The sequence below is a fragment of the Streptomyces sp. NPDC007264 genome (genome assembly GCF_042869095.1).
GTDB lineage: Bacteria > Actinomycetota > Actinomycetes > Streptomycetales > Streptomycetaceae > Streptomyces.
In genome coordinates this window covers 235356-293026 of sequence record NZ_JBIAFD010000011.1, presented here as the reverse complement: position 1 = coordinate 293026, position 57671 = coordinate 235356, and the positions used below count along the sequence as shown (strand labels likewise).

General features: G+C 72.8%; 48 protein-coding genes (2 of these 48 cut by a window edge). 20 read left to right on the top strand and 28 right to left on the bottom strand.

All coding sequences use genetic code 11. The annotated features are described in order from the left end of the window. The 3 genes from ACFYMU_RS21160 to ACFYMU_RS21150 form a co-directional block, all read right to left on the bottom strand. Positions 1-707: the 5' portion of a phosphomannomutase/phosphoglucomutase gene (locus ACFYMU_RS21160; RefSeq protein WP_388375131.1), read on the bottom strand. The gene continues 658 nt to the left of window position 1, outside the view; the window shows 707 of its 1365 coding nt (coding positions 1-707); the start codon lies at positions 705-707; the stop codon falls past the left edge of the window. Between the two features lie 57 nt (positions 708-764). Continuing rightward, complete coding sequence (locus ACFYMU_RS21155; RefSeq protein ID WP_388375191.1) at positions 765-2381, bottom strand: L-lactate permease; 1617 nt, start codon at positions 2379-2381, stop codon at positions 765-767. 145 nt (positions 2382-2526) lie between these two features. Then, entirely contained in the window at positions 2527-2904 is a 378-nt protein-coding gene (locus ACFYMU_RS21150) for a DUF3499 domain-containing protein (protein ID WP_388375128.1), read from the bottom strand. Between the two features lie 389 nt (positions 2905-3293). On the opposite strand from ACFYMU_RS21150, the gene ACFYMU_RS21145 reads away from it, so the two are divergent. Continuing rightward, positions 3294-3743: a metallopeptidase family protein gene (locus ACFYMU_RS21145; RefSeq protein WP_388375125.1), complete on the top strand. Its 450-nt coding sequence runs from the start codon at positions 3294-3296 to the stop codon at positions 3741-3743. 50 nt (positions 3744-3793) lie between these two features. Here ACFYMU_RS21145 and ACFYMU_RS21140 read toward each other — a convergent pair whose 3' ends face one another. The 3 genes from ACFYMU_RS21140 to ACFYMU_RS21130 all read right to left on the bottom strand — a co-directional run bounded on the left by ACFYMU_RS21140 (position 3794) and on the right by ACFYMU_RS21130 (position 9527). After that, positions 3794-5320, bottom strand: coding sequence for a DUF5719 family protein (locus ACFYMU_RS21140; protein ID WP_388375122.1), 1527 nt, complete (start codon positions 5318-5320; stop codon positions 3794-3796). After that, on the bottom strand, positions 5317-9009 hold the full coding sequence (locus tag ACFYMU_RS21135) for a glycosyltransferase (protein WP_388375119.1): 3693 nt from the start codon (positions 9007-9009) through the stop codon (positions 5317-5319). Before ACFYMU_RS21135 ends, ACFYMU_RS21140 begins: the two co-directional genes overlap by 4 nt. 254 nt (positions 9010-9263) lie before the next feature. Next, positions 9264-9527 carry a WhiB family transcriptional regulator gene (locus ACFYMU_RS21130; RefSeq protein ID WP_003975777.1) on the bottom strand — a complete coding sequence of 88 codons (264 nt, stop codon included), beginning with the start codon at positions 9525-9527 and terminating at the stop codon, positions 9264-9266. Between the two features lie 706 nt (positions 9528-10233). Between ACFYMU_RS21130 and ACFYMU_RS21125 the strand changes: the two genes are divergently transcribed. The 4 genes from ACFYMU_RS21125 (at position 10234) to ACFYMU_RS21110 (ending at position 14604) form a co-directional block, all read left to right on the top strand. Beyond that, positions 10234-10791, top strand: a complete 558-nt coding sequence (locus tag ACFYMU_RS21125) for a cysteine dioxygenase (protein ID WP_388375115.1) — start codon at positions 10234-10236, stop codon at positions 10789-10791. 266 nt (positions 10792-11057) lie between these two features. After that, positions 11058-12041, top strand: a complete 984-nt coding sequence (gene cofD / locus ACFYMU_RS21120) for a 2-phospho-L-lactate transferase (RefSeq protein WP_388375113.1) — start codon at positions 11058-11060, stop codon at positions 12039-12041. Then, positions 12038-13375, top strand: a complete 1338-nt coding sequence (locus ACFYMU_RS21115) for a coenzyme F420-0:L-glutamate ligase (RefSeq protein WP_388375110.1) — start codon at positions 12038-12040, stop codon at positions 13373-13375. Before cofD ends, ACFYMU_RS21115 begins: the two co-directional genes overlap by 4 nt. 227 nt (positions 13376-13602) lie before the next feature. Then, a complete protein-coding gene (locus ACFYMU_RS21110) occupies positions 13603-14604 on the top strand; it encodes a DNA-3-methyladenine glycosylase family protein (RefSeq protein ID WP_388375107.1) in 1002 nt (333 codons plus the stop codon). A gap of 51 nt (positions 14605-14655) precedes the next feature. Here the strand turns inward: ACFYMU_RS21110 and ACFYMU_RS21105 are convergent, their stop codons facing one another. Together ACFYMU_RS21105 and ACFYMU_RS21100 are read right to left on the bottom strand one after the other, a co-directional pair. Further along, a complete protein-coding gene (locus ACFYMU_RS21105) occupies positions 14656-15738 on the bottom strand; it encodes a sugar phosphate nucleotidyltransferase (RefSeq protein WP_388375104.1) in 1083 nt (360 codons plus the stop codon). Positions 15739-15884: 146 nt separating this feature from the next. Beyond that, on the bottom strand, positions 15885-17411 hold the full coding sequence (locus ACFYMU_RS21100) for a peptidoglycan recognition protein (RefSeq protein WP_388375101.1): 1527 nt from the start codon (positions 17409-17411) through the stop codon (positions 15885-15887). A gap of 121 nt (positions 17412-17532) precedes the next feature. Between ACFYMU_RS21100 and ACFYMU_RS21095 the strand changes: the two genes are divergently transcribed. From ACFYMU_RS21095 to ACFYMU_RS21080, 4 genes are all read left to right on the top strand, one after another. Beyond that, positions 17533-18288, top strand: a complete 756-nt coding sequence (locus tag ACFYMU_RS21095) for a TIGR03089 family protein (protein ID WP_388375098.1) — start codon at positions 17533-17535, stop codon at positions 18286-18288. A gap of 320 nt (positions 18289-18608) precedes the next feature. Further along, on the top strand, positions 18609-19763 hold the full coding sequence (locus ACFYMU_RS21090) for an LCP family protein (protein ID WP_388375188.1): 1155 nt from the start codon (positions 18609-18611) through the stop codon (positions 19761-19763). A 238-nt stretch (positions 19764-20001) separates the two neighbouring features. After that, entirely contained in the window at positions 20002-21744 is a 1743-nt protein-coding gene (locus ACFYMU_RS21085) for an LCP family protein (RefSeq protein WP_388375095.1), read from the top strand. Positions 21745-21934: 190 nt separating this feature from the next. Further along, complete coding sequence (locus ACFYMU_RS21080; protein WP_388375092.1) at positions 21935-23602, top strand: LCP family protein; 1668 nt, start codon at positions 21935-21937, stop codon at positions 23600-23602. Positions 23603-23681: 79 nt separating this feature from the next. Here ACFYMU_RS21080 and ACFYMU_RS21075 read toward each other — a convergent pair whose 3' ends face one another. Continuing rightward, positions 23682-24725: a glycosyltransferase family 2 protein gene (locus ACFYMU_RS21075; RefSeq protein ID WP_388375089.1), complete on the bottom strand. Its 1044-nt coding sequence runs from the start codon at positions 24723-24725 to the stop codon at positions 23682-23684. A gap of 117 nt (positions 24726-24842) precedes the next feature. Here ACFYMU_RS21075 and ACFYMU_RS21070 point away from each other — a divergent pair, with 117 nt between their 5' ends. Continuing rightward, positions 24843-26312, top strand: a complete 1470-nt coding sequence (locus ACFYMU_RS21070) for an LCP family protein (RefSeq protein ID WP_388375185.1) — start codon at positions 24843-24845, stop codon at positions 26310-26312. A gap of 106 nt (positions 26313-26418) precedes the next feature. Here ACFYMU_RS21070 and ACFYMU_RS21065 read toward each other — a convergent pair whose 3' ends face one another. After that, positions 26419-26991, bottom strand: a complete 573-nt coding sequence (locus ACFYMU_RS21065; protein WP_388375087.1) for an acyl-CoA thioesterase — start codon at positions 26989-26991, stop codon at positions 26419-26421. Positions 26992-27111: 120 nt separating this feature from the next. Here ACFYMU_RS21065 and ACFYMU_RS21060 point away from each other — a divergent pair, with 120 nt between their 5' ends. Further along, a complete protein-coding gene (locus ACFYMU_RS21060) occupies positions 27112-28395 on the top strand; it encodes an LCP family protein (protein ID WP_388375084.1) in 1284 nt (427 codons plus the stop codon). Positions 28396-28492: 97 nt separating this feature from the next. Here the strand turns inward: ACFYMU_RS21060 and ACFYMU_RS21055 are convergent, their stop codons facing one another. After that, positions 28493-28852 carry a VOC family protein gene (locus tag ACFYMU_RS21055; RefSeq protein WP_388375081.1) on the bottom strand — a complete coding sequence of 120 codons (360 nt, stop codon included), beginning with the start codon at positions 28850-28852 and terminating at the stop codon, positions 28493-28495. Between the two features lie 140 nt (positions 28853-28992). On the opposite strand from ACFYMU_RS21055, the gene ACFYMU_RS21050 reads away from it, so the two are divergent. Further along, positions 28993-29487 (top strand): CGNR zinc finger domain-containing protein, encoded by a 495-nt coding sequence (locus tag ACFYMU_RS21050; RefSeq protein ID WP_388375078.1) that lies wholly within the window; start codon positions 28993-28995, stop codon positions 29485-29487. 118 nt (positions 29488-29605) lie between these two features. Here the strand turns inward: ACFYMU_RS21050 and ACFYMU_RS21045 are convergent, their stop codons facing one another. Further along, on the bottom strand, positions 29606-30949 hold the full coding sequence (locus tag ACFYMU_RS21045) for a UDP-glucose dehydrogenase family protein (protein WP_388375075.1): 1344 nt from the start codon (positions 30947-30949) through the stop codon (positions 29606-29608). Between the two features lie 175 nt (positions 30950-31124). On the opposite strand from ACFYMU_RS21045, the gene ACFYMU_RS21040 reads away from it, so the two are divergent. Further along, positions 31125-32282: an acyl-CoA dehydrogenase gene (locus ACFYMU_RS21040; protein WP_388375072.1), complete on the top strand. Its 1158-nt coding sequence runs from the start codon at positions 31125-31127 to the stop codon at positions 32280-32282. Between the two features lie 65 nt (positions 32283-32347). Here the strand turns inward: ACFYMU_RS21040 and ACFYMU_RS21035 are convergent, their stop codons facing one another. The 3 genes from ACFYMU_RS21035 to ACFYMU_RS21025 are packed head-to-tail and all read right to left on the bottom strand — an operon-like array spanning position 32348 to position 35195. After that, on the bottom strand, positions 32348-33526 hold the full coding sequence (locus tag ACFYMU_RS21035) for a dipeptidase (protein WP_388375069.1): 1179 nt from the start codon (positions 33524-33526) through the stop codon (positions 32348-32350). A 5-nt stretch (positions 33527-33531) separates the two neighbouring features. After that, the gene (gene purE, locus ACFYMU_RS21030) at positions 33532-34059 is read right to left on the bottom strand and encodes a 5-(carboxyamino)imidazole ribonucleotide mutase (RefSeq protein WP_388375067.1); all 528 of its coding nucleotides are present in this window, start codon (positions 34057-34059) and stop codon (positions 33532-33534) included. Then, the gene (locus ACFYMU_RS21025) at positions 34056-35195 is read right to left on the bottom strand and encodes a 5-(carboxyamino)imidazole ribonucleotide synthase (protein ID WP_388375064.1); all 1140 of its coding nucleotides are present in this window, start codon (positions 35193-35195) and stop codon (positions 34056-34058) included. The genes purE and ACFYMU_RS21025 overlap by 4 nt, the downstream gene beginning before the upstream one ends. A 223-nt stretch (positions 35196-35418) precedes the next feature. Between ACFYMU_RS21025 and ACFYMU_RS21020 the strand changes: the two genes are divergently transcribed. After that, a complete protein-coding gene (locus tag ACFYMU_RS21020) occupies positions 35419-35958 on the top strand; it encodes a GtrA family protein (RefSeq protein WP_388375062.1) in 540 nt (179 codons plus the stop codon). A gap of 79 nt (positions 35959-36037) precedes the next feature. On the opposite strand, the gene ACFYMU_RS21015 is transcribed toward ACFYMU_RS21020, so the two are convergent. Together ACFYMU_RS21015 and ACFYMU_RS21010 are read right to left on the bottom strand one after the other, a co-directional pair. Next, positions 36038-37315, bottom strand: a complete 1278-nt coding sequence (locus ACFYMU_RS21015) for an ATP-binding protein (protein ID WP_388375059.1) — start codon at positions 37313-37315, stop codon at positions 36038-36040. Between the two features lie 408 nt (positions 37316-37723). Beyond that, a complete protein-coding gene (locus ACFYMU_RS21010) occupies positions 37724-38401 on the bottom strand; it encodes a response regulator transcription factor (RefSeq protein WP_381080100.1) in 678 nt (225 codons plus the stop codon). A gap of 530 nt (positions 38402-38931) precedes the next feature. Between ACFYMU_RS21010 and ACFYMU_RS21005 the strand changes: the two genes are divergently transcribed. Next, positions 38932-40428, top strand: coding sequence for an oligopeptide:H+ symporter (locus tag ACFYMU_RS21005; protein WP_388375055.1), 1497 nt, complete (start codon positions 38932-38934; stop codon positions 40426-40428). A 118-nt stretch (positions 40429-40546) separates the two neighbouring features. On the opposite strand, the gene ACFYMU_RS21000 is transcribed toward ACFYMU_RS21005, so the two are convergent. The 6 genes from ACFYMU_RS21000 to ACFYMU_RS20975 all read right to left on the bottom strand — a co-directional run bounded on the left by ACFYMU_RS21000 (position 40547) and on the right by ACFYMU_RS20975 (position 46089). Then, on the bottom strand, positions 40547-41860 hold the full coding sequence (locus ACFYMU_RS21000; RefSeq protein ID WP_388375183.1) for a hypothetical protein: 1314 nt from the start codon (positions 41858-41860) through the stop codon (positions 40547-40549). A 68-nt stretch (positions 41861-41928) separates the two neighbouring features. Next, positions 41929-43008, bottom strand: coding sequence for a hypothetical protein (locus ACFYMU_RS20995; RefSeq protein WP_388375052.1), 1080 nt, complete (start codon positions 43006-43008; stop codon positions 41929-41931). After that, the gene (locus ACFYMU_RS20990) at positions 43005-43958 is read right to left on the bottom strand and encodes a hypothetical protein (RefSeq protein ID WP_388375049.1); all 954 of its coding nucleotides are present in this window, start codon (positions 43956-43958) and stop codon (positions 43005-43007) included. Before ACFYMU_RS20990 ends, ACFYMU_RS20995 begins: the two co-directional genes overlap by 4 nt. A 79-nt stretch (positions 43959-44037) precedes the next feature. Continuing rightward, complete coding sequence (locus ACFYMU_RS20985; protein ID WP_388375046.1) at positions 44038-44739, bottom strand: LPXTG cell wall anchor domain-containing protein; 702 nt, start codon at positions 44737-44739, stop codon at positions 44038-44040. Positions 44740-44921: 182 nt separating this feature from the next. Further along, entirely contained in the window at positions 44922-45464 is a 543-nt protein-coding gene (locus ACFYMU_RS20980; protein WP_388375043.1) for an ATP-binding protein, read from the bottom strand. Between the two features lie 256 nt (positions 45465-45720). Further along, positions 45721-46089 (bottom strand): STAS domain-containing protein, encoded by a 369-nt coding sequence (locus tag ACFYMU_RS20975; RefSeq protein ID WP_388375040.1) that lies wholly within the window; start codon positions 46087-46089, stop codon positions 45721-45723. A 237-nt stretch (positions 46090-46326) separates the two neighbouring features. Between ACFYMU_RS20975 and ACFYMU_RS20970 the strand changes: the two genes are divergently transcribed. Together ACFYMU_RS20970 and ACFYMU_RS20965 are read left to right on the top strand one after the other, a co-directional pair. Next, positions 46327-47319, top strand: coding sequence for an RNA polymerase sigma factor SigF (locus ACFYMU_RS20970; protein WP_388375037.1), 993 nt, complete (start codon positions 46327-46329; stop codon positions 47317-47319). A 245-nt stretch (positions 47320-47564) separates the two neighbouring features. Further along, the gene (locus tag ACFYMU_RS20965) at positions 47565-49115 is read left to right on the top strand and encodes a ricin-type beta-trefoil lectin domain protein (protein ID WP_388375034.1); all 1551 of its coding nucleotides are present in this window, start codon (positions 47565-47567) and stop codon (positions 49113-49115) included. Between the two features lie 16 nt (positions 49116-49131). On the opposite strand, the gene hutI is transcribed toward ACFYMU_RS20965, so the two are convergent. From hutI to hutU, 4 genes are read right to left on the bottom strand one after another with little or no spacing between them, the layout of a single operon-like run. Further along, entirely contained in the window at positions 49132-50340 is a 1209-nt protein-coding gene (gene hutI, locus ACFYMU_RS20960; RefSeq protein WP_388375032.1) for an imidazolonepropionase, read from the bottom strand. A gap of 35 nt (positions 50341-50375) precedes the next feature. Next, entirely contained in the window at positions 50376-51710 is a 1335-nt protein-coding gene (locus ACFYMU_RS20955; RefSeq protein ID WP_388375029.1) for a formimidoylglutamate deiminase, read from the bottom strand. Next, positions 51707-52924 (bottom strand): allantoate amidohydrolase, encoded by a 1218-nt coding sequence (locus ACFYMU_RS20950; RefSeq protein WP_388375027.1) that lies wholly within the window; start codon positions 52922-52924, stop codon positions 51707-51709. The genes ACFYMU_RS20955 and ACFYMU_RS20950 overlap by 4 nt, the downstream gene beginning before the upstream one ends. After that, positions 52921-54591 carry a urocanate hydratase gene (hutU, locus tag ACFYMU_RS20945; RefSeq protein ID WP_388375024.1) on the bottom strand — a complete coding sequence of 557 codons (1671 nt, stop codon included), beginning with the start codon at positions 54589-54591 and terminating at the stop codon, positions 52921-52923. The genes ACFYMU_RS20950 and hutU overlap by 4 nt, the downstream gene beginning before the upstream one ends. 186 nt (positions 54592-54777) lie before the next feature. On the opposite strand from hutU, the gene ACFYMU_RS20940 reads away from it, so the two are divergent. From ACFYMU_RS20940 to ACFYMU_RS20930, 3 genes are all read left to right on the top strand, one after another. After that, positions 54778-56166 (top strand): diaminopimelate decarboxylase, encoded by a 1389-nt coding sequence (locus ACFYMU_RS20940; RefSeq protein ID WP_388375021.1) that lies wholly within the window; start codon positions 54778-54780, stop codon positions 56164-56166. Positions 56167-56420: 254 nt separating this feature from the next. Beyond that, positions 56421-56939 (top strand): roadblock/LC7 domain-containing protein, encoded by a 519-nt coding sequence (locus ACFYMU_RS20935; protein WP_388375019.1) that lies wholly within the window; start codon positions 56421-56423, stop codon positions 56937-56939. A 16-nt stretch (positions 56940-56955) separates the two neighbouring features. Continuing rightward, positions 56956-57330, top strand: coding sequence for a hypothetical protein (locus ACFYMU_RS20930; RefSeq protein ID WP_388375018.1), 375 nt, complete (start codon positions 56956-56958; stop codon positions 57328-57330). 34 nt (positions 57331-57364) lie between these two features. Here the strand turns inward: ACFYMU_RS20930 and ACFYMU_RS20925 are convergent, their stop codons facing one another. Then, positions 57365-57671, bottom strand: partial view of a hypothetical protein gene (locus ACFYMU_RS20925; protein ID WP_388375015.1) — the 3' portion only. 278 nt of this gene lie beyond the right edge of the window; only the last 307 of its 585 coding nucleotides appear in the window; its start codon lies beyond the right edge, outside the window; it ends in the stop codon at positions 57365-57367.

The window sequence follows — 57671 nt, the reverse complement described above, 5'->3', positions numbered from 1 at the left end:
GCGTGCTCCTCGCGCACCCGCTTCTGCAGGTCGACGACGTTCTTGGGGTCGAGGGGATTGGCCTCGTGGTTCGGGAAGGTGCCGTCGAGCTCGAAGTACATCGGGACCAGGTCGACGGGCAGCCCGGCGAAGACGGTCGGCACGGTGTGCCCGCCCATGCCGTTGCCGGCGTCGACGACGACTTTCAGCGGCCGGACGGAGCTCAGGTCGACGAGGGAGCGCAGGTGGGCCGCGTAGTCCTCCAGTGTGTCGCGCCGGCTGATCGTTCCCGGTGTCCCCACGGCCTCCGGGGCGCCCGTGTCCAGCCACTGCTCGGCCAGCGCCCGGATCTCCGCGAGCCCCGTGTCCTGGCCGACCGGGGCGGCGCCGGCCCGGCACATCTTGATGCCGTTGTACTTCGCCGGGTTGTGCGAGGCGGTGAACATCGCGCCGGGCAGGCCGAACGCGCCCGACGCGTAGTACAGCTGGTCCGTCGAGCACAGGCCGATCTCTGTGACGTCGGCGCCGCGGCCCGCCGCCCCGCGGGCGAAGGCGCGGGACAGGCCCGGCGACGAGGGCCGCATGTCGTGGCCGATCACGATCGCCTCCGCGCCGGTCACCTGCACGAAGGCGGCGCCGAAGAGCTCGGCCAGCGGCTCGTCCCACTGGTCCGGGACCACCCCGCGTACGTCGTACGCCTTCACGATCTGCGACAGATCAGCAGCCACGACCAACCCTCCTGAGGTCTCAAGGATGAGCTCAACCTACCTGGTGCGACCGAGGGCTCACGGAAGCATCCAGTCCAGGACCGGAGAGCTCTGTCCCACCACGATCAGGCACATCACCAGCAACAGGCCCAGGCTCCACGGCAGTACCTTGCGCAGCAGGTCCCCCTCACGGCCGGCGAGACCGACCGCCGCGCAGGCGATGGTGAGGTTCTGCGGAGAGATCATCTTTCCGAGGACGCCTCCCGAGCTGTTGGCCGCGGCGAGCAGTTCGGGCGACAGGCCCGACTCGTGGGCGGCGCTGACCTGGAGGGCGCCGAAGAGGGCGTTGGCCGAGGTGTCCGACCCGGAGACCGCCACCCCGAACCAGCCGAGCACCGGGGACAGGAAGGCCAGTCCGGCGCCGGCCGCCGCCACGAAGTGGCCGATCGTGGCCGCCTGTCCGGAGAGGTTCATCACGTAGGCGAGCGCCAGGACGGACGTCACGGTGAGGATCGCGTACCTCAACTCGTGCACCGTGGCCGCCCATTCCCTGGCCGCCACACCCGCGCGCACACCGAGCACGAGGGCCGTGCCCACCCCGGCGAGCAGCACGAGTGTGCCGCCGGTGGACACGATGGGCCAGGTGAAGACGTTGGCACCGACGGGCTTGCCGTTCGGCGCGGCGACGTTCAGGAAGGGCCAGTCGAAGGTGCGGGTCGCCCCGGCCAGCCAGTCCTTCACGGCGGGGATCTGGGCGACGGAGAAGACGGCGACGATCAGGGCGTACGGGGCGTAGGCGCGCAGCACTTCGGGGCGCGGGTCCTCCTGGTCCAGGTCCTCGCTGCGCGCGCCGGTCAGGACCGCGACCCGCACGGACTCGGCGGCGGGCTTGCGCGCGTGGGGCACGGCGACGAGGGCGCCGGCGCCGACCAGGGAGGCGCCGATGTCGGCGAGTTGCGCGGAGACGTAGTTGGAGGCGGCGAACTGGGCGGCCGCGAACGCGGTTCCGCACACCAGCGCGGGCACCCAGGTCTCCCGCAGCCCGCGCCGCCCGTCCACCAGGCCGACGAGCACGAGGGGCACGACCAGGGCGAGCAGCGGGGTCTGACGGCCCACCACGGAGGCGACGGAGTCCAGCGGAAGACCGGTGACCTGGGCGAGCGTCACGACCGGCGTGCCCATGGCGCCGAAGGCGACGGGTGCGGTGTTGGCGACCAGGGCGACGACGGCGGCGCGGACCGGGTCGAAGCCGAGGGCGACCAGCATCACCGAGCAGATCGCGACCGGAGCCCCGAAGCCCGCGAGGGCTTCCAGCAGCGCGCCGAAGCAGAACGCGACGACGAGGGCCTGGATGCGCGGGTCGTCGGACAGGCGCCCGAACGAGCGGCGCAGGATGTCGAAGTGCCGGGTGCGGACGGTCATCCGGTAGACCCACAGGGCGTTGACGACGATCCACAGGATGGGGAAGAGACCGAAGACGGCTCCCTGGGCGGCGCTGGAGAGCGTCTGGCCGAGCGGCATGCGGTACGCGAGCCAGGCGACCAGGGCGGCGGCCAGAAGACCGATGAGGCCGGCATGGTGGGCCTTCATGCGGACGCCCCCGAGCAGCACCAGGACGATCAGCAGGGGAAGGGCCGCGACGAGGGCGGACAGGCCGAGCGAGTCGGCGACGGGTTCGAGTTGCTGGACGTACACGGACGCCTCCCCGATTTCCGTCATGCGGAAAATGATTTCTCAACGAGTGACGGAATGGTCGTGTCCGCAACAACGCCACGTCAATGGGCGTGCAAGATCCGACGAAGCGGGAACGGAAAACTGCCGGGCCGGTGGGCGCGGTGGCTCAGTTGTCCGGCGAGCGCAGCACCCGCAGATGGCCGCGGCGGGCGACCTCCATCGGGTCCGCGGTGCGGGCGCTGCCGCCGCCCGCGCCGGCCGTGCGCTGCTGTGGACGGGCCGCCTCGCGCACCGCGTTGGCGAGGGCCTCCAGGTCGTCACCGCTGGGGCGCGCGGGAGCCGAGCCGTCCAGGAGCCGGACGACCTCCCAGCCGCGCGGCGCGGTCAGGCGCTCGGAATGCTCGGCGCACAGGTCGTAGCAGTGGGGCTCCGCATAGGTGGCGAGCGGGCCGAGGACCGCGGTCGAGTCGGCGTAGACGTACGTCAGCGTCGCGACGGCGGGTCGGCCGCAAGCGGTGCGCGAACAGCGACGTACAGGGCTCACGACGTTGGACGGTACCGCACTCTTGAGCGGGCCGCGACGACTCTCCCCCAGGTCACTCCACCGTGTCGTGCTGTGAATCGCCCCACACACCCCTCCGAACCCCTCAGGCTGACCTGCGCGGACGCCTCGGGAAGGGATGCGGTGCCGACCTGAAACCGGTCACCACTTGGTACAAAGCCCATCATTTTTCATGAGGTCGGCGGTCCGGGAGAGATACGGAATCGAGCCCAAGCTTGGCCGGAATGGTCATCTGGCGACATGCCGCACGGTCGTCGCAGACATCCCGCGGCACGGCCACGGCGAGCCGGTTGGACGTCGCGCCGCTCAAGAGGGCGCGGCGGCCGTGCGGGCCGGGCGCGGCGCCCCCGCGGGGACTACGCTTCGTTGTGATGGACAAGCCCGTACCGCCCCGCGCCGCAGCACCCGGTCCCCGCCGTCGTGACCGTCACGGCAGAGGCATGCGCGGCCCCATCGCGCCGCCGCAGGTGCCCCTCGCCGCGAGCCGCGCCGAGGCGTTCGCGGACCTCGTGCAGGACTCCGTCGAGCGCCTGGAGCGGCGCTGGCCGCAGCTCTCCGACATCGATTTCCTGGTCCTGGAGGTGCCGCGCCTCGACGGTCCCGGCCGGCTGTGGAGCGACGAGGCGGTGCCCCTGGGCGGCACGATCCCGGCGCGTGACGGCCGCCGGGCGCGCGTGGTCGTCTACCGCCGCCCGGTGGAGATCCGCACGAAGGGTCATGACGAGCGGGCGGCCCTGGTCCACGAGGTCGTCGTGGAGCAGGTGGCGGAGCTGCTGGGGCTCACTCCGGAGACGGTCGACCCGCGCTACGGCGAGGACTGATCCGGGCGGGACGCCGCGGGGGGGGCGGACGAGTCCGCCCCTGGCGGCCGTCACTTCTTCAGCAGCACCGACAGGTCCTGGTCGGCCTCCGGCACCGCCACCGTCCCCCGGTCGTCAGGGAGGCTCTGCACCGTGAACGCGGCGACGCCGCTGTCGCTCGCCGCCCGGAGGGTGCGGGCGCCGTAGAGGGGCCCTCCGGAGACCCACTCGACGGTGAGCGCGTACGTCCCCTTGAGGCCGCTCGGTACGGGCACGTCCACGTCCTGTGTCGTGCCGCCCTTGATCGTGAACTCCTTCGTCACCGCCGTGCCGCCCTCGCTGCCCGCGGACGCGGTGACCTTGGCGGTGGCCGTGCCGGCCGGCGCGCTCAGCGAGAGCGTGGTCTCCTTGGCGCTGTTGCCGACGGCCGACGCGCGCGTGCCGATCGCGGCGGTGGCCGGGATGAAGGCGGACTCCTGCTTGTCGCCCTTGCCCCGCACCACCTGCAACGCCGCCACCACGGGGACCGCCGTACCGGTGGGCATGAGCACCAGGGAGCCCGCCTCGCCGCGCGTGACGTCGTGGAGGTCGGCGGTGGCGGTCATGTGGGACTTCACGTGCAGCGTCTCGTTCCCCGCCGGGGTGATCTCCCCGGAGGGCGAGGCCAGGCGCACCTTGAGGTCGGCGTCGGCGTCGCCGGGCATGAAGACGAACAGACGGACGTCCGTGGCGTCCTTGGGGATGCCGGGCATCACCAGCGAGCCCGCCGGGTCCGTGGAGGCGGCCAGCCAGTCGCCGCCCAGCTTGTCGTCGAGGGCCTGCACGGCGGCGGCGACGCGGCCGCTGCGGACGCTCACGTGGACCGTGACGCCCGCCTCCTGCGCGTCGGTGGTCGTGGACAGCAGGACCGGTTCGCTGGAGTGCGGCGGGACCGTGATGCCGTCGGCGACCGTCGACTTCAGGGCGCCGTCCTTCCCGTACAGCTCGATGTCGACGACCGCGGCGGAGTCGTCCGGATTGGTCAGGTGCACGTAGTCGGTGCGGGAGGCGGTGGTGGCGGCACCCGCGAACCAGAACTCGGTGTCCGGGGCGGTGCAGTTGGTGCCGAGCAGCCCTCGGCCGGTGCCCGCGGCGACCTGGGTGGTCTCCTGGACCGTCCAGCCGGGCGCGAACCGGCCCGTGGCGGTGCCGAGGAGCGCCGGCGTGTCGGGGCCCGAGCTGTCGCCGGTGACCGGCGTGCCGGGCGCCTTGGGTGTCACGGTCGGCGCGTCGGACTGCTTCTTGTCCTTGCCGTTCTTGCCGTTCTTGCCGCCGGTGCCGCCGGTGCCGCCCGCGGACGGCGTGCCCGCCGCGACGAGTTCGGCCTTGCCGCTGCCGCCGGTGTTCTCCGCGACGGGTGTGAAGGACGTGTACGACGTCTCGGCGAGGTCGGAGGTGCTCGGCTCGGGGCACAGCAGCCGGGTCTGCTCCACGGGCAGCCGGGCGGCCGTGCCCGTCGTGCCGCTGCCGGAGGCGTCCGGTGCGGCGAGCGCGGCGAATCCGGTGACGGCGGCGAGCGCGGTCGCGCCGGCGATCAGGGACAGGGTCGTGCGGTTCACTGCTGGCTCCCGTCGGGGCGCTCACTGTCGGTGCCGTGCGCCGGGTCGTACGGCGTGCCGTACCCCTGGGTGTACGTCGGGTCGTAGGGCGCCGCGGATCCGTAGCCGTACGGGTCGTACTGGGCGCCCTGGTAGGGGTCCGCCTGGTAGGGGTCCGGCTGATAGGGGTCCGCCTGGTACGGCTGCTGCTGGTAGGCGCCCGGCGGATACTCCTCGGCTCCCTGGTACTGCTCGCCGCCGTAGGTGCCGTAGTCGGCGCCCTGGTACGCCGTCGTGTCCCACGCGCCGTACTCCGGCTGCTGCGGGACGGCGGCGGGTGCCGGGGCCTCCTCCGGAACGGGAGGCGGAGCGCCGCCGTCCTGGCCGTCCTCCTCGGCCTCGGCCTGGGCGCGCAGGCGACGGGCACGGCGGCCCTCGCCGGCGGTGTCCTGCGCGGGCAGGGCACGCTCCTCCGGGAGGTCGTCGTCGACGTCGCGGCGGCGGCCGGGCAGCGCGAGCACCACGAGGACGACGGCGAGCGCGCCCTGCGCCCACAGCCAGGCGGTGTGGCCGAACGGCGTGTCGTACGTGAGGTCCAGCCTCCCGCCGGAGGCCGGCAGTTCGAAGCCCTGGGCCCAGCCGTCGACCGTGGTGCCGGTGAGCGGCCTGCCGTCCAGGGTGGCGGTCCAGCCCGCGTCGGCGGAGTCGGCGATCCTCAGGACACGGCCCTCGGCGCCGGACGGGATCTCGGTGTGCACCTCGACGGGGCCGGCGGCGACCGGCTGCGGTGCGGCGGAGCCGCGGACGATCGCGGCGCGGGAGACCTGCCGGTCCACCCGCCACAGGGCGCTTCCGTCCTGCTGGCTGAGCCGGCTCAGGCCGGGCGTGGCGTCCAGGACGCGGCTGATCTCGCGGGGCGCGCCCCTGCGGACGAGGACGTAGCGCACGGCGAAACCGCCGAGTTCGTCGGCCTGGTCGGCTCCCGAGCCCGCCACCAGGTTGGCGACGACCTTGTCGAGCTGCCTGTTCTCGCCGCCCTCCGCGGCGAGTTCCCCGTCACCGAGGCGGGCGCCGGAGCCGCGGACCAGGGTGTAGCCCACGCGCGCGGTGGAGGACCCGTCGAGGACGAGGGTGCGGGCCTGGTCGCTGGTGCCGCCCTCCTCGGCGACGAACGCGGGCACCTGCACGGGATCGCGCCGCTCCAGGGGGTTGTCGGCGCCGCGGATCATCCATCCGGCGGCGATGAGCAGCGGGCCGGCCGCGGACGCGAACGCGATGAGCGCGGCGACCGGCTGGCGCCATCCGAAGCTCTGCTCGGCCACGCGGGTGCGGGCGCCGTCCGCGCCGATCACGGCCGCCGCGAGAAGCGCGATCCCGTAGACGAGGGTCGCGGGCCCGGCCCAGGTGGAACGGTTGGACAGGACCGCGAGGACGAGCCCCACCAGGGCGACCGCCCACGCCGTCCGGACGCCCCCCTGGCGCTCGGTGCGCAGCAGGGCGGCCAGCGCGGCGAGGACGACGCCGACGAGGATCAGCCCGCTGACGGTGCCCGGCCCGCCCGGGCTCGCGCCGAGCAGGTCGGTGGCGGAGGCGGCGCTCTTGCCGTAGTCGAGTCCCGCCTCCTTGAAGAAGCCGAACGGAAGCAGCGACAGCGACCAGGGGGCCAGCACCAGCAGCGGGGTGCCCATCTGGACGAGGAAGCGCAGCCCGTAGGCGGGGAGGTCGTTCCTGCGCACGGCGAGCAGCGCCAGGCCGAGGATGAGGGCGATCGGCCACACGATCGGGGTGAAGGCGGTGGTGACCGTCAGCAGCAGGGCGTAGGCCCAGGTCGCGCGCCAGCTGCCGCGGGTGCCCGGCGCATGGGCGAGTCCGGCGGCCGCGACGCCCGCGCGGGCGATGAGCGGCAGCAGGACCGCGAGGACCGCGGTCCCGATGCGGCCGCCCGCGAGGGCTCCGGTGGTGGCGGGCAGGAAGGCGTAGGCGACGGAGGCCCAGGCGCGCAGCAGCCGCGACTCCACGAGCGGGCGCGACGCGAAGTACGCGGTGAGCCCGGCCAGCGGCACCGAGCAGACGAGCAGCACCGTGACCGCGAGTCCCGTGGAGCCGAACAGGGTGCTCGCGAGCAGGGCGACGAGTGCGAGATAGGGCGGCGCGGACTGCGTGCCGCCCGCGCCGACCGGATGCCAGGCGTCGAGATACCGCGACCACAGCTCGGAGGAGTCGGCGGGCGCGGGCAGCAGCGCGCCGCCTGCCAGCGCGCCCCCGCCGAGCAGGGTCCGGCAGGCGGCGAGGGAGACGAGCAGGAGGACGACGAAGAGCATCGGTCCGGGCTTGCGGGCGATGCGCTTGAGCCGGCCGAACTGCTCGACCTCCAGGAAGTCGGCGTCGTCGCCGCCGGGTCCGGACTCCACGGCCCCGCCGTGCCGGCCGGCCGAGGAGACCTCGGGGTCGGAGCGGCCCACCAGGCTGCTCGCGACCTGCTCGACGGTGGCACGGACGGTCGCTCCGGGCGGCGGGAACAGCGGGCGCAGCTCGCCCTTGTCGACCTGCGGACGGCCGCGCGTGCGCCGCCCGGCGATGATCCGCTCCGGTCGCAGCAGGGTGCCCAGCAGGCCGCGCACCTCGTCCAGGGCCTGTCCCGGCACCTTGCCGACCAGGTACGCCACCGTGCGCAGCAGGGTGCCCAGCACCAGGCGAAGCAGGACCCAGGGCAGCTGTGCCGTCCGTGCGTTGACGAGGAGGGTGTAGACGGCCCCCGCCTTGTCCACCTTGTGCGGGGAGGCGGTGGTGCGGCCCACGCAGTCGACGGTGCGGCGCTCGCGTGAGGCGGCCTCGGCGTGCCGCACGACTGCCTCGGGGGCGATCAGGACGCGGTGGCCGGCGGCCTGCGCGCGCCAGCACAGGTCGACGTCGTCGCGCATCAGCGGCAGGTGCCGGTCGAACCCGCCGAGCTGCTCGAAGACGTCGCGCCGGACGAGCATGCCGGCCGTGGACACGGACAGCACCGGGCGGACGTGGTCGTGCTGGCCCTGGTCCTGTTCGCGGCGGTCCAGGCCGGTCCAGCGGCGGCCGGAGTTGGCGATGGTGACGCCGACCTCGAGCAGCTGCCGGCGGTCGTACCAGCCGCGGAGCTTGGGGCCGACGACGGCGACCTCGTGGCCCAGCTCGTGCTCCTGCTCCACGACGCGCAACAGCTCGGCGAGGGCGTCCGGTTCGGGAGCGCAGTCGTCATGCAGGAGCCACAGCCACTGCACCGGCTCGCCGTACGGCAGCTCCGGCATGTCGTACGCCTCGTCCCGCCAGGTGCGGGTGACGGGGTCCCAGCCGCTCGGGCGCCTGAGGTAGGGCAGGTCGTCCGGGGTCAGCACGGCCGCGCTGCGCCCCGCCTCGTCGACGGCCTGGCCGAAACCGGTGCGCCGGGCGAGGTGGAGCACGCGGTCGGCGCCCAGGGCGTCGGTCAGCAGCTGGGCGGAGTCGTCCCCGCTGCCGGTGTCGGCCGCCACCGCGTTCTGCACGGGGCGCTCCTGGCCGAACAGCCCGGCGAGCGCGTCGGGCAGCCAGCGGGCGCCGTCGTGGGAGACGAGCACCGCGGTGACCACGTGGCGCGGGAACTCGGGCGGGCGGGTCGGATCTAGCAGCGCCGGGCCGGGCTGCTCGAACGGCGCGGTGGCGGTGTCGCGTTGGACCGCCGAATGGCTGTGGACGGACATCGAGGTACGGGCCCCGGTTCGATGGACTGCGGTGGACGCCTGTGCCCGCAGGGGCAGCGGTGCGTCTCGGACGGAGGCCCACACTAACGGCTGGACAAGATCACGGCCCGCCGCCTGTGGACAGACCACCTGCGCCGGGCCGTTCGTTACGTAAGAGTGTGTGCCTTTTCATCGCTTGCCGGGCCGACCGGCCACCGCGCACGGGTGCGCCTGCCTCAAGACACCCAGAACGCCACTTTCCGGACAACGCGGCGTCAGACGGCGGCCTTCTTCAGCCGACGGCGCTCACGCTCGGACAGACCGCCCCAGATGCCGAACCGCTCGTCGTTGGCAAGTGCGTATTCGAGGCACTCCGAGCGGACCTCACAGGCGAGGCAGACCTTCTTGGCCTCGCGGGTGGAGCCGCCCTTCTCGGGAAAGAAGGACTCGGGGTCGGTCTGGGCGCACAGCGCGCGCTCCTGCCAGCCGAGTTCCTCGTCCGCGTCGTCGACCAGCAGTTGCTGCACCAGCTCGGTCATGTGCGCCCCTCGTCTGTCTTTCGCGTCCCCGTGATGTAGCCGTTACCGAATCCGGCTGAACGACACGAGTGAAATTACAAGTGTGCCGATCCGGGCCAGTCAAGCCGAGATCTGCTATTGGGCCCCTTATTCACTCTGCGGAACCAAGGCTATGCGGAAAGTGTTCAAATCGGCATAAACCCAGACGCGCAGCAGGGGCCCCAGCGCGCGCCGACGACTTACAGAGAAGGACGTCCACGGAATCGATCTCGTTCCGGCACGAGCGGCGAAGCGAACCGGATCACATTCGGATCACGAGATCGCAACGGGGCCCGTGCGCCCGGTTGTGCGCCATGTGTCCCCGGGACCGGCCGAACAAACCTTTCGCCACCGGGATGAACCGGATGGGGTGAACCGGCTCCCACATCCCGGACGTCAAGTTGACAGGCCGAGGTGTGAGCCGATGTCCTAGTGGGCATGCTCGCGAATCCGGCACTCACCTCGACCCGCTCGACCGGGTCCCACGGTGCTGCCCGTGCTCGCTGTAGCTGTTGCCGTTCCGGCTGTTGAGCGCTGACCCACCCGCTCCGGCCGCCTTCGAGTCCACGCGACTCGGCCGTTGTTCCCCTCGCCCCTGCCGGGGCCTGCGCCGCCCCGCTCGTGACCCGAGCGGACGGCGCGCGACGTCCAGCCACCGCCGCACTCCCGCCGAGGAACCCCGCACCCCATGAACAGCGACAGCGACCTCCAGATCGCCGGCGACATCCTCGAGGTACCGCATCTGCTCCAGCCGCCGCGCGAGCACCCGGCCACGGTGGCCGAGTTCGCGGGCCTCGCCCGCTCGATCGCCGCCGACCCCTCCCAGTGGGAGCACCTCGTGCGGTACGACGCGGCGTCCCGCTGGTACCACCGGCTGCGCACCGGCCCCGGCTACGAGGTGTGGCTGCTGTCCTGGGTCCCCGGGCAGGGCAGCGGGCCGCACGACCACGGGCGCTCGTCCGGCGTACTGACCGTCCTGCGCGGCGCGCTCACCGAGCGCACGGAGCGCGGCACCCGCGCGTTGGGTGCGGGGGCGCAGCGCGTGTTCGCGCCGGGGTACGTACACGAAGTGGTGAACGACTCGCTGGAACCGGCGGTCAGCCTGCACGTCTACCACCCGGGCCTGACGGAGATGCCGATGCTCGCCGAGTCCCCCCTCCGCCCGGCCGGACGGAGCGTCGCCGGCGCCTGCGCGGCGGAGCACGGCACGGCGGAGCGCGGCACGGCGAACCCGGTCACGGCCTGAGCGGTGCCGCGCACCCGACGGCGCGGAGCGCGGGGCACGGGGCACGGGCACGAGCGCGAGCGCGGGCGCAAAGGCCCTGGGGCACGGGCACTGGCACTGGCACTGGCACTGGGGCACGGGGGCACGGGGGCACGGGCACGGGCACGGAGGTGCGCGGCGCGGGACAGGAGGGCGCGGTCGCGCGGCCATCACGGGCGGGAGGGGGAAGGCGCGGTAGCGCACCATCACGGCACACGTTGTCGTATCCGCCTGCAAGACTGGCTCCCATGCGCATTGTGGTTCTGGCAGGCGGTATCGGCGGTGCCCGGTTTCTGCGGGGTCTGAAGCGGGCCGTGCCCGACGCGGACATCACGGTCATCGGCAACACCGGTGACGACATCCACCTCTTCGGGCTGAAGGTCTGCCCGGACCTCGACACGGTGATGTACACCCTCGGCGGCGGCATCAACGAGGAGCAGGGCTGGGGCCGCGCCGACGAGACCTTCCACCTCAAGGAGGAACTCGCGGCGTACGGCGTCGGACCGGAGTGGTTCGGGCTCGGCGACCGCGACTTCGCCACACACATCGTGCGGACGCAGATGATGAGCGCGGGCTATCCGCTCAGCGCCGTCACCGAGGCGCTGTGCGACCGCTGGAAGCCGGGCGTACGGCTCATCCCCATGTCCGACGACCGCGTCGAGACGCATGTGGCCGTCACCCTGCCGGAGGGCGACTCCGCCGCGGGCCCCGGCGAGCGGAAGGCGATCCACTTCCAGGAGTACTGGGTGCGGCTGAGGGCCTCCGTCCCCGCCGAGGCCGTCGTGCCGGTGGGCGCCGAGCAGGCGAAGCCGGCCCCGGGCGTCCTGGAGGCCATCGCCGAGGCGGACGTCGTGCTCTTCCCGCCCTCCAACCCGGTGGTGTCCATCGGCACCATCCTCGCGGTGCCCGGAATCCGGGAGGCCATCGCGGACGCCGGGGTGCCGGTGGTGGGGCTGTCCCCCCTCGTCGGCGACGCGCCGGTGCGGGGCATGGCCGACAAGGTGCTCGCGGCCGTCGGCGTCGAGTCCACGGCCGCCGCGGTGGCCGAGCACTACGGCTCGGGGCTGCTGGACGGCTGGCTCGTCGACACGGTGGACGCGGCCGCCGTGGATCGCGTGGAGGCCGCGGGCATCCGCTGCCGCGCGGTGCCGTTGATGATGACCGATCTGGAGGCCACGGCCCGGATGGCCCGCGAGGCGCTGGCGCTGGCGGAGGAGGTGCGGGCCTCGTGAACGGGCTTCCCCCCGAGGAGCCGGCCGGCGCCGCGGCACCTGCCGGTTACCGGGTCTGGGCGCTGCCCGGTCTCCCCGAAGTCCGCCCCGGCGACGACCTCGCCAAGCTGATCGCGGCCTGCGAGCCACGGCTCGTCGACGGGGACGTGCTGCTCGTCACCTCGAAGATCGTGTCGAAGGCGGAGGGGCGCGTGGTCCGGGCGGCCGACCGGGAGGCCGCCATCGACGGCGAGACCGTGCGGGTGGTGGCCCGCCGCGGACCGCTCAGGATCGTCGAGAACCGGCAGGGGCTGGTCATGGCCGCCGGCGGGGTCGACGCCTCCAACACCCCCGCCGGGACGGTGCTGTTGCTCCCCGAGGACCCCGACGCGTCGGCTCGGGCCGTCCGGGACGGGCTGCGGGACGCACTCGGTGTCGGCGTCGGCGTGATCGTCACGGACACCTCCGGGCGGCCGTGGCGGACCGGGCTCACCGATGTCGCCATCGGCGCCGCGGGCGTGCGGGTCCTCGACGACCTGCGCGGCGGTACGGACGCGCACGGCAACCCGCTGAGCGCGACCGTCGTCGCCACGGCCGACGAACTGGCGGCCGCGGGGGATCTGGTCAAGGGCAAGGCCGCCGGGCTGCCCGTCGCCGTCGTGCGGGGACTGTCGCACGTGGTGGACGACGGCGACGCGGAGGGGGCGCGGGCGATGGTGCGCGACGCGCGTGACGACATGTTCCGGCTGGGCACGTCCGAGGCGGTACGGGAGGCGGTGACCCAGCGGCGTACGGTCCGGTCGTTCACCGACGAGCCCGTCGATCCCGGTGCCGTCCGCCGCGCGGTGGCCGCCGCGGTGACCGCGCCGGCGCCGCACCACACGACGCCGTGGCGGTTCGTGCTCCTGGAGTCCGGCGCGTCGCGCACCCGGCTGCTGGACGCGATGCGGGACGCCTGGATCGCCGATCTGCGGCGGGACGGCAAGAGCGAGGAGTCGATCGCCAGGCGCGTCCGGCGCGGGGACGTGCTGCGCAACGCGCCGTACCTGGTCGTGCCGTGCATGGTCATGGACGGGTCGCACACCTACGGCGACACGCGGCGGGACGCGGCGGAGCGGGAGATGTTCGTGGTCGCCGCCGGGGCGGGCGTGCAGAACCTGCTCGTCGCGCTCGCCGGGGAGCGGCTGGGCTCGGCCTGGGTGTCGTCGACGATGTTCTGCCGGGACGTCGTCCGCGAGGTGCTGGGGCTGCCGGGGAACTGGGAGCCGATGGGCGCCGTGGCGGTCGGGCATCCGGCGGGGGAGCCGAAGCCGCGGCCGGAGCGGGACGCGGAGGCGTTCATCGAGGTGAGGTGAGCGCGCCGCGGCCGGGCGCCGGGCACGGGCCCGCCCCGCCGTCGCGCCGCTCGCGGTGTACGGGCCCGCCCGTGCCCGGCGTGCGCGCCCTCTCCTCTCGGAGGCGCGCCCGGCGCCCTCTACCCTCGGAGGCGCCCCGGATCCGCGGAAGCGGCTCCGGCGCCTCGCAGACCTTCCCAGCGGCATCCCTCGCAGCAGCAGCCCAGCAGCCCACCAGGACCAGATTCGTGGCCGGACGATTCGCCCCCCGCCCCACCCGTACGACCGTGCGCGGTGGGCATGTCGCCGTGCCCGCGGGGGTGCCGCGCCCGGCCGCGGCGCCGGGACGGCGGCGGACGTGGACCCCGCCCGGACCACTGGATCTGGGACTGGTGCTCGGGCCGCTGCGGCGGGGCCCCGCGGATCCGACGTTCCGGGCGACGCCGGACGGCTCGGTGTGGCGGGCCAGCCGGACGCCGGGGGGACCGGGCACCCTGCGGGTCGCGCTGCGGGGCGGGGTCGCCGAGGCGGAGGCGTGGGGGCCCGGGGCGCAGTGGCTGCTGGACCAGCTGCCCGAGATGCTCGGCGCGTCGGACGATCCCGACGCGTTCCGGCCCCGCCACCGGCTGGTCGCGCTGACGCGGCACCGGAGGCCGGGGCTGCGGCTGACGCGGACGGGGCTGGTGCTGGAGTCGCTGATCCCGTCGGTCCTGGAACAGAAGGTCACCACGGACGAGGCGTACCGGGCGTGGCGGCTGCTCGTACGGAAGTACGGGGAGCCCGCGCCGGGTCCCGCACCGGGGCGGATGCATGTGATGCCGGCACCGCGGACCTGGGCGCTGATCCCGTCCTGGGAGTGGCACCGGGCCGGGGTCGACAACAAGCGGGCGTCGACGATCCTGCGGGCGGTGCGGGTGGCCGCGCGGCTGGAGCAGGCCGTGGGGATGGAACCGGCCCAGGCGCAGGCGCGGCTGGAGGTGGTGCCGGGGATCGGGCCGTGGACCTCCGCGGAGACCGTGCAGCGCAGTCACGGGGCGGCGGACTCGGTGACCGTGGGGGACCTGCATCTGCCGGGCATCGTGGGGTACGCGCTGGCCGGGGACCGGAACGCGGACGACGCCATGATGCTGTCGCTGCTGGAGCCCTACGCGGGGCAGCGGCACCGGGCGGCGCGGTTGATCCTCTTGAGCGGGTGCACGCCCCCGCGGCGCGCCCCGCGGATGCGGCGGGGGGACATCGGACGGCTGTAGGGCCCGTCAGGACCGGGGCGAGGGTCCGGACGGGCCGGGTTCCCCTCCGCCTCACTGGTCCGAGGAGAAGCGCACCGCACCCGCCGGGATCCTGGCGTCGCACCAGACCCGTACCCCGTCGCGCAGTTCGTTGTCCGCGCCCACCACCGCGCCGTCGCCGACGACCGCCCCGGTGAGGACCGAGCGTTCGCCGATCCGGGAGCGGGCGCCGATCAGGGAGTCCGTGATCACGGCGCCCGGTTCCACGACCGCGCCGGACAGCAGCGTGCTGCCGGAGATCCGGGCGCCCTTCCCCACGAAGGCCCCCTCGCCGACCACCGTGCCGCCGGTCAGCTTGGCGTCCGTGGCGACCGACGCCGTCGGCAGGACCAGGCGGTCGCCGCAGCGGCCGGGCACCGCCGGGGACGGGGCGCGGCCCAGGACCAGGTCCGCCGAGCCGCGCACGAAGGCCGCGGGGGTGCCCAGGTCCAGCCAGTACGTCGAGTCGACCATGCCTTGCAGATGGGCCCCGGCCGCCAGGAGCTCCGGGAAGGTCTCCCGCTCGACCGAGACCGGACGGCCCGCGGGGATCGCGTCGATCACCGAGCGGCGGAAGACGTACGCCCCCGCGTTGATCTGGTCGGTGACGATCTCCTCCGGGGTCTGCGGCTTCTCCAGGAAGGCCGTCACCCGGCCCGTCCCGTCGGTGGGGACCAGACCGTACGCCCTCGGGTCCGTCACCTTCGTCAGATGGAGCGAGACGTCCGCGCCCGTCGACCGGTGGGTGCGGACCAGGGCCCGGATGTCGAGGCCCGTGAGGATGTCCCCGTTGAAGACCAGGACCGGATCGCCCGGACCGGAGCGGAGGCGGCTCGCCACGTTGCGGATGGCGCCGCCCGTGCCGAGCGGTTCCTCCTCCGTCACGTACTCCAGTCGCAGGCCGAGGGCCGAGCCGTCGCCGAAGTAGGGCTCGAAGACCTCGGCCAGATAGGAGGTGGCGAGCACGATGTGCTCCACGCCCGCCGCCCTCGCCCGCGCCAACTGGTGCGTGAGGAAGGGGACCCCGGCCGCCGGGACCATCGGCTTCGGAGTGCGCACCGTGAGCGGGCGCAGCCGGGTGCCTCTGCCGCCGACCAGGAGGATCGCTTCTGTCACCTGTCGTCTCTGCTTCCTGCCGGGACCGGCCGAACTGTCCGTCGGCCGGCCAGTGTATGCAGACCGTGTTGCGAGGACCGGTCAAGGCGCGATGATGACCGTCAAAGGCGCGGGCGATCCGTGCGACGCCGTGCGCCGGCCCGTCCTCAACGGCCCTGGTAGGCGGCCGCGGTGGCACGGGCCGAGCCGAGTTTGCCGTAGAGCAGCCTTCCCGGACACTCCGTGGCGAACCCGTCGCGATGGCCTGAGATCACGTTCAGTCGTACGTTCTCGCCCTTTGCGTAGAGATTGCCACCACCGGACACCAGGTGGGTGGCGGCACGCGGATCCATGCTGGAGAGACCGAGCTTCCACGCGGTGAGCTTGGAGATGGCGGTGACCGCGGCGGCCGTCGGATTGCTGCCGGTGTAGGTGCCGAGCACCGCGATTCCCGTGCTGTTGCCGTTGAATCCGAGGGTGTGCGCGCCCATGACGGCCTTCTCCACGCCCCCCGCGCGCCCCTCGTAGATGCTTCCGCACTTGTCGATGAGGAAGTTGTAGCCGATGTCCCGCCAGCCGCTGCTCACGACGTGGTAGCGGTAGATACTGCGGATGAGCGAAGGCACCTGGGAGCAGGTGTAGTTGTTGCCCGAGGCCGTGTGGTGCACGAAGGCCACCTTCACGGTGTCCGTGTAGACGAAGCCCGCCTCCCGCAGGCTCTCGTCGGCCCCCCAGCCGCTGCGCGTGACGATGCGCGGGCGCGGGCCGATGTAGGGGCCCGTGCTGACCTGGCGCGCCGCCAGGTCCTCCTTGGTCGCCTTCCTCGTGAGCGCCGGGATCTCCGCGGCGCCCAGGGGGGCGAGGCCGGCGTTGGCGGCGGACGCCTCGGACGCGGCGGACACCGCGCCCGACCCGGCGTTCGAAGCGTCCACACCCGACCCGGCGTTCGAGGCGCCCGCACCCGACCCGGTGCCCGAGGCGCCCGCACCCGACCCGGCGCCGGAGGCGCCCGCACCCGACCCGGTGCCGGAGGCATCCACACCCGACCCGGTGTTCGACGCATCCACGTCCGACCCGGTCCCGGACGCGTCGAGGCCCGGCGCCCCGGCCGAGCCCTTGTCCTGCGCGCCGTGTGCGGAGGTGCCTGCCGGCTCGGCGCCGGGGTCGACGAGTTCGACCCGCAGACCGCCGGGAAGCCCCGGGCCGCGCGTCCCGCCGGAGTCGTCCTGCTCGGCGCGGACCCGCACCTCGATGCCGTCGCAGTCGCCGACCCACAGGGGTGCCGTCGATCCGCGCACCCGGCTCGAACCCGCCTCGGTCGTGCCCAGGTCGGGGCCGTGGTCGGTGTTGTGCGTCTCGACCTCCTGCCAGTCGGACCACCGGTCCGTGCCGCTGGCGCGGGTACGGATCTGCACGCGGCCGTGCAGTTCCGTTCTGGGGTCGTCCCACACGACGCCGACGAGCGAGAAGGACCGTACGGCCCGGGGGGTGAGTCCCCGTTCGGTCACCGCCCCGCCACCACGGGGGCCGGTGAGGGCGACGAGGGGGAGGGACTGGGTGCTGCCGGGAACGTCCGGCCCGGCGCCCGACCCGGCCGCCATGGCCGGGGAGGCGGGCGGCACGGCCAGGACCGCCGCGCAGGCGACACCGATCAAGGAAGCTAGGTATCCACGCATGTCCCCGATCTTGGACATGGCCAGACATATATGTCCATCCGGGACTTGACGGTCCGTCGGCCGAACCGGTGGCCCGTCCCACGCCCGTCACCCACCCGCCGGACCGCCCGGCGGGCCGCCCCCGCGTACGCTTGCGCGCGTGAACGCCACCGACCGCACCCCTGCCGACCTGCTGCGATCCGCGCTCGCCGCGGACCCCGCGCGCCCGCTGGTGACCTTCTACGACGACGCCACGGGCGAACGCGTCGAACTCTCCGTGGCCACCTTCGCCAATTGGGTGGCCAAGACAGCCAACCTCCTGCAGGGCGACCTCGCCGCCGGGCCCGGCGACCGGGTCGCGCTGCTGCTGCCCGCGCACTGGCAGACGGCGGTGTGGCTGCTCGCCTGCGCGTCCGTGGGTGCCGTCGCGGACGTCGGCGGCGACGCGGGGGCCGCCGACGTCGTCGTCAGCGGGCCCGACTCTCTGGACGCGGCACGCGCCTGCCCCGGGGAGCGCGTCGCTCTCGCCCTGCGTCCCCTCGGCGGCCGCTTCCCGCAGCCCCCGGCCGGCTTCGTCGACTACGCCGTCGAGGTGCCGGGCCAGGGCGACCGCTTCCAGCCCTTCTCGCCCGCCGGGCCCGAGGAGCCGGCGCTCATCGTCGCCGGGGCGGAGCACACGGGCGCGGAGGTGGTGGAGCGGGCTCGCGCGGACGCCTCCGCGCTCGGCCTGACCGGGCCCGGCTCCCGGCTGCTGTCCGGGCTGCCCTACGACACCTGGGAGGGCCTGAGCGCCGGGCTGTACGCGCCGCTGGCCACGGGAGGCTCGGTGGTCCTCTGCCGCCATCTGGCACGGCTCGACGAGGACGCGCTGGCCAAGCGGATCGAGAACGAGAGGGTGACGGCCACCGCGCGGTGAGACGCCGCCGGGGCCGGGCGGGTCGCGCGGGGCCTCACGGTGAGACGTGGGTGCGCACAGCCGCGGCCACGCGTCCGTCGCACGGTCCCCGCCGCCCGTTCGGGCTAACACCGGCCGCCCCACGCCCCCGCCCCGGGTCATGGTCGTAAGAGCACGACACGCTCGTACGCCACAAGGGGGTGGACCCGGCAGTGACTACCCAAGGCGCCCCACGGCGGCCGGAGGCGGGCATCCCGCGCCTGCCCGGGCCCTCCCTCGGCCCCACGCTCGGCGCCACGCCCGCCGGCCCCGGCCTCATACGCCGCCGGCGCCGGCGCTGGATGCGCCGCTCCGCGCTCGGGCTCGCCCTGCTCGCGCTCGGGGCCGCCGGCGCCGGGTGGGCCGCGTACGAGAAGCTGGACTCGAACATCACCGCGGACAACGACGCCGCCTCCGAGCTCGCCCGCTACGAGAAGGAGCGGCCCACGGCGCTCGTCCGCGGCGCGCAGAACGTCCTGCTCATCGGGTCCGACTCACGCTCGGGCGACGGCAACGGCCGCTACGGGCACGATGCCGGGGCCGGGCGGTCCGACACCGTGATCCTGCTGCACCTCGCCGCCGACCGGCGCAGCGCCACCGCCGTCTCCCTCCCCCGCGACCTCATGGTCGACGTGCCGGGCTGCCGCAGGGCGGACGGCAGCCGCTCCGCGCCGGTGTTCACGCTGTTCAACTACGCGTTCGCGAGCGGCGGCTCGGCCTGCACGATCCGTACCGTCGAAAAGCTGACGAACATCCGCATCGACCACCACGTGGTCGTCGACTTCCGCGGCTTCCAGGAGATGGTCGACGCGGTCGACGGCGTCCAGGTGTGCCTGAAGGAGCCGATCGACGACAAGGACGCCCGGGTGAGGCTCCCGGCGGGCAGGGTGACGCTCGACGGCGAGCAGGCGCTCGGCTACGTCCGCGCCCGCAAGAGCCTCGGCGACGGCAGTGACACGGACCGGATGGAACGCCAGCAGCGCTTCCTCGGCGCACTGCTCGGCAAGGTGCGCAGCGACGGCGTCCTGCTGAATCCGGCGAAGCTCTACCCCGTGCTGGACGCGGCCACCTCGTCCCTGACCACGGACCCGGGCCTGGCGAGCCTGCGCGGGCTCTACGACCTCGTGCGCGGGCTGCGGACGCTCCCTCCGGAACGGGTGCAGTTCCTCACGGTGCCGCGCACCTCGTACCCGTCCGACCCCAATCGGGACCAACTCGTGCAACCGGCCGCGGGAAAACTCTTCACACGGCTGCGCGCGGACCGGCCCGTCGAGGTCGTGAAACGGCTTCCGGACGATTCGGCCGCGAAATCGAGCGCCACGGCGTCCGCATCACCCGGTTACGGTGACGGTGGGGAGTCGCGCGGCGACGGAATGTCGAGCGAAAAGTCGCCTCCCGCTCCCGAACCCACGCCCACATTCCGCGGAAACACGGCCGCGCAGGACGCCTGCGGGTAAAGCACGGACCAAGCACGGGGACGCCGGAGCTAAGAAGTCTCTGAGAAATGGGGCGGATTGCCCGGGTGTAGGGGAGTGGAATGTGTCACCGCCGTCGCTCGACGCCGAACTGGGCGGATAGTGTGAGCGGTCCGGTGCCACGCCCACGAGTTCCGACCTGGGCTCGCGCACCGGGTGAAGAGACCCGAGCGCCTCGAGGGGGAAGGCGCCGCGTGGCCCCGACGGAGGATTCGAAACCGTGGACGCGCAAGGCCGTGGGCGGGCGGACAACATGGACCCCGCAGACCAGTGGGTGCTCAACCCGAACACCGGCGAATACGAACTGCGACTGAGTCCTTCCGCTCCGCAGTCGGCCGTGCCCAGACCGCGGCGCGGAGATCCCGCGGGGCGCGCGCAGGGCGGCAGCCGCACGGCACCCGGCCGCCGGGGACCCGCGCCGGACGCGCCGGCCCCGGACGCGCTGCCGGGGCAGCGCCGCCGCAGGGGTGCACCGGCCGAGCCGCCGGGGCGGCGCCGGGGCCGTACCCAGCCCAAGCAGGGCAAGGCGAAGAAGATCCTGCTGTGGACCGGCGGCGGCATGGCGTTCGTCCTGGTCGCCGCCACGGGCGCCGGTTACCTGTACCTCAAGCACCTCGAGAACAACGTCAGCACGACGGACGTCGGCGACGCCGCGAAGAACGGCTTCAGCAAGGACGACGCCTTCAACATCCTGATCATCGGCACCGACAAGCGCACCGGCAAGGGCAACACCGGCTACGGCGACAAGAACAGCGTCGGCCACGCCGACACCAACGTCCTGCTGCACGTGTCCAAGGACCGGACGAACGCGACGGCGCTGAGCATCCCGCGCGACCTGATCGTCGACGTCCCGGACTGCCCGACGAAGCAGCCCGACGGCACCACCAAGGTCATCCCCGGCACGCAGCACGTCCGCTTCAACACGAGCTTCGGCCAGGGCGGCCGCGACGCCGGCTGCACGATGCGCACGGTCAAGGCGGTCACCGGCATCACGCCCGACCACTTCATGATGGCCGACTTCAACGCGGTGAAGACGCTGACCACGGCGGTGGGCGGCGTCGACGTCTGCGTGGGCAAGCCGATCAACGACAAGGAGTCGCACCTCAAGCTGCCCAAGGGCGAGTCCACGATCGAGGGCGAGCAGGCCCTCGCGTTCGTGCGCACCCGGCACAGCTTCGGCAACCAGGGCGACCTGGACCGGATCAAGGTGCAGCAGCAGTTCCTCGGCGCGCTGGCCCGCAAGATGACCTCCAGCGACACTCTCACCGACCCCGGCAAGCTGCTGGACCTGGCGGAGGCCGCCACCAAGGCGCTCACCGTCGACACCGGCATCGGCAAGGTGAGCAGGCTCAAGGACGTCGCCCTGGAGCTGAAGAAGGTGCCGCCCAAGAACATCACCTTCGCCACGGTGCCGGTGGACGACAACCCCGCCGAGAAGATCAAGGCGACGGTCGTCCTCAGGGAGCCGGATGCCGGGCAGCTGTTCCAGATGATCAACGACGACGTCTCGCTGACCGACGTCAAGCAGAAGAAGAAGCAGGAGAACGCCGCGGTGTCCGCCCGCCTCAAGGGGGCCCGCTCGGCCGCCTCCGACGTCCGCGTCGACATCTACAACGGCGGCGCGCCTGCCGGCAGCGCACAGACGACTCTCGACTGGCTGCAGAACAACCAGGGCGTCCTCAAGTCCAGCCAGCTGGGCAACGCGGCCGCACCCCTCGCCAGGACGACCCTGGAGTACGCTCCGGACCAGGCCGACCAGGCACGCAAACTGGCCGACATCATGGGGTTGCCCGCGTCGGCGATGAAGCCGGGCAAGAGCGAGAAGAACGCCCAGGGGCTGCCGGCGATCGTGCTGACCCTCGGCAAGGACTTCAAGGGCGCCGGGGTCTCGTTGACCGCGCCCAGCAAGGCGCCGGAGAACCTTCAGAAGGCCACGGCGGACAAGCAAGTGTGCTCGACGTGATGACCTGACCGGTCCGTTGTGCGTCTTACCGGACGCGGACGCGCCCGCCGGGTGTGCGACCCGGCGGGCGCGCCGTGTGTACAGCGGGACGCGCAGCACATCCGTTGGGGTGCCACGGGCGTCTCACCGTACGGCGAACAGTCCGGAAGAACGCATCCCGGCGTGCTCCGGGACCACGGGACGGACCGGCATGTGTCGGGCACAGGGTGGGGAGGGCAGGGACTTGGTGCAGGGCAGCGTACGTAAGAAGGGGGCGCGACCACGTGGCCGGGACGCCGGTGAACTGGGCTGGGACGACAGTCTGTACGAGAACGGCGGCGACGCCGTTCAGGACGGCGGCGGTCCGCCGTCGGCGCAGCGCGGCCGGGGCGAACGCCCGCGCCGCAGACGGCGCGTCCTGCGCTGGTCGGCGACGGTTCTGGCGGTCGTGATACTCGGCACCGCCGGTGCCGGATATCTCTACTACCAGCATCTGAACGACAACCTGAAGAAGGACGACCTCAACATCGGCGACGAGAAGGACCGTGCGGCCGAGTCGAAGCCGAACGCGGCGGGCCAGACCCCGCTGAACATCCTGCTCCTCGGGTCGGACGCGCGTGACTCCGCGGAGAACCAGAAGCTCGGCGGCGCGAGGGACACCTTCGGGGGGCCGGCCCGCGCCGACGTCCAGATGCTGCTGCACGTCTCGGCGGACCGCAGCAACATGTCCGTGGTCAGCATGCCGCGCGACACCCTGCTGACGATCCCCAAGTGCACCGACCCGAAGACCGGGCAGGTCTACCCGACCACGGCGTCGGAGATAACGAACGACTCGCTGCGCCGCGGCGGCCCCGGCTGCACGGTCGCCACCTGGGAGAAGCTCACCGACATCCACATCGACCACTTCCTCATGGTCGACTTCGCGGGCGTGGTGTCGATGGCCGACGCGATCGGGGGCGTCCCGGTGTGCGTGGACAAGAACATCTACTCCCACACGGCCTCCGGCCACGGCTCCGGCCTGAAGCTCACGGCGGGCACCACGTACATCAAGGGCACGCAGGCCCTGCAGTGGCTGCGCACCCGGTACGGGTTCGAGGACGGCAGCGACATCGCCCGGACCAAGGCGCAGCACCAGTACATGGGCGCGCTGGTCCGCCAGCTGCGGACCAACGCCACGCTGAGCAACCCGGACAAGCTGCGCAAGCTCGCGGAGACGGCCACCAAGGCGCTCACCGTCGACAAGGGGCTGGGCACGGTCGCCAAGCTCTACGACCTGAGCACCGAGTTGAAGAAGGTGCCCGCCGACCGCATCACGATGACGACGATGCCGTACGTGTACGCCGGTGCCCGGGTGCGGCCCAAGCCGGGTGACGCGGAGCAGCTGTTCCGCCTGGTGCGCGAGGACATCCCGCTGGACGGCAAGGGCGCGAAGAAGAAGCCCGTGGCGGAGGCGACGGTGGCCCCGACGGACACCGACGACAAGATCGCCGTGCAGGTGCAGAACGGCACCCGGACGTCCACGCTGGGGCCGGTGCGGGGACGGGCCGGCACGGTGGCCCAGCTCCTCGTGGGCAAGGGCTTCACCCAGGCCAGGACCGACTCCTCGGCGGCGCCGGCCGAGGACAGGACGGTGGTCCGCTATCCCAGCGCGGACCTGAAGGGCGACGCCCAGCGGGTCGCCAAGGCGCTGGGCATCCCGATGAGTTCGGTGAAGAAGTCGACGGACGTCTCCGGGGTCGCCCTCGTCGTGGGCGCCGACTGGCGGTCGGGCACGACCTACGAGGCCCCCAAGGAGAACGACTCGACGCCGTCGTCCGCGGACGCCCTCAACGGCGCGACGAAGAAGTGCATGACGGTGGACCCGAACTACACCTGGTGACCGCTCGTCCCGGGGCCCTCTCCGCCACGGAGGGGCCCCGGCCGCCCGGCCCGAGAGGTCCCGGCCGGGCGCGCCCACCTCACCGCGTCGCGACGACCGCCGGCCGGCGCGAGGCGATGACCTTCTTCGCCAGCGCCTTGGGACTGGTCAGGAACCCCCAGCCCCACGACAGGTGCATGGTGGCGAGAGCGACGGGGATCTGCAGCCGTGCCTTCAGCGGCAGGCCCCTGCCGGCGGGGACGGAGCCGAGGACGATCGCCGCGAGGTAGCCGCCGGGGACCACGAGGCCCCACGGGGTCAGCGCGACGCCCGTCACGATGCCCGCGGCGATCGCGCAGACCGCGGCCGGCGGGGCAAGATAGCGCAGATTGATGGAGCCCTGGTGGAAGCGGGCGACCACGTGCCGCCAGCGTCCGTAGTCCTTGTACTGCTTGGCGAGCGCGCGCACCGAGGGCCGGGGGCGGTACGACACCCTCAGCTCCGGCGAGAACCAGATGAGGCCGCCCGCCTCGCGGATGCGGAAGTTGAGCTCCCAGTCCTGGGCGCGGATGAACTCCTCGTTGTAGCCGCCCTGCCGCTCCAGGGCCTCGCGCCGGAAGACACCGAGGTAGACCGTGTCGGCCGGTCCGGCCTCGCCGCCCGTGTGGAAGGCGGCGTTCCCCACACCGATCCTCGAGGTCATCGCGGCGGCGACCGCGTGCTCCCAGTCGTTCTCGCCCTCGGCGTGCATGATGCCGCCGACGTTCTGCGCGCCGGTCTCCTCCAGGAGGCGCACGGCGGTCGCGATGTAGTCCGGCGAGAGCATGCCGTGCCCGTCGACGCGGACCACGACGGGGTGGCGGGACGCCTTGATGGCGGCGTTGAGCGCGGCGGGCGTGCGGCCGGTCGGGTTGGGGACCGTGTGCACGCGCACGCGGGGATCGGACGCGGTCTCGCGGACCAGTTCCGCGGCGATCTCGTCCGTGCGGTCCGTGGACGGGCCGAGGGCGATCACGACCTCCGTCTCGCCGGCGTACTCCTGGGCGAGGATCGCTTGGACGGCTCCGCGCAGATGCCGCTCCTCGTTGAGGACGGGCATGATCACGGACACGGCGGGAAGCTGCACGTCGGACTTCGCGTTCATAGGGGCCTCACGTTACCGCGAACGGGGGACACCGGTGCGCGCCGCCCGGGCGCCGCCCCGGGCCGCAGATCGTATCGGCCTACGGTGCTCACGGATCCCACGCCCAGCCCCGCGGAGGTGTCCCCCGTGCCCGCACCGACCCGCGCGCCCGCGCGCCGTCCACCGGTCCGCTCCCCCGGGCAGCGACCGCGCGCCCCGCGGAAGAGGCCCGGCTGGGCCGTTCGGGCGGTCACCACGCTCTCCGTGGCCGTCCTCGCGTCGGCCGGCATCGGGCACGCCGTGATCACCAGCCTCGACGAGGGCATCGCCCGGGTCGATCCCTTCAAGGACATGAAGAACCGCCCCGAGGCCGGCCACGGCATGAACATCCTGCTGGTCGGCACCGACGGCCGCGACAGGGTCGCGAACGCGCAGCGGCGGGCGTACCGCCTCGGCGGCACGGCCTGCCACTGCACCGACACGGTCATGATCGTGCACATCTCGGCGCACCGGGACCGGGCCACCGTCGTGAGCCTGCCGCGCGACTCGTACGCGCAGGCCCCGGCGCACACGGACCTGACCACCGGGCAGCGGCACGGCCCCCATCCGATCAAGCTGAACGCGGCGTACGCGGAGGGCGGCCCCAACCTGACGGTGCGCACGATCGAGAACATGACGCACCTCAAGATCGACCACTATCTGGAGGTCGACTTCGTCAGCTTCATGAAGACGGTGGACGTCCTCGGCGGTGTCCGGCTGTGCACCCCGAAGCCGCTGAAGGACCCGTACACCGGACTGGACCTGCCCGCGGGCACCCATGTGCTCAAGGGCGGGCAGGCGCTTCAGTACGTGCGGTCCCGGCACATCGACGGGGCGTCCGACCTGGGCCGGATGCAGCGGCAGCAGAGGTTCCTGGCGGCGCTCGTCGACCGGGCGACGTCGTCGGGCATGATGCTGAACCCGATCAGGTTCCGGGACGTGACACGGGCGGTGCTGGGCTCCGTGCGGGCGGACCGTGGCTTCGGCACGGACCAGCTGCTCGACCTGGGCCGGGCGATGCGGACCTTCTCGCCGCGCTCCTCGGAGTTCACGACCGTGCCGATCGCGCAGATGGGCTACCGGGGCAACGACCTCGGCTCGACCGTGAAGTGGGACGACGCGAAGGCCGGGGCGTTGTTCCAGGCGCTGCGCGACGACAGGCCGCTCGCCCCGCCCCACCCGGACAAGAAGGGCCCGGCCGCGACGCGGGTGGACGTGCCCCCGCAGCAGATCCGGGTGCGGATCGAGAACGGCACGGTCACGGAGGGACTCGGCAAGCGGGTGGACGACGCGCTCGCGGCCGACGGCTTCCGGACGACGCGGCAGCCGGGGAACGCCGCGAACAGGGCGACGCGGCGCACGGTCATCGTCTACGACCCGCGCTGGGACCGCTCGGCGAGGACCCTCGCCGCGGCCCTGCCGGGCAGCGAGCTGCGCGCGACACCGGGCCGGGGACCGACGCTGACGGTGATCGCGGGCGCGGACTTCAAGGAGGTGCGGCCGGTACGGGCGTCGGAGCCGAAGGGCCCGCAGGAGGTGGTGACCGGGGACCAGGTGGTGTGCCCGTAGCGGCGCGGCACCGCCACGCGCCCTCGGCCCCGCGTCCCTCACTCACTTCTCGTCGGTCGACGCTCCGTCGCCACTCACTTCTCGTCGGTCGACACTCAGTCGCCGCTCAGTCGTCGCGGCCCTCCACCACCCTGCTCTCCCGCAGTTCCCTGATCGCGCGGCGCCGCGCCAGGCGGTGGGTGCGGCGGATCTGGGCCTCCTGGTAGCGGCGCTTGTCCCGCTCCGTCTCGGGTATGACCGGCGGCACCTGCCGGGGCTTGCCGTCGGCGTCGACCGCCGCGAAGACCAGGTACGCCGAGCCGACCTGGGTGGGCGGCGCCGACTCGTTCCAGCGTTCGGCCAGGACGCGGACGCCGATCTCCATCGAGGTGCGGCCGGTCCAGTTGACCTGGGCCTTCACATGCACGAGGTCGCCGACCCTGACCGGCTCCAGGAAGGCCATCTCGTCCATGGACGCGGTGACGGCCGGGCCGCCGGAGTGCCGGCCGGCCACGGCCCCCGCCGCGTCGTCGACGAGTTTCATGATCACGCCACCGTGCACCGTGCCCAGCAGGTTGGTGTCGTTGTGGGTCATGATGTGGCTGAGGGTGGTCCGGGACGCCGCGGTGGGCTTCCCCGGGAGATCGCCCGTGGATTCGCCCGGACCTGCGACGTCCGGGGCAGAGGCCTGGTCTGTCATGCCCTCCACCTTATGCCGGACCTTTCTCCGGGAGACTTTGTGTCAGCTTGGCAACAGCACTGACCCCGTTCTTCACCGGCCCTTGTAAGGCACATGGCCCCACCCGGCACACTGGGGCCCATGAACCAGTGGCCCGAGGGATCGTCCAACGACAGCCGCGGCACCAGCTTCGGACGCGGCAGCACCAGCGCGCGGCCGGAGGGCGCCCGTGTGATGCGCCAGGTCCGGCGCGGACCCGGCGACCCTCAGGGCGCTCCGCCGTACGGCGGGGTACCGCAGCAGCCGGCCTACGGCGACCAGGGGTACGGCGCCCCCGACAGCCCCTACAACACGGGCCAGGTCTACGGCGGCGGCGGCCGGCGCGGCGGCGGTTTCATACCCAACGACAACGACCCGGACCCGGAGCTCGACCACTACCGGTCGCGCCCGAACTGGCGCCGCCGGATCAAGTGGACCGCGATCACGCTGGTCACCGCGCTGGTGGTGACCTCGGTGACCACGTACTTCTGGGCCGACTCCAAGCTCCACCGTGACGTCGACCTGTCCAAGGTCATCGACCGGCCCGCGTCCGGCGAAGGCACCAACTACCTGATCGTCGGCTCCGACAGCCGCGCGGGCATGTCGGCCGACGACAAGAAGAAGCTGCACACCGGGTCCGCCGAGGGCAAGCGCACGGACACGATGATGATCCTGCACACCGGCGACAACGGTTCCACGCTCATCTCCCTGCCCCGCGACTCGGACGTGGAGATCCCGACGTTCAAGGGCTCCGAGTCCGGCAAGATCTACCAGGGCACGGGCCGCCACACCAAGCTGAACGCCGCGTACGCCACGGACGGTCCCGAACTGCTGGTCCGCACGGTCGAGTTCAACACCGGGCTGCACATCGACCACTACGCGGAGATCGGCTTCGGCGGCTTCGCGAAGATCGTGGACGCGGTCGGCGGGGTCGAGATCACGATCGACAAGGGCTTCAAGGACAAGTACTCGGGCGCCGACTTCCAGGCGGGCAAGCAGACGCTGAACGGCGAGGAGGCCCTGGCCTTCGTCCGTACCCGGCACGCCTTCGCCACGAGCGACCTGCAGCGCACGAAGAACCAGCAGAAGTTCCTGTCCGCGCTGGCCCACCAGGTGGCGACCCCGTCCACGGTCCTCAACCCCTTCAGGCTCTACCCGACGATGGGTGCGGGCCTGGACTCGCTGACGGTCGACAAGGACATGAGCCTGTGGGACCTGGCCGACATGTTCTGGTCGATGAAGGGCGTCTCCGGCGGCGACGGGACGTCGATGAACATGCCGATCTCCGGCTCCAGCGGCGGCAACCTGGTGTGGGACAAGAACAAGGTCAAGACGCTGGTGAACCAGCTGAAGAACGACGAGAAGGTGACGGTGACGGGCAACTGATCCCCGCGCCTCCCGCATACCGCCGCACCGCGAAGGGCCCCGCCGAAGCAGTTCGGCGGGGCCCTTCGCGCATCCCGGGCGATGCGCCCGGGAACAGTCAGCAGGCGCAGAGGCAGAACGGGTGCCCCGCCGGGTCCGCGTAGACGCGCCAGGTGCGGGAGCGGTCCTCCGTGTCCAGTGGCCGGGCACCGAGCGCGAGGACGCCGCTCTCGGCGGCCTCCAGGTCCTCGACGGCGAGGTCCAGGTGCAGTTGCTGGGAGCCGTCCGGGGCCGGCCACTTCGGCGGTACGTACCCGGGCGCGGCCTGGAACGACAGCGACCCGCCGCCGGGCACCTTCAGGTCGGCCCAGTCGCCGTCCCCCTCCACGGTGCCGCCGAGCAGCTCGGCGTAGAAACCCGCGAGCGAGCGCGGGTCGGGACAGTCGAGAACCACGCCGCCCAGCTTGGCGAGAGCCATGACTTCCTCCTTGTACGTCGACACATCCGTGTTACCTGTAGCAGCCGCCAACCGGTAACCGTTACTGGATGCTGCCGCATAAGGGGTAACGTCGCAAGGGGAAATCCGAGAGGTAACGTCGCGGGCATGAGGTCGCAGACATGAGTGACAGAGCCCCCGGTGGCCTCGCGCTGGTGGAGGCCCTGGTCAACACCCTGGACCTGGAGTCGGGCGCGGACCGCCTGGACACACCCGAGGGGCGCGCCGAGTTCGGCGTCGCGGAGCGCGACCTGGCCGAGGTGCGCGAGCTGCGGGAGTCGCTGCGCGCCGTCTGCCTCGCGCACGCGGGCCACGCGCCGCACCGCGAGGTGACGCCCCTGGGCCGGCTGCTCACGCGGGCACCCCTGCTGGTGGCCGTCGACGAACACGACGGCTCGGCGGTCCTGGCACCCGCCGACCGGGGGGCCCTGCTGTCCCGGGTCGCGGCGGCCGTCGCGGAGGCCCTCACCGCGGGCACCTGGCTGCGCCTCAAGGCCTGCGAACTGCCCGAGTGCCACTGGGCGTACTACGACCGCAGTCCGGCCGGGAGACGGCGCTGGTGCTCGATGTCGGTGTGCGGGGCACGCGCGAAGATGCGCCGGTACCGGGCCAAGTAGACCGCCGGTCGGCGTGGTTGGGCACTCCTGAGGCACAGACGACCGCGGTGGTGCAGAATGCAGCAGGACGCCGGTCCGGCCGACTGAGCCTCGGCCGGACCGGCGTCACCCCTGGGACCTACGCGGTGGGGCGGCCCATCGCCCGGTACGTCCACCCCGCCCGGCGCCACAGATCCTGGTCGAGCGTGTTGCGGCCGTCGAGGACCACGCGGGAGCCGACCGCCCTGCCCAGCACCTCCGGGTCCAGCTCACGGAACTCACGCCACTCCGTGAGGTGCAGCACGACATCGGCGCCGCGGACCGCTTCCAGCGCCGAGCGGGCGTACCCGAGCGTCGGGAACACCCGCCGGGCGTTGTCCATGCCCTTGGGGTCGTAGACGGTGACCTGGCCGCCCTGGAGGTGGATCTGCCCGGCGACGTTCAGCGCGGGCGAGTCGCGTACGTCGTCGGAGTCGGGCTTGAACGTCGCACCGAGCACCGCGACACGCTTGCCGAGGAACGAGCCGCCGCCCAACGCCTCGCGCGCCATCTCGACCATCTGGCCGCGCCGGCGCATGTTGATGGAGTCGATCTCGCGCAGGAAGGTCAGCGCCTGGTCGGCACCGAGCTCGCCCGCGCGCGCCATGAAGGCGCGGATGTCCTTCGGGAGGCACCCGCCGCCGAAGCCGATGCCGGCCCGCAGGAACTTCCTGCCGATCCGGTCGTCGTGGCCGATGGCCTCCGCCAGCATGGCCACGTCGGCTCCCGCGGCCTCGCACACCTCCGCCATCGCGTTGATGAAGGAGATCTTGGTGGCGAGGAAGGAGTTCGCCGAGACCTTCACCAGCTCGGCGGTCGGGAAGTCGGTGACGATGAAGGGCGAGCCCTCGCCGACGGGCGTCGCGTACACCTCGCGCAGCAGTTTCTCGGCCCCCTCGCTGCGCACGCCGACCACGATCCGGTCGGGGCGCAGCGTGTCCTGGACGGCGAAGCCCTCGCGCAGGAACTCGGGGTTCCAGGCCAGTTCGGCGTCCTCACCGACGGGTGCGTGCTCGGCGAGGTAGGCGGCCAGGCGGTCCGCGGAACCGACGGGCACCGTCGACTTGCCGACGACCAGGGCGGGAGCCTTCAGATGCGGAGCCAGCGACGCGATCGCGGCGTCGACGTACGACATGTCGCACGCGTACTCGCCGTGCTTCTGGGGGGTGTTCACGCACACGAAGTGGATGTCCCCGAAGTCCGCCACCTCGGCCCAGTCCATCGTGAAGCGCAGCCGCCCGGTGGAGCCCTCGATTCCCGTGACGTGCTTGCGCAGCAGGTCCCCGAGGCCGGGTTCGTACATCGGGACCTCGCCCCGCTGCAGCATCTCGATCTTCTCGGGAACGACGTCGAGTCCCATCACCTCGAACCCCAGCTCGGCCATGGCCGCGGCGTGCGTCGCGCCGAGATAGCCGGTGCCGATCACGGTGATCTTGAGGCTCATGGGTGCTCCAGAGGATATGCGGCGAATCCGAGCCGAGCATAGCCGGGCGCCTCAGCGGGCACGTTTCCCGCTGTCGCCAAGCTCACGTATCACTCAGGTGGGCGTACCCCTAAAATTCGGGTTACTTAACGGTAATTAGCGTCGGCACCACTGTGTCTTTGGAGCGTGAGAGACCTTGGCCGGATCGGCTGACTTCGACCTGTACCGCCCGTCCGAGGAGCACGACATGCTCCGCGACGCCATCCGCTCGCTGGCCGAGGCGAAGATCGCGCCGCACGCCACCGCGGTGGACGAGGAGGCGCGGTTCCCGCAGGAGGCGCTGGACGCCCTCGTCGCGAACGACCTGCACGCGGTCCACGTGCCCGAGGAGTACGGCGGCGCGGGCGCCGACGCCCTCGCCACCGTCATCGTGATCGAGGAGGTGGCACGCGTGTGCGTGTCCTCCTCCCTGATCCCCGCGGTGAACAAGCTCGGCTCCCTGCCGGTGATGCTCTCCGGCTCCGAGGAGCTGAAGAAGAAGTACCTGGGCCCGCTGGCCAAGGGCGACGCGATGTTCTCGTACTGCCTCTCGGAGCCGGAGGCGGGCTCCGACGCGGCCGGCATGAGGACGCGGGCGGTGCGCGACGGTGACCACTGGGTCCTCAACGGCGTGAAGCGCTGGATCACCAACGCGGGCGTCTCCGAGTACTACACGGTGATGGCGGTGACCGACCCGGAGAAGCGCTCCAAGGGCATATCGGCGTTCGTCGTCGAGAAGTCGGACGAGGGTGTCTCCTTCGGGGCCCCGGAGAAGAAGCTCGGCATCAAGGGCTCCCCCACCCGCGAGGTCTACTTCGACAACGTGCGCATCCCGGCCGACCGCATGATCGGCGAGGAGGGCACCGGCTTCGCCACGGCGATGGCGACCCTCGACCACACCCGCATCACCATCGCCGCCCAGGCTCTCGGCGTCGCCCAGGGCGCGTTCGACTACGCCAAGAACTACGTCCGGGAGCGCAAGCAGTTCGGCAAGCCGATCGGCGACTTCCAGGGCCTTCAGTTCATGCTCGCCGACATGGCCATGAAGATCGAGGCGGCCCGGCAGCTGACGTACGCGGCCGCCGCCAAGTCCGAGCGTGGCGACGCCGACCTGACCTTCCAGGGTGCCGCGGCCAAGTGCTTCGCGTCGGACGTGGCGATGGAGGTCACCACGGACGCCGTCCAGCTGCTCGGCGGCTACGGCTACACCCGCGACTACCCGGTCGAGCGCATGATGCGCGACGCGAAGATCACGCAGATTTATGAGGGCACGAACCAGATCCAGCGGATCGTGATGGCGCGCAACCTGCCGTAGCGCGCGGCACGGTGTCGCCGGGCGCGGCACTCGGGGGCACCCCGCGGGGTGCCCCCTTTCGTGCGTCAGCCGTCCAGCTGCTCCAGGGTCGCGTTCGACGGGCCGCGCCGGGCCCGCAGGTCGCGCGCCACGTCCTCGGCGGCGCCCAGCACCCGTACCGCGTTCTGCCAGGTCAGCTTGGCCAGGTCGGTCGTCGACCAGCCGCGGTCGAGGAGTTCCGCGATCAGGTTCGGGTAGCCGGAGACGTCGTCGAGGCCCTCGGGGGTGAAGGCCGTGCCGTCGTAGTCGCCGCCGATGCCCAGATGGTCGACGCCGGCCACCTCGCGCATGTGGTCCAGGTGGTCGGCGACCGTCGCGGCCGTGGCGACCGGGCGGGGGTGGCGCTCCTCGAAGGCGCGGTGCACCTTCATCGCCTCGGCCGTCGTGTCGAGGGGGTGGAAGCCGTGCGCGCGCATGTTCTCGTCCGCCGCGGCCGTCCAGTCGACCGCGGCCCGGAGCACGAACTTCGGCACGAACGTCACCATCGCCACCCCGCCGTTGGCGGGCAGACGCTCGAGCACGTCGTCGGGGATGTTGCGCGGGTGGTCGCACACGGCCCGGGCGGAGGAGTGGGAGAAGATCACCGGGGCGTCCGTGGTGTCGAGGGCGTCCCGCATCGTCGTCGCCGCCACGTGCGAGAGGTCGACGAGCATGCCGAGGCGGTTCATCTCACGGACGACCTCGCGGCCGAAGGCGGTCAGGCCCCCGGCCCGCGGCTCGTCGGTCGCCGAGTCCGCCCACGCCACGTTGTCGTTGTGGGTGAGCGTGAGGTACCGCACGCCCAGCTCGTACAGCCCCCGCAGCGTGCCGAGGGAGTTCGCGATCGAGTGGCCGCCCTCCGCGCCCATCAGCGAGGCTATCCGGCCGCCCGCGCGCGCCGCCTCCATGTCGGCGGCGGTCAGGGCGCGTTGCAGCTCCCCGGGGTGCCGGGCGATCAGCCGGCCCACGCAGTCGATCTGTTCGAGCGTCGCGGCCACCGGGTCGGGCAGGTCGCAGCGCACGTACACCGACCAGAACTGCGCGCCGACGCCGCCCTCGCGCAGTCGCGGCAGGTCGGTGTGCAGATGCGCGTCCTGGTGGGTGGCGATGTCGCGGGCGTCGAGGTCGTAGCGGACCTGCTCGCGCAGCGCCCAGGGCAGGTCGTTGTGCCCGTCGACGACCGGGAACTCCCGCAGCAGCAGCCGCGCTCGGTCCAGCGAGGTCATCGCGGTCACTTCCCCGAGCCGAACCCGAAGCCCGCCGATCCGTCGACCTTGGAGCGCAGCCGCTTGCCCTTCTCGGTGGCCTGGTCGTTGAGTTCCTGCTGGAACTCCCGCATGCGGCCGAGGAGTTCCTCGTCGTGCGCGGCCAGGATGCGGGCCGCGAGCAGACCGGCGTTGCGGGCGCCGCCCACCGAGACCGTGGCCACCGGCACCCCGGCCGGCATCTGCACGATCGACAGGAGGGAGTCCATGCCGTCCAGGTACTTCAGCGGGACGGGGACACCGATCACCGGCAGGGGGGTCACCGAGGCCAGCATGCCGGGCAGGTGCGCGGCACCGCCCGCCCCCGCGATGATCACCTTCAGACCGCGGTCCACGGCCTGCTCGCCGTACGTGATCATCTCGCGCGGCATGCGGTGCGCTGAGACGACGTCGACCTCATACGGGATCTCGAACTCGTCGAGGGCCTGGGCGGCCGCCTCCATGACGGGCCAGTCGGAGTCGGACCCCATGACGATGCCTGCAACGGGACTCATTCGGTGATGGTGCCTCTCAGGTAGCCGGCAGCGTGACGGGCGCGCTCCAGCACGTCGTCGAGGTCGTCGCCGTAGGTGTTGACGTGGCCGACCTTGCGGCCGGGTTTCACGTCCTTGCCGTACATGTGGATCTTCAGTCGCGGGTCGCGGGCCATGCAGTGCAGGTACGCGGAGTACATGTCGGGGTAGTCGCCGCCGAGGACGTTGACCATGACCGTCCACGGGGCCCGCGGGCGCGGGTCGCCGAGCGGCAGGTCGAGGACCGCCCGGACGTGGTTGGCGAACTGCGAGGTGACCGCCCCGTCCTGGGTCCAGTGGCCCGAGTTGTGCGGGCGCATCGCCAGCTCGTTGACGAGGACGCGTCCGTCGCGGGTCTGGAACAGCTCGACCGCGAGGTGGCCGACGACGCCGAGTTCCTTGGCGATCGTCAGGGCCAGCTGCTCGGCGCGCATCGCCAGGTCCCCGTCGAGGCCGGGGGCGGGGGCGATGACGGTGTCGCACACGCCGTTCACCTGCCGCGACTCGACCACGGGGTAGGCCACGGCCTGGCCGTGCGGCGACCGTACGACGTTGGCGGCCAGCTCCCGTACGAAGTCGACCTTCTCCTCCGCGATGACCGGGACTCCGGCGCGGAACGGCTCGGCGGCCTCCTCGACCGACCCGACGACCCACACGCCCTTGCCGTCGTAGCCGCCGCGGACCGTCTTCAGGACGACCGGGAATCCCTCGCCCTCGGCCGCGAAGGCGGCGACGTCCTGGGGGTCGCTCACGATCCGGTGGCGCGGGCACGGCACCCCGATCGCGTCGAGCCCGGCCCGCATCACCCCCTTGTCCTGGGCGTGCACGAGCGCGTCCGGGCCGGGGCGCACGGGGATGCCGTCCGCCTCCAGGGCCCGCAGGTGCTCGGTGGGCACGTGCTCGTGGTCGAAGGTGATCACGTCGCAGCCCTGCGCGAAGGCACGCAGCGTGTCCAGGTCGCGGTGGTCGCCGACGACGACGTCGTTGACGACCTGGGCCGCGGAGTCCTGCGGAGTGTCACTGAGAAGCTTGAACCTGATGCCGAGCGGGATGCCCGCCTCGTGTGTCATACGAGCGAGCTGCCCCCCGCCGACCATGCCGACTACCGGGAACGTCACGCACCCAGGGTATCGGGCGAGCCAGGGTGGCCGGTTTCCCTCCCCGTGGCGGCATCCTCCCGGCCCGTCGGCGGCGTTCTTCCCGTCCTCATGAATGCTCCCCCGGGCGCCGGTCCCTGGCGCTGGTTAGCATGGCGTGGTTGACGGAACCGCTCGGCGTGCCCTGCCGACCGGCCGATGCGACGGACCGACACGACCCGACCCGACGGGGGCTTGCGACACGATGGGCAGTGGTTCCACGGGCCTGCAGGACAAACCCCACGACGGGGTGCGCAGGCAGCTCGACCAGTTGGTGCGTGAGATCGCCAAGTTCGGCGCGGTCGGCGGCCTCGGCACGCTGGTGAACTTCGCGGTCTCCAATCTCCTGTGGCACACCACGAACCTGCAGGCCGTGCGCGCCAACGTGATCGCGACGGTGGTCGCCATCGCGTTCAATTACGTGGGCTTCCGCTACTTCACGTACCGGGACCGCGACAAGACCGGCAGGACGAGGGAGCTCACGCTCTTCCTGGTGTTCAGCGCGGTGGGACTCGTGATCGAGAACGGCGTGCTCTACACGGCGATCTACGGATTCGGCTGGGACAGCTCGCTGCAGCGCAATCTCTTCAAGGTCGTCGGCATCGGCCTCGGGACGCTGTTCCGGTTCTGGTCGTACCGCTCGTGGGTCTTCCGGACGCTGCCGGCCCGCGAGGCGGTGGTGGGCGCGGAGTCGATACTCGAGGAGGCGACCCGGCGCCGTCGCGACCAGCGCGTGCACCGCTGATCCGGCGCCCACCCGGTCGGCTCCCCTTCCCGCCCTTCCCGTCTCCCGCTCCTCCACGCCGCCTTCTCCCCTGCCCGGCCTACCTGACCGTCTGCTCCGGTCCTCCCCCGGACTGTGGCTTCTTGAGCGGCGTGCGCGACAGGAACAGGCCGAAGACCGCCGGCTTGGCCTGGAGCATCTCCAGCCGTCCGCCGTCCGCCTCCGCGAGGTCGCGGGCGACCGCCAGGCCGATGCCCGTCGAGTTGCGGCCGCTGATGGTGCGCTCGAAGATCCGGGAGCCCAGCTCCGGCGGCACCCCCGGGCCCTCGTCCGTGACCTCCACGACCGCCTGGTTGCCGGTGACACGGGTGCGCAGCGCGACCGTGCCCCCGCCGTGCATGAGTGAGTTCTCGATCAACGCCGCCAGCACCTGGGCGACCGCGCCGGGGGTGCCCACGGCCCGCAGGTGCCGTTTGCCGGAGCTGACGATCGCGCGGCCCGCGCTGCGGTAGGCGGGGCGCCACTCGGCGAGCTGCTGCTGGATGACCTCGTCGAGGTCGAAGGAGACCGCCGAGCCGGTGCGGGGGTCGCGGGCGTTGGTCAGCAGCCGCTCCACGACGTCGGTGAGCCGCTCCACCTGCGCCAGCGCGATGGTCGCCTCCTCCTTCACCGTGTCCAGGTCGTCGGTGAGGGCGATCTCCTCCAGGCGCATGGAGAGCGCGGTCAGGGGCGTCCGCAGCTGGTGGGAGGCGTCCGCGGCGAGGCGGCGCTCGGCGGTCAGCATGCGCCCGATCCGCTCCGCCGAGGCGTCGAGGACGTCGGCGACCCGGTCCAGTTCCGGGACGCTGTACCGCTTGTGGCGCGGTCGCGGGTCGCCGGAGCCGAGGCGCTCCGCGGTCTCGGCGAGGTCCGTGAGCGGGGATGCCAGGCGGTTGGCCTGGCGCACGGCGAGCAGGATGGCGGCGATGATCGCGAGCAGCGCGACCAGGGCGATGATCAGAAGCGTGCGGCCGACCTCGCGGGTGACGGTCGAGCGCGGCTCCTCGACCCGGACCGTCTCGCCCTCCTCCCCCTGGGCCGTGGAGTGGATGACGTCGCCGACGGGCTTGTCGCCGACCTGGATGGGGGCCTGGCCGGGGATCGTGATCAGCGCGTACTTGTCACCGGTGACCTGGCCCTCCAGAAGCGCGGGCTTGACCTTCTGGGCGCCGAGGAGCCGGCTGTCCACGATGCTGGCGAGCCGCAGCGCCTCCGAGTCGACACGCTCCTGCGCGCTGTTGCCGATCGTCCGCGTCTCGACGATCACCAGGGAGATGCCGAAGACGGCGATCACGACGAGGACGACGGCGAGGGTGGACTGGATGAGACGACGACGCACGAGGCCCTCCGGGCGATGGCTGGACAACGACCAGTGTGCCCCGGACGGACCGGCACCCCGAGGTGGGGAGCGCGCCCGTCGGGAACCCGGCCGGGCCGACGGAGTGCCTGGCGCTGTGGCCGGAAGGGTTTGCGAGCCGGCGAACCCTTCCGGCCACAGCACTAGGGCGTGTTGCGAAAGTCCCGTCTGCCCCGCGACGCCTGGCACGGCTCCCCCACGCTCGGCTGCGCTCGCGCGGGAGGGGCCCCCACCGCCGCGTTGTCGGGATCGCCCGCGTACGCCCAGTACGCGGACGACCCTCCGCCTTGCGATGCTCCCCCGCAGCCCGAAGGGCGCGGGAGGTGCCCCCAGCACCAGACGCCGCGGGCCCCGCCCTTCGGGCGGACGACGCCACTTTCGCAACACGCCCTAGCTCTTCTCGAAGCGGAAGCCCACGCCCCGCACCGTCGCGATGTACCGCGGGTTCGCCGCGTCGTCCCCCAGCTTCTTGCGCAGCCAGGAGATGTGCATGTCCAGGGTCTTCGTGGACGACCACCAGGTCGTGTCCCAGACCTCGCGCATCAGCTGGTCGCGCGTGACGACCCGGCCCGCGTCCCGGACCAGGACCCGCAGCAGGTCGAACTCCTTCGCGGTGAGCTGCAGCTCCTCGTCCCCCATCCAGGCGCGGTGCGACTCGACGTCGATGCGCACCCCGTGCGTGGCCGGCGGCTGGGCGGGCTCGGTGGCACCGCGCCGCAGCAGCGCCCGGACGCGGGCGAGCAGCTCGGCGAGCCGGAACGGCTTGGTGACGTAGTCGTCGGCACCCGCGTCGAGGCCCACGACGGTGTCCACCTCGTCCGCGCGCGCGGTCAGGATGAGGATCGGGACCGTATGGCCCTCGGCACGCAGCCTGCGGGCCACTTCCAGACCGTCCATGCCGGGCAGCCCGAGGTCCAGCACGACGAGGTCCACGCCGCCCTGCATTCCGGCGTCCAGCGCGGTGGGTCCGTCCTCGCGCACTTCGACCTCGTAACCCTCCCGGCGCAGGGCGCGGGCCAGCGGCTCCGAGATGGACGCGTCGTCCTCGGCGAGCAGTACACGGGTCATGGAGTGATGGTAGTCCGCCCGCGTGGGGAGCAAGAGCGTGATCGCAGGTGTGAGGGGTGCGCGGGCGTTCTTACCTTCGGCTGCCAGGACGCGGCGCCGCCGTGAGCCCCCACCGAGGGGAGCCACGCCTGCGTCCGAGGGGTGCCATACGGGTGAACACCTTCGAATAGGTGCCCGTGGCCACGGAATCGCCTGTGATACTGGTCTCAAGTCCTTCCATATCCGGTGGTGTCATGGCGTATCGTCATCGGAACGCCTGTAGCACCATCGGGGACCTTTGGCGGCACGTCACGCTGAAGGTCTCTTTTGTGTGCGGGCCGGCCACCGCCGGCCCTGAAAAGTGACCTGTGCCGGGCCTCGCGCACGTCAACGCGTGCAGAGGCGTGGATCCCGGTGGTCGCCGTCCACCGCCCCGAGACCCGGGGTGGGCACTCCGTGGGCGTGGGGGGACGGCCGATCCCGCCGGTTCCGGCCGCCCCACCGGGCGCGCCACGCTCGTGCGGCGCGTCCCGACCAAGCAAGGAACGACCATGGCGTCCAGCCTGACGAAGGACTCGGTCCGCCCGGGCACCCCCGGTTCCGAGAAGACCTTCTTCGGCCACCCCCGCGGACTGGCCACCCTCTTCATGACCGAGATGTGGGAGCGGTTCTCCTACTACGGCATGAAGGCCCTGCTCCCGCTGTATCTGGTGGCTCCCGGTGGCCTGCATCTGAGTGCGGCCACGGCGACCGCGATCTACTCGGTGTACCTGTCGCTCGTGTACCTGCTCGCCCTGCCGGGCGGCTGGTTCGCCGACCGTGTCCTCGGCCCCCGCAGGACGGTCGCGGTCGCGGGCTTCGTCATCATGCTCGGCCACCTCACGCTGGCCCTGCCGTCCTCCGGCACCTTCTTCGCCGGTCTCGGCCTGGTCGCCATCGGCTCGGGCCTGCTGAAGGCCAACATCTCGACGATGGTCGGCCACCTCTACGACGGCCCGGACGACGCGCGCCGCGACGGTGGCTTCACGCTCTTCTACATCGGCATCAACCTGGGCGCCTTCGCCGCGCCGCTGGTCATCGGCACCGTGGGCGAGAACGTCAACTGGCACCTGGGCTTCGCGCTCGCCGCGCTCGGTATGGCGCTCGGGCTGGGCCAGTACCTGCTGGGCGGCCGCCACCTCAGCGAGCGCTCGAAGGACGTCCCGACGCCGCTGAGCGCCGCGGAGAAGTCCGCCACGCTGCGCAAGTCGGCCCTGTGGGCGGCCGTGGCGGTCGTCTTCTACGCGGTCGTCGGCTTCTCGGGCGTCTACACCCTGAACTGGCTGCTGGTCCCGATCACCGTCGCCGGTCTGGTCATCCCGGTCCTGGTCATCACCCGGATCAAGCGGGACAAGGAGCTGGACCACGCCGAGCAGTCCCGGATGACCGCGTACATCTGGTTCTTCGTGGCCGCCGCCGTGTTCTGGATGATCTACGACCAGGGCGGCTCGACCCTGTCGCTCTTCGCCGAGTCGTCGGCCAATAACACGATCTTCGGCTGGGACTTCCCGGTCTCCTGGTACCAGTCGGTCAACCCGGTCATGATCATGGCGCTGGCCCCGGTGTTCGCCTGGATGTGGCTGGCGCTGAACCGGCGCGGCAAGGAGCCGGGCACGGCGGTGAAGTTCGCCTCGGGCCTGATCCTGGTCGGTGCGTCGTTCTTCCTCTTCCTCGCGCCGCTGGCGATCGCCGGCGGCGGGCACAGGGCCGCGGCCATGTGGCTGGTCGCGATCTACTTCGTGCAGACGGTCGGGGAGCTGACGCTCTCCCCGGTCGGCCTGTCCGTGACGACGAAGATGGCGCCGGCGAGGTACGCCTCCCAGATGATGGGCGTCTGGTTCCTGGCGGTGACCGCCGGCGACGCCACCACCGGTCTGCTCTCCATCGCGGGCGTCGACCTCGACAAGACGGCCGTCGTGGCCCTGGAGGCGGCGCTCGCCGCGCTCGCCGGGTTCGCGGTGTGGATGTACCGCGGCAAGGTCAAGCGGCTGATGGGCGACGTCCGTTAGGGCGCGTGCCGATCCGGGCCCCGTGCCCCGGGCGCACCGGCGGAGGGGGTCACCGCGTCGTGACGCGGTGACCCCCTCCGAGCGCCCGGCCCCGCCCGGGGCGCGCGGGCAGCAGGGGTCAGCGCACGCGCCGGGGCAGGAACGTGAACACCGCGCCGCCCAGCAGGATCGCCGTCCCGGCCACCAGGCCCAGCGCCTTCAGGGCGCCGTGGTCCTCCGCGCCTGTCTGTGCCAGGCCGCCGGACGTGCCCGAGGACGACGCCGAGCCGCCGGTCGACGAGCCGCCGGACGCCCCGCCCGGCTGCTGCGAGGTGTCCAGGGTCAGCGACACCTCCGTCTTCGTCGGCGTGCACGTCGTGGTGGTGCCCAGGGCCTTGATGGTCAGGACGCCCGGTGACAGCGTCGACTGCCCGCTGGCGCCCGGCTTGTACGTACCCGTGAGGTTCGGGATCTCGATCGGGTCGCCCGACTTGATGTCCTTGGCGTTCGCGGGGCCCTCGACATGGACGGTGCCCTTGTCGGCGCCGCCGAGCACGACCTCCATCGACGGCTTCACGGAGTCCTTCGGGATGTCCGCCGGGCTGTTCATCACCGACTTCTTGAACTGCACGGTGAGGTCGAAACTCCCGCCGTTCTTCTTGGCGTCGATCTGCACGGGAGAGGTGGCGTTCTTGTCGCCGATGGGCGTCTTGCAGGCGTACGGGACCTGGACCTCCTTGCCGGTGAAGTCCGTCTGCCCGCCGCTGCCGCCGCCGGTGCCGGATCCACCGCCGGTGTCACTCGCGCTCGCCGTCGGGGACGCCGGGGAGGAGCCGGTCGGCAGGCCCGTCGGCAGCCCCGTGGGCAGATCCGTGGGCACGCCCGTGGGCAGGGTGGGCAGGCCCGTCGGCAGCCCGCCCGTCGTACCGCCCGAACCCCCGCCGCCGTCCGTCACCTTGATGGTCGCGGCCGACGGCACCGTCTCCTTCGGGGAGCACTTGGTGTCGGTCGAGATCGGCTTGCTGACGTTGATGTCGTACGCGTCCGGCGTCAGCGTCACCTCGCCGGCCGTGGTCAGCTTCAGCTTGCCCGTCATGTCGGACAGCTTCATGTCGCTGTTCTTGGGGATCGGCGGGTTCGACCGCGGGCCCTCCATCGCGATGTCCGCGGTCTGCGCGCCGGCCGCCTTCAGCGTCCCCGTCGGCTTGACCGTGTCCTTCTCCAGGTCGAGGATGTCGGGGTTCTTGGAGGCCGCCTGCACGAACTTCCAGGTGATCGTCACCTCGTCGCCGACCTCGGCCTCCGCCGGCGCGGTGATCTGCACCTTGGTGGTGCCCTCGACCGGGGGCAGCCCGGAGATCGAGGGCGGGATGCACTCGGTCCGGTAGGACACCTCGGCGGCCTGGGCCGGTGCGGCGGCCACGCCGAGCAGGATGCCCGCGCCGCCGAGCATCAGCGCCACTCCGGCCGCGCTCGCCCTCCGGCTTCTGCCCCCTGCCGCAAGGACTCTCCGTTGCGTGCTCACGTGTTTCCCTTCGTCGGAGTCGTCGGACTGTTCTCCTGCGGTGCGGAGAGCCGACCGTTCGCCGCGGTCCCCGGCTCCGAGTCGGGGGTGAACCACGGCAGGGTCGAACGGGTAGGGGCCGAGGGGGCGGGCGGGCCGGCACCCGGCTTCGGCAGGCGCAGGGTGAGTTCGGGCAGCCGCAGACCCCGGCGGTGCGCCGCCCGCCGTACGGGCCCACGCGGCCGCGCCCGGTCCACGACGGCCATGCCGACGCGGAACACGGCCGCCGGTACGACCACGCAGAGCAGGATCCAGAAGAGGGTCACGCCCCAGGGGCGGCCGACGCCCCACGGCTGTTCGGCGAGGACCTTCCCGCCGTACTCCAGCGAGACCGTGTAGTCGCCGTGGGCGCCCGCCGACAGCTCCACCGGCAGTTCGATCCGTGCCTTTCCGCCGGGAGCGACGGTGCCGTGCCACTGCTGCTCGTCCCACTGCGGCGCGAACACCCCGTGGGAGGTGCCCACACGGAAGACGGGGTCCTTCACCGTCGAGGAGCCGACGTTGCCCACGGTGAACACGAGCGTGCGGGACGGCGGCGCCCCGAACCAGGTCAACAGCCCGCTGGAGCCGTCCAGTCGGGTGTCCGTCAGGATCGACAGCCGCCCGGCGGGGGACTCGGCGGGCAGCGGCTCCACCGGGTGCCCGGCGACCTGGAAGATCGCGTCGGCGTCCGCCGTCGCTCCGGTGACGGTGGCGACGTGCACCACGCAGGGGCACGGCACGGGCGGCTCGGCCACCGGCAGCTTCCTCCGGAACCTCCCGCCGTCGTCGGTCGTGACGGCGCGGCCGTCGGCGTTGGCGCAGGAGTTGGTGCCGCCGATCACGCCGCGGGACGGCACCGACCGCCCGCAGATCAGGATCATCAGCAGCGTCTTCGGCCGCCAGCCGCTGCCGGTCACGGTGATCGAACCGCCGGTCCCCGCCTGGGAGGCGGACAGTTCGACGGCCGGCCTGCCGGCGCCCCAGGCCGGCGGTGCCGCCAAGGGCGCCAGGACGAGCGCGAGCAGCGCCACCAGCGCCGGGATACGCCCCTTCACGTCATCGCTCCCGTCAACTCGACGTCCCTGCCCGGCCGGTCGTCCGCGCCGGGATCCGGCGGGCGGCGCCTGCGGCGTCGTACGACCACACCGGCGCCCACGGCCGTGAGCAGCCCGGCGGCGGTGCCGGCCACCGTCCCCCACGGGACGAACCACGCCGACGCGGCCCCGGAACCGTGTGCCCCACCCGCCGCCGTGACCGTGAGCCGCACCTCCACCGCGTCGAGCGCCGGGCGGTGCGGCCACGGCTCGGTGAGCCGGATCCGGCGGCCCGGCAGCAGTTCGACGGGCAGGGTGCGCGGGGCACGGTCGAGGACCCGGCCGAAGAGGCCGTCGGCGCGCACCGCGAGCCGCGGGGTCAGCACGGTCGTACCGCGGTTGACCAGTTCGTACGCGATCCGCCCGCCGCGCACCGTCACGTGCTCCACGGTCAGCGCGGACAACGCGGGCCCCGGCACGCGCAGTTGGACGCGCACGGCCGAGGTCCGGCCGCCCGCGACCGCCACGATCGCGCCGGGGTGGTCGCCGGGCGCGGCGCCCACCGGCACGGTCACGGTGAACGGCACCTCGGCCCGGGTGCGGGCGGGCACCGTCAGCGACAGCGTGCGCACCGCGGTCCTGTGCCCGCCCGTCGTACCCGCGAAGGCGATCCAGGCACCCGTGTCGGCCGGCTCGGTGCGGACCGTGAAGCGGCCGTCCCGGGTGTTGTCCGCGTCGGCACCGCTCAGCCGGACGGTCAGCGGCTTCCCGCCCGGGTTGCGCACCGACACCCCGTCCTGCAGGACCGTCCCGGGCTCGCCCTCCGCGTAGACGTACGGCCGTCCGTCCGCGCCGCCCGTCGCGGGCGTGAGGGACCAGCCGCCGTCGCCGGCCGCGGTGGTGGCGGGGGCGGTGGCCAGCAGGCTCAGGGCGGCGAGGGGGAGGCAGAGGACGTGGCGGGCGTACGGCATCGGCGGCTCCCGACGGGAAGGGGCGGCGCGCAGCGCCTGGTCGACGGGCGGTGGCTCGGGGCGGGGTCCGGGGTGCGCCTCAGCGGCGCACGGCCTGGTTGCGGCGCGTCAGCCACAGCACCCCGGCCGCGCCGGAGAGCAGGACCGTGCCGCCGAGGGTGCCGAGGGCGATCGCCGAGTCCTCGGGGCCGGTCTGCGGGAGCTGCCCGCCGGAGTCCGTGCCGCTCTGGCCGGCACCCGAACCGGAGCCGGAGCCGGAGCCGGAGCCGCCCGCGGCCGTGACGTCGAGGGTCAGTGACGGCTTCGGCTTGTCGGCGGGCGTACAGGTGGTCGTCGTGCCGAGCGCCTTGATGGTGAGCACTCCGGCGGTGAACGTGACCTTGCCGGACTTCCTGGGCGTGTACGTACCGCTCAAGTCGTTGATCTTGATGGGGGTGTTGGCGGGAATCGCCTCCTGGTTGGCCGGGCCCGACACCGACATGGTGCCGCTGTCCGCGCCGCCCAGCTGGATGGTGGCGCTCGGGTTCATCGCGCCCTTGCCCAGTTCGACCGGGCTGGAGGAGACGCCCTTCTGCCACGACATGGTGATCTTGTAGCCGCTGCCGCTCTTGACACCCTTGATGTCGATGGGCGAGACGGCGCTCTTGTCGCCGATCGGCGTCTTGCACTGGTAATTGACGTCGACGACCTCGGCCCTGGCCACGGGAGCGGCCAGCAGCACCGCCGAGCCGGCCAGGGCCGCGGCCGACGCGAACGCGGCGGTTCGTTTGTGGTACGACACGGTCCCCTCTTTCCTGACGGCATATCAGATCGGCCGTCAAGGTACGCCCGGGGTCGTGTGGAGGGAAGACACAGGGCGCGCCGGATGTGTGGCGATCCGGCGCGCGAGAAGTGAGGTTCGCGGTGAGGCGCGGGCACGGGTTCGAACCGCGGGTAACCCCCGGTCGGGGGTCACCGGGCCGGTCACGCGGGGGCGCCGAGCTCCGCCCACACGGTCTTGCCGGCCGTTCCGGGCGTGCGCACGACGCCCCAGTCCAGGCAGAGCCGCTGCACGATGAACATGCCGTGGCCGCCGGGGCGTCCGGCGCGGTGCGGGGTGCGCGGGGCGGGCTGGCCCGCGCCCTTGTCGGACACCTCGATGCGCAGCACCTTGTTGTCGCACCCGATCCTCAGCTCGTCGGGGCCCTCGGCGTGCAGACACGCGTTGGTGACGAGCTCGGAGACGACGAGCAGCACATCCTCGGCGGCGGCCCGCTGGTCGGCGGTGGCGGAGGGCAGCCAGCCCCACGCGTACAGCGCCTGGCGGGCGAAGTCGCGCGCCAGCGGGACGACTCCGCTCTCCCCCTCGAGGCTCAGCCTGCGGACCTGCCCCGTCGAGGGGCGCGCCTGCTCGCCGGGCGCCCGGGACGAGGCACCCTCACCGGACGCTCCCCGGGCGGGCGTTCCGGAAGCGCCGCTCCGCCCGGGGCCGCGGTCGCCCGGCGAGTGGGGCCGGGTGGTGCTCATCAGCGCTTCACCTCACCGATTCACCTGTTCACGATTCAAGTCTCAGTACGGAGATCGGCGGTGTTTCCGTCGATCGTTGCTCGCGCCGTTCGCGTCCGGCCCCTTCCGTCGGGGCTTCCGGCGTCGGTGCCGACATGTTCAGCATGTCTCCTGCCCGACCGGATCGCCGGAACACCCCGGGATTCGGGCCGGACCTGTGACGCGCGTAACGCGCCCGTCACGGTGGAAATCCGGCAGGGACCCGTCGCCGCCTCCCCTACTCGGCCAGGGCCGCGTCCAGCGTGTCGTGGACGGTGAAGACGGCGTCCGCCCCGGTGATCTCGAAGACCCGGGCCACCACCGGCAGCATCCCGGCCAGATGGACCCCGCCGCCGGCGGCCTCGGCCTTCAGCCGGGCACCGAGCAGTACGTTCAGCCCGGTGGAGTCGCAGAACTCCAGGCGTGAACAGTCCACGACGAGGCGTGAGAGCCCCTTCTCCAGGCAGTCGTCGAGCGGTTCGCGCAACAGATCGGCGGTGTGGTGATCGAGCTCACCCGCCGGGGTCACGACGGCGCTCGTGCCCTCTTGCCGCACCTCGACCAAAAGCCGGCCCGACTGTGCGCTGCCGACCGTCCCGCGGTCCATGCCGTCTCTCTCCCGACCGTCGTGGCTGTTGGTGACGCCCCCGCACACTACGCCTTCCGTACGTCTCCCGACACTCGAACAACCTCGCAAATTCGGGCATTTCGCCACAGAATGCACTTGCGGTGAGTCGGCGAATGCCGGTAGGGCTAGTAGGGACACCCAGTCGACCAGGCCGGCTTTGGAGGCGCCGCACACGGCAGTGCACGTATGGGCATCGGCAGCCATATGCCGAGAACGATGGAGGACATCATGTCATCCCGGCTCGACGCATCGCAGACCCAGAGGGCGACGTCGGCACTCCCCCCACAGCGATCGGACCGCGACCGCGCAGGCGCCTTCGCCGACCGTGGCGCTCCCACCGGGCCCGAGGGTCTCACCGGCCCCAAAAACCCCACCCCGTCCGACGGATCCGCCGCACCCGAGGGCCTCGCCGGACTTCCGGAGATCCCCCCGTACGACGAGGTGGGACCGGTGGACGCGCGGGCCCTGTCCAAGACGCTCTTCGAACGGCTGGAGTCGCTCGAAGAAGGCACCCACGAGTACGCGTACGTCCGCAACACGCTCGTCGAACTCAACCTGGCCCTGGTGAAGTTCGCCGCCGGCCGCTTCCGCTCGCGCAGCGAGCCCATGGAGGACATCATCCAGGTCGGCACGATCGGCCTGATCAAGGCGATCGACCGCTTCGAACTCAGCCGCGGGGTCGAGTTCCCCACCTTCGCGATGCCGACGATCATCGGCGAGATCAAGCGCTTCTTCCGCGACACGTCCTGGTCCGTGCGCGTTCCGCGGCGGCTCCAGGAACTCCGGCTCGACCTGGCGAAGGCGGGCGACGACCTCGCCCAGCAACTGGACCGCGCCCCGACGGTCACCGAACTCGCCGAGCGCCTGGGCATCTCGAACGACGAGGTCGTCGAGGGCATGGCGGCCTCGAACGCCTACACGGCGAGCTCCCTCGACGCACAGCCGGAGGAGGACGACTCCGAGAGCGCGCTCGCGGACCGCATCGGCTACGAGGACCACGGCCTCGAAGGCATCGAGTACGTCGAGTCGTTGAAGCCCCTGATCGCCGAACTGCCCTCGCGCGACCGGAAGATCCTGTCGCTGCGGTTCGTGGCCAACATGACGCAGTCGGAGATAGGCGACGAGCTGGGCATCTCGCAGATGCATGTGTCGCGGCTGCTGTCCCGCACGCTGGTGAGACTGCGGAAGGGGCTCACCGTCGAGGAGTGACGGGCCGCCATCCGGCGCCGCCCCACGCAACTCGACCCCCCACCGCCCGGGTTGCATGGGGCGGCACCGGCGCGTCGGCCCTCGTGCGCCGGTGCCGCTCGTTCGCCGCACCGCACTTCGGTTACCGCCGGGAACCCCCTTTTCCCCAGGGTGCCCTTCCACCACTATGGTCACCCCGTACCGGCCGGTGCCCCTGGGTCGCAGGCATGCCCGCCGGCGGGAGCAGTGTGCGAGGAGGCACGGGGATGGCCCGGTCGGAGCGGGACGACGACGACATCGAGGCCACCGGCGGTGGTATGCACAGCGAGGTGTCCGACGCCCGGCTGACCGAGCTGCTGCGGGCCGACACCCCGGGCGCGTGTCCGGCCCTGCGCGAGCTGCGGACGCGTCACCGCCCCGCGGTGCTCGCGTACGCACGCCTGTGCGCGGTCGACGAGACCGCGGCCCGCCAGCTGACCGCCCAGACGTTCACGCTCGCCGCCCGCGACACCGCCCGCGGCAACGATCCGCACGGCCCGTGGCGCCACCAACTCCTGCTGCTGACGGGGCGGGTGGCGGCCTCGTGGGCCACGGACGGCGAACGGGCCTCCCGCCTCGACGCCGGCCTGCTGCGGCTGCTGCGCGCGGCCGGGTCAGAGGGTCTCGTCCCGCCCATGCTCGCCGCGTTCCAGGCGCTTCCGGTCCGGGTGCAGGGCATGGTCTGGTACGGGGTCGTCGAGGAGCAGCCGGCGGAGCGCACGGCCGGGCTGCTCGGCGTGTCCGCGCAGGACGTGGCGTACGGCACCGAACCCGCGTTCCAGTCGCTGCGCCAGTCCCTGCTCAGGACCCGGCTGGCCGCCTCCGGCAATCCGCGCTGCCAGGACTTCCGGCGGCTGATCGAGGAGTCCGTACGCCCCGGCAGCCCGCGCTACAGCGCCGATCTGCACGCCCACATGACGCTCTGCGCACACTGCGCCCTCGCGTACGAGGAGCTGTCGCAGTTGCGCGACACACCGCGCACGGCGCTGGCGGAGGGCCTGCTCCCCTGGGGCGGCACGGCGTACGTGGGCGACACGGACCGGGGGAACGCGGCCGGCGCGCCCGGGGCGGCGCGCTGGTGGCCGGCGCGGCGCACCGCGCTGGCCGCGACGGCCACCGCGGCGGCGCTGACCCCCCTGCTGATCTACCTCCTCGCCTCCGGCGGCTCCGAACCGGCACGGACCGCGAGCACCGTACGCACCCCGCCACCGGCGCCCGCGGTGACGGTGACGGCGACCGTCTCGACGACGCCGTCGCCCTCCCCGACGCCGAGGCGGACATCGCCGGCCCGGCCGCCGGCTCCGGCGCCTTCCAGGACGAAGAGCCCGTCACCGACGCCGAAACCGAAGCCGAAGCCTCCCGCGGCGCACCCCCCGAACGGAACGTACGCCCAGGTCGTGAACGTCGCCTCCGGGCAGTGCCTGGACATCCGCGACGGGAACATGGACCTGGGCACGGACGTCGTCACGGCGCCCTGCACCTCGTCCCCCACCCAGCGCTGGCGCGTGGACAGCGCACGCGGCGTCCTCCAGTCGTACGCCGACCCCGGCTTCTGCCTGGACAGCCGGGGCTCCGCCTACCGGGGGGTCGGCATCTGGGAGTGCTCCGCCGTCTACGGCTCCAACGGCCGGAACCTGCGCTTCACGGTCGACTCCCGCGGGGTGATCCGCCCGGGGATCGCCCCCGATCACGCGGTCACGCCGTACGGCGGTGACACCCTGTTCCTGCTGCCGGACCGGGGCGACGACGCCCAGCGGTGGAAGGCGGGCGCGTCCTGACCCCCACGTGTGTCCGTCAGACCTCGCGCACGCCCCGCCGCCACACCTGCGACACCAGGGGCACCCCCGGGCGGTAGGCCAGGTGGACGTGACTCGGCGCGTCGAGGACCGCCAGGTCCGCGTACGCGCCCGGGGCGATGCGGCCGATGTCCGTGCGGCGCAGGGCCCGGGCCCCTCCCGCGGTGGCCGACCACACGGCTTCGTCCGGGGTCATGCCCATGTCCCGTACGGCCAGGGCGATGCAGAACGGCACCGAGGACGTGAAGGACGAGCCCGGGTTGCAGTCCGTCGACAGGGCGACGGTGACGCCCGCGTCGAGCAGGCGGCGGGCGTCGGGCCACCGCGCCCGCGTCGAGAACTCGGCGCCGGGCAGCAGGGTGGCGACCGTGCGGCTGTTGGCGAGCGCGTCCACATCGGCGTCCGTCAGGTGCGTGCAGTGGTCGGCGCTGGCCGCGTCGAGCTCGACGGCGAGCCGCACGCCCGGGCCGTACGACAGCTGGTTGGCGTGCACGCGCGGATGCAGGCCCTTCGCCCTGCCCGCGGTGAGGATCGCGCGGGCCTGGTCGCCGTCGAAGGCGCCCTTCTCGCAGAAGACGTCGATCCACCGCGCGTACGGGGCGCAGGCGTCGAGCATCTCACCGCTGACCAGCGCCACGTAGGCGGCGGGGTCGTCGGCGTGGTCCGGGGGGACGATGTGGGCGCCGAGGTAGGTGACCTCGTCCGTGTGCTCGGCGGCGAGGCGCAGGGCGCGCGCCTCGTCGTCGACGGTGAGGCCGTAGCCGGACTTCGTCTCGAGGGTGGTGGTGCCCTGGCGGAGGGCCTCGGCGAGGTAGCGGACGAGGTTGGCCTCCAGCTCGGCGTCCGTCGCGGCCCGCGTCGCCGCCACCGTCGTACGGATGCCTCCGGCCGTGTAGCCGCGGCCCGACATGCGGGCGTTGAACTCCTCGGTGCGGTCTCCCGCGAAGACGAGGTGCGAGTGGGAGTCCACGAAGCCGGGGATCACCGCCCGTCCGCCCGCGTCGACCCGGTTGTCGGTGGCGGGTGCTTTCCTTGACTCACCGGTCCAGGCGACGCGGTCGCCGTCGATGACGACGGCCGCGTCCCGGACCAGACCGAGCGGGGAGGCCCCCGCGCCTGCGAAGGTGCCCGGGCGGGGGGATCCCCCTCCGAAGGAGGGATCGTTGGTGACCAGGGCGGCGATGTTGGTGATGACCGTGCTGCTCATGGTGTCCTCGTGGGTGGCCGGGTGGGCGGTGGACGTCAGGCGCGCAGGGCTTCGACGGCGTCCGCCAGCGCCCGTGGCACATCCGGTACGTGGGCGTGCGCCCCGTCGCGCACGATGTGCCGGCCGCCCACGACCGTATGGCGCACGTCCGCTGCCGTCGCGGCGAATACGGCGGTCTCGGCGCCCAGCCGCGCAGGCGGCCCCGCGGTCCTGACCGAGTCGAGCGCGATCGTCGTGAAGTCGGCGAGCGCGCCGGGCTCCAGGACTCCCGCGCCCTGCCAGCCGAGCGCCGCGTGCCCGTCGGCGGAGGCCGCCCGCAGCAGGGCCGCCGCCGTCCAGTGGCCGCGCGTGCGGGTGCGCAGCCGCTCGTTCAGCTCCATCGCGCGGGCCTCTTCGAACAGATCGATGACGGCGTGGCTGTCGGAGCCGAGCGACAGCGGCGAACCGGCCGCCTGCAGGGCCGCGGCCGGGCCGATGCCGTCCGCGAGGTCCCGCTCGGTGGTGGGGCACATGCAGGTGCCGGTGGCCGTCGAGCCGATCAGCGCGATGTCCTCGTCCGTCAGGTGCGTGTTGTGGACGCCGGTGGTGCGCGGCCCGAGGACGCCGTGGTCGGCGAGCAGTCGGGTCGGGGTGCAGCCGTGGGCCTCCTGGCAGGCGTTGTTCTCCGCCGTCTGCTCGGACAGGTGCACATGGAGCGGGGCGCCGCGCTCCTCCGCCCAGCGCGCCACCGTCGCCAGCTCTCCCGCCGGCACGGCCCGCACGGAATGGACGGCCGCACCGATCCGTGCGTGGTCCCGGTCCTCGAGAGCGGAACAGCGTTCGGCCCAGGCGTCGGCGGTGCCGTCGGAGAAGCGGAGCTGGGGGGCGGTGGGCGGCTGCCCGAAGCCGGAGGAGAGATAGGCGGTGTCGAGGAGGGTGATGCGGATGCCGGCTTCGGCGGCGGCGTCGACGAGGGCCACGCCCATGGCGTTGGGGTCGGCGTACGGGGTGCCCCCGGGGGCGTGGTGCACGTAGTGGAACTCGCCGACGGCGGTGATCCCGGCCAGCGCCATCTCCGCGTACACGGCACGGGCGAGCGCGTGGTACGTCTCCGGAGTCAGCCGCTCGGCGACCTCGTACATGACGTCCCGCCAGGTCCAGAAGGTGCCGGAGCCGACCTGGACCGTGCCGCGCAGCGCGCGGTGGAAGGCGTGCGAGTGGGCGTTCGCCAGGCCGGGGAGGGTGAGCCCGCGGAGGATCTCGGCTCCGGGGGGCGGGGCGCCGGCACCGGTGCGCACCTCGGCGACACGCCCGCCGGACACCTCCAGGACCACACCCGCCTCGACGGCGGCCCCCAGCCGGGCGTGTTCCAGCCAGTACGTCTGCGTCACCTGCGGGTCAGCCCTTCCAGTACGTCGGCGAGTGCGCTCACCCCGGCCAGGCAGTCGTCCTCCGCGGCGAACTCGGCCGGCGAGTGGGAGACGCCCGTGGGATTGCGCACGAACAGCATGGCGGTCGGGACGCTCCCGGCGAGGATCCCGGCGTCGTGTCCGGCACCGGTGCCGAGGACGGGCACGGACAATCCGGCGTCACGGCCGAGGATGCGGGCCAGTTCGTCGCGCAGGGCGGGGTCGAACTCCACGACGGGGGTGAACGACTCGCGGACGACGTCGAGGCCGACGCCGTGGGCCTCCGCGTGCTCCCGGGCCGCGGTCTCGATGCCGGCGACGACGGTGTCGAGCCGTGCCTGGTCGGCGGCGCGGGAGTCGAGCCATCCGCGGACGAGCGAGGGCACGGCGTTGACACCGCCCGGCTCCACGGCGATCTTCCCGAAGGTGGCCACGGCGCCGGCGCGTTCGGCCTCACGGCGGGCGGCGAGGACGGCAGCGGCGTACGGCAGCATGGGGTCGCGGCGGTCCGCGAGCCGTGTGGTGCCCGCGTGGTTGGCCTCGCCGCGGAAGTCGAACCGCCACCGCCCGTGCGGCCAGATGGCGCCGGCGACGCCCACCGGGTCACCGCTCAGGTCGAGGGCCCGCCCCTGCTCCACATGGAGCTCGACGAACGCGCCGATACGGCCGAGCCGTTCCGGATCGGGTCCGAGGGCACCGGGGTCGTACCCGGCGGCCTCCATGGCCCGTGGCAGGGTGACGCCGTCGCCGTCGGTCAGCCGGTGCGCCTGCTCGCGGGTCAGCTGCCCGGCGGCCAGCCGCGACCCGACGCAGGCGAGCCCGAACCGCGCGCCCTCCTCGTCACCGAAGTTGACGATGCCGAACGGCCTGCCGAAGTCGGCGCCCCGCGAGCGCAGTTCGTCGAGTGCGGCGAAGGAGGACACGACCCCGAGGGGTCCGTCGAAGGCACCGCCGTCCGGGACCGAGTCCAGATGGGATCCGGTGACGACGGCGTCGCCCTCCGCAGGGTCCCCCAGCCAGGCCCACTGGTTGCCGTTGCGGTCGACCTCGTAGGCGAGCCCGCGGGCTTCGGCCTGCTCCTTGAACCAGGCCCGGCACTCGGCGTCGGGACCGGTCCAGGCGAAGCGGCGGTAGCCGCCGGAGGCGGAGCTGCGGCCGATCGGCAGCAGCTGGGCCCACATGCCGTGGAAGGTCACGCGTCGTCACCCTCGCGCATCGGCACCCGCACGCCCCGCTCCTCGGCCACCGACTCCGCGATGTCGTACCCGGCGTCCACATGCCGGATGACGCCCATCCCCGGGTCGTTCGTCAGCACCCGGCGGATCTTCTCACCGCCGAGCTTCGTGCCGTCGGCCACCGTCACCTGGCCGGCGTGGAGGGACCGCCCCATGCCGACGCCGCCGCCGTGGTGGATGGACACCCAGGACGCGCCCGACGCCACGTTCACCATGGCGTTGAGCAGGGGCCAGTCCGCGATCGCGTCGGAGCCGTCGAGCATCGCCTCGGTCTCGCGGTAGGGCGAGGCGACGGACCCGCAGTCGAGGTGGTCGCGGCCGATGACGATCGGCGCGGTCAGCTCGCCGCTCGCCACCATGTCGTTGAACCGCTCGCCGGCCCGGTCCCGCTCGCCGTAGCCGAGCCAGCAGATACGGGCGGGCAGGCCCTGGAAGTGCACGCGCTCCCCGGCCAGCCTGATCCAGCGCGCGAGGGACTCGTTCTCGGGGAACAGCTCGAGGATCGCCCGGTCGGTCCTGGCGATGTCGGCCGGGTCGCCGGACAGCGCCGCCCACCGGAAGGGGCCCTTGCCCTCGCAGAACAGCGGCCGGATGTAGGCGGGCACGAAGCCCGGGAAGGCGAAGGCCCGGTCGTACCCGGCGAGCCGGGCCTCGCCGCGGATCGAGTTGCCGTAGTCGAAGACCTCGGCTCCGGCGTCCATGAAGCCGACCATCGCCTCCACGTGCCGGGCCATGGACGCGCGGGCGCGCGTGGTGAAGCCGGCCGGGTCCTTGGCGGCGAAGGCGGCCATGTCCTCGAAGGCGACGCCGGAGGGCAGGTAGGCCAGCGGGTCGTGGGCCGAGGTCTGGTCGGTGACGACGTCGATGGGGGCGCCCATGGCGAGGAGCTGCGGGACGAGATCGGCTGCGTTGCCGAGGACGCCGACGGACAGCGGCCTGCGCTGGTCGCGCGCCTCGACGGCCAGGCTCAGGGCGTGCTCCAGGGAGTCGGCCCGCACGTCCAGGTACCGGTGCTCGATGCGGCGCTCGATGGCGCGCGGGTCGCAGTCGATGCAGATCGCGACGCCGTCGTTCATGGTGACGGCCAGCGGCTGGGCACCGCCCATGCCGCCGAGTCCGGCCGTCAGCGTGATGGTTCCGGCCAGCGAGCCGCCGAACCTCTTCGCGGCGACGGCGGCGAACGTCTCGTAGGTGCCCTGGAGGATGCCCTGCGTGCCGATGTAGATCCACGAACCTGCGGTCATCTGCCCGTACATGGTCAGGCCGAGGGCCTCCAGGCGGCGGAACTCCTCCCAGGTGGCCCAGTCGCCGACGAGGTTGGAGTTGGCGATGAGGACGCGCGGCGCCCACTCGTGGGTCTGCATGACGCCGACGGGACGGCCGGACTGGACGAGCATCGTCTCGTCCTGCTTGAGGGTCTTCAGCGTGCGGACCATCGCGTCGAAGGAGCGCCAGTCGCGCGCGGCCTTGCCGGTGCCGCCGTAGACCACGAGCTTGTCGGGGTGCTCGGCGACCTCGGGGTCGAGGTTGTTCTGCAGCATCCGCAGGGCGGCCTCCTGCTGCCATCCCAGGGCGCTCGGTTCCGTGCCGCGCGGCGCTCGGACTGGACGGGGCCCGGGTCCTGACATGGTCTGCCTCCTGGGTGACGGTCGCACGCGGCCGGGGGGCGCGCGGGACTGTTGCTACCGATATTCACATCCTGACGCGCTGAATAGAGTTAGTCAATACAGGTGTGCGCCAGCGGGGCACGGGCCGGGATGTTTGGCTGGAGGAGGTACCGCCGACGGCGACACGGGGACGGGGACGCGGTGGAGATGACGGACAGCGGAACGGGGCGGACGAGCGGGACGGCGCACCACCCGGACGCCGAGCGGGTGGCGCGCCGGGACCGGGCCGTGCGCGGCGCGGTCGAGCGGGGTCTGCTGGGGCCGGGCGCCCCCGTCGTCGGCCTCCTGGACGTCGTCGGCATCCGGGACGCGGCGGCGGCGCTGCGGGCGGCGTTCGACGCGGTGGCGGCGCCGGGCACACCGGTGCTGCACGCCTTCGCGGTGAAGGCGACACCGCTCGTCCCGGTGCTGCGGCTGCTGCGCGAGGCGGGCATCGGCGCGGAGGTGGCGAGCCCCGGGGAGCTGGCGCTGGCCCGGGCGGCCGGCGTGCCGCCGGAGCACATCGTGCTGGACTCGCCCGCCAAGACGGCCGAGGAGCTGAGGCAGGCGCTGGCCCTGGGCGTCGCGGTCAACGCGGACAGCCCGCAGGAGCTGGCACGGATCGACGCCCTCGTCCGCGCCGGGCACACGGACTCCCCGCTGGGGATCCGGGTGAATCCGCAGATCGGGGCGGGTTCCATCGAGGCGCTGTCCACGGCGACGGCCACGTCCAAGTTCGGCGTGGCGCTGCGCGACGAGGGGGCGCGCGCGTGGCTGTTGCGCGCGTACGCCGACCGGCCCTGGCTGACCCGGCTGCACGCGCACTCCGGTTCTCAGGGCGTCCCGCTGTCGCTGATGGCACGGGGCATCGCGGAGGCGTACGCGCTCGCCGAGGAGATCAACGGGCACGCCGGACGACGGCAGATCGACACGATCGACATCGGCGGCGGGCTGCACGTCAACTTCGGCTCCGACGTCACGACCCCGACGTATGCGCAGTACGCGCGGCTGCTGGCGGAGGTGGTGCCGGGGCTGTTCGACGGGAGGTACGGGCTGGTCACGGAGTTCGGACGGTCCCTGCTGGCGAAGAACGGGACGGTGGTGGCGCGGGTGGAGTACACCAAGCGCGCGGGCGGCCGGGCCGTGGCGGTGACGCACGCGGGGGTCCAGGTGGCGGTGCGGACGGTGTACGCGCCGAAGTCCTGGCCGCTGCGGATCCGGGCGTACGACGCGAAGGGGCGGCCGAAGGAGGGGCCCGGGGTGGTGCAGGACGTGGCGGGACCGGCGTGCTTCGCCGGCGACCTGCTGGCGCAGGCGCACACGCTGCCGCTGCTGGAGCAGGGCGACCACGTCGCGGCGCTGGACACCGGGGCGTACTACTTCGCGCACCACTACGGGTACAACTCACTGCCCCGGCCGGGGGTGTACGGCTACACGCCGGACGGGGGCGGTGGGGTCCGGTTCGCGGTCGTACGGGCGCCGCAGTCCGTCGAGGACATCGTGGCGGAGTCGGGCGGGGGGCACGCGGACGCACTGACGGAGCTCCGAGGGGCGTGAGGGCCCTGCGGGGGGTACCCGCGGCCGGGCGTCCCGTCGGCCCGGCCTCCCCGTGCGCCTCCCCGTGCACGGCCCGGGCGCAGGCGTGGGTTCCGCGCAGCCGTCACCCGCGCACACCGGCGAAGCCCCCGCCCCCACGGGGGCTCTGCCGCCCTTCACCGATCCCCACATCACGTTGCTGAAGAGGCTGAGGGATGCGCTGGAGGCCCTTTGACCGGCTCGAACGGCAACGCCCCGCCGAGAGGAGACCCCTGATGGACGCGGAGCCCGAGGTCCTCGACGAACTCCGCCGACTGAGAACCCGCATCCCCCAGCTGACCGGCGCCCTCGCCGCCAGCGTCGACGGGCTGGTGCTCGCCCAGGACACCCCCGGCGTCGAACCGGAGGGGGTCGCGGCACTCACCGCCGCCGCCCTGGGCGTCGCCGCACGGATGACGGACGCGACCGGGCAGGGCGACTTCCGCGAACTGCTCGTCCGCGGTGTCCACGGCTATGTGGCCACGTACGCGGCGGGCCGCGGCGCCGTCCTGACGCTGCTGGCGCAGGACCGCGTCAACGTCGGCCGGCTGCACCTGGAGGGCCGGCGTGCCGGCACCCGTATCGGGGAGCTGGTCGACGAAGCCGCCGCACGGGCCGAGCCGCCGGCCCAGGCCCGCGCCGCCCGGGCCACCGCCAGGACCACCACCGGGTCCGCGCCCACGCGGACCCGCACCGCGCGCACCCCCGCGAGCCCACGCTCGGCCGCGAACGTGCGCACCACCACCGAAAGTTGAAAGGACACACTCCGACATGGCCAACACCGAAACCGCGCTGAAAGAGGCCCTCGCCTCCATCGAGGGCGCGACCGGAGCCGCTCTCGTCGACTACACCAGCGGCATGGCGCTGGGCACCATGGGCGGCAGCAAGAGCTTCGACCTCACGGTCGCCGCCGCCGGCAACACCGATGTCGTACGCGCCAAGCTGCGCACCATGGAGCACCTCGGACTCAAGGGGCAGATCGAGGACATCCTGATCACGCTGAGCGACCAGTACCACCTGATCCGGCTGCTCAGCGGCCGCGGCGGCAACGGCCTGTTCCTCTACCTCGTCCTCGACTCCAAGCGCGCCAACCTGGCGATGGCCCGCCACCAGCTGAAGAAGATCGAGGAGGACCTGGAGGTCTGACCCTCAGGACCCGGCCCGTTCCGTCCCCAGCGCGCTACACCGGCGCGGCGGCACGGCGGCGCGCCCCGCCCGGGGCCGCGTCGCCGGCCGCGATGCCGGTGCTGCGGTAGCCCTCGACCCGCTTGCCCGCGGGCGCGCCGCCCCGGCCGTCGAGCCGGTCGACGCGCACCCACAGCAGCACCTCCTCGGCGTGCTCCCGACGGCCGAGCCAGGCGGCCTTCAGGCGCAACCCGGCGCCGGTCCCGGCGAGCAGCATGCCGCCGGCGGCGGGCACCGCGGCGGAGCCGGCGAGCGCCACGACGAAGGCGGCGAGCAGCCACCACCGGTGGCCGCGCCGCCAG

What these genes read in the sequence shown, in the direction of transcription:
- ACFYMU_RS21145 (WP_388375125.1), top strand. Translation starts at nt 3,294, where the DNA reads ATGGACAAGCCCGTACCGCCCCGCGCCGCAGCACCCGGTCCCCGCCGT.
- ACFYMU_RS21135 (WP_388375119.1), bottom strand. Translation starts at nt 9,009, where the DNA reads ATGTCCGTCCACAGCCATTCGGCGGTCCAACGCGACACCGCCACCGCG.
- ACFYMU_RS21130 (WP_003975777.1), bottom strand. Translation starts at nt 9,527, where the DNA reads ATGACCGAGCTGGTGCAGCAACTGCTGGTCGACGACGCGGACGAGGAA.
- ACFYMU_RS21125 (WP_388375115.1), top strand. Translation starts at nt 10,234, where the DNA reads ATGAACAGCGACAGCGACCTCCAGATCGCCGGCGACATCCTCGAGGTA.
- cofD (WP_388375113.1), top strand. Translation starts at nt 11,058, where the DNA reads ATGCGCATTGTGGTTCTGGCAGGCGGTATCGGCGGTGCCCGGTTTCTG.
- ACFYMU_RS21100 (WP_388375101.1), bottom strand. Translation starts at nt 17,411, where the DNA reads ATGTCCAAGATCGGGGACATGCGTGGATACCTAGCTTCCTTGATCGGT.
- ACFYMU_RS21090 (WP_388375188.1), top strand. Translation starts at nt 18,609, where the DNA reads ATGCGCCGCTCCGCGCTCGGGCTCGCCCTGCTCGCGCTCGGGGCCGCC.
- ACFYMU_RS21080 (WP_388375092.1), top strand. Translation starts at nt 21,935, where the DNA reads ATGTGTCGGGCACAGGGTGGGGAGGGCAGGGACTTGGTGCAGGGCAGC.
- ACFYMU_RS21075 (WP_388375089.1), bottom strand. Translation starts at nt 24,725, where the DNA reads ATGAACGCGAAGTCCGACGTGCAGCTTCCCGCCGTGTCCGTGATCATG.
- ACFYMU_RS21065 (WP_388375087.1), bottom strand. Translation starts at nt 26,991, where the DNA reads ATGACAGACCAGGCCTCTGCCCCGGACGTCGCAGGTCCGGGCGAATCC.
- ACFYMU_RS21060 (WP_388375084.1), top strand. Translation starts at nt 27,112, where the DNA reads ATGAACCAGTGGCCCGAGGGATCGTCCAACGACAGCCGCGGCACCAGC.
- ACFYMU_RS21055 (WP_388375081.1), bottom strand. Translation starts at nt 28,852, where the DNA reads ATGGCTCTCGCCAAGCTGGGCGGCGTGGTTCTCGACTGTCCCGACCCG.
- ACFYMU_RS21050 (WP_388375078.1), top strand. Translation starts at nt 28,993, where the DNA reads ATGAGTGACAGAGCCCCCGGTGGCCTCGCGCTGGTGGAGGCCCTGGTC.
- ACFYMU_RS21045 (WP_388375075.1), bottom strand. Translation starts at nt 30,949, where the DNA reads ATGAGCCTCAAGATCACCGTGATCGGCACCGGCTATCTCGGCGCGACG.
- ACFYMU_RS21035 (WP_388375069.1), bottom strand. Translation starts at nt 33,526, where the DNA reads ATGACCTCGCTGGACCGAGCGCGGCTGCTGCTGCGGGAGTTCCCGGTC.
- purE (WP_388375067.1), bottom strand. Translation starts at nt 34,059, where the DNA reads ATGAGTCCCGTTGCAGGCATCGTCATGGGGTCCGACTCCGACTGGCCC.
- ACFYMU_RS21020 (WP_388375062.1), top strand. Translation starts at nt 35,419, where the DNA reads ATGGGCAGTGGTTCCACGGGCCTGCAGGACAAACCCCACGACGGGGTG.
- ACFYMU_RS21010 (WP_381080100.1), bottom strand. Translation starts at nt 38,401, where the DNA reads ATGACCCGTGTACTGCTCGCCGAGGACGACGCGTCCATCTCGGAGCCG.
- ACFYMU_RS21005 (WP_388375055.1), top strand. Translation starts at nt 38,932, where the DNA reads ATGGCGTCCAGCCTGACGAAGGACTCGGTCCGCCCGGGCACCCCCGGT.
- ACFYMU_RS21000 (WP_388375183.1), bottom strand. Translation starts at nt 41,860, where the DNA reads ATGCTCGGCGGCGCGGGCATCCTGCTCGGCGTGGCCGCCGCACCGGCC.
- ACFYMU_RS20990 (WP_388375049.1), bottom strand. Translation starts at nt 43,958, where the DNA reads ATGCCGTACGCCCGCCACGTCCTCTGCCTCCCCCTCGCCGCCCTGAGC.
- ACFYMU_RS20980 (WP_388375043.1), bottom strand. Translation starts at nt 45,464, where the DNA reads ATGAGCACCACCCGGCCCCACTCGCCGGGCGACCGCGGCCCCGGGCGG.
- ACFYMU_RS20975 (WP_388375040.1), bottom strand. Translation starts at nt 46,089, where the DNA reads ATGGACCGCGGGACGGTCGGCAGCGCACAGTCGGGCCGGCTTTTGGTC.
- ACFYMU_RS20970 (WP_388375037.1), top strand. Translation starts at nt 46,327, where the DNA reads ATGGAGGACATCATGTCATCCCGGCTCGACGCATCGCAGACCCAGAGG.
- ACFYMU_RS20965 (WP_388375034.1), top strand. Translation starts at nt 47,565, where the DNA reads ATGGCCCGGTCGGAGCGGGACGACGACGACATCGAGGCCACCGGCGGT.
- hutI (WP_388375032.1), bottom strand. Translation starts at nt 50,340, where the DNA reads ATGAGCAGCACGGTCATCACCAACATCGCCGCCCTGGTCACCAACGAT.
- hutU (WP_388375024.1), bottom strand. Translation starts at nt 54,591, where the DNA reads ATGTCAGGACCCGGGCCCCGTCCAGTCCGAGCGCCGCGCGGCACGGAA.
- ACFYMU_RS20940 (WP_388375021.1), top strand. Translation starts at nt 54,778, where the DNA reads ATGACGGACAGCGGAACGGGGCGGACGAGCGGGACGGCGCACCACCCG.
- ACFYMU_RS20935 (WP_388375019.1), top strand. Translation starts at nt 56,421, where the DNA reads ATGGACGCGGAGCCCGAGGTCCTCGACGAACTCCGCCGACTGAGAACC.
- ACFYMU_RS20930 (WP_388375018.1), top strand. Translation starts at nt 56,956, where the DNA reads ATGGCCAACACCGAAACCGCGCTGAAAGAGGCCCTCGCCTCCATCGAG.